The organism is Meridianimaribacter sp. CL38 (assembly GCF_004328055.1).
Classification (GTDB): domain Bacteria; phylum Bacteroidota; class Bacteroidia; order Flavobacteriales; family Flavobacteriaceae; genus Gaetbulibacter_B; species Gaetbulibacter_B jejuensis.
In genome coordinates this window covers 230,686-288,356 of record NZ_QKWS01000004.1, presented here as the reverse complement: position 1 = coordinate 288,356, position 57,671 = coordinate 230,686, and the positions used below count along the sequence as shown (strand labels likewise).

The window sequence follows — 57,671 nt, the reverse complement described above, 5'->3', positions numbered from 1 at the left end:
AAAGACTCCAATAAAGGAGTCTTTTTTTTGTGATTTTTAATTTCTTGGTGGCCTAATACGATTATTCTCTTCCCTTGGAGGAGGCGGAATTCTATTAGCACCTCTATCGTTTCGTCTTAAAGCATCCATAATTATCATTTTAAATTTTTCTTTCTGCTTATCGTTGGATAATTCTTGAATCATTTTAAAATGACGAAAAACCTCTTGTTCCTTAGATTTTTCTTTTTCACCTATCAATGAAGTAATAGAGTCAATAACACCATCATTAACTATATCGTCAGATAATTTACCAAACAATTCATCCTTAAGGATTTTTATTTCATCATTTAGACGTCTCATAGCTTCGTGATGACTGATACTTTTTTTTCTAAATTCGGCTTTTTGTTCTTCGCTAAACCCTAGCTCACTAACTATAAAATCTTTATTATTCTGCTGACGTCGCTCATTTATATTAGTAGGTTTAAACATATAATTATACAAGAAAAACATGTTCATGATTACTAAAAAAATAAGTAACGAATATATAATTGTGTTTTTTTTCATGCTTAATTTAATATTGAAGATTCATTATTTTCTAACAAACCATATGATTCTGCAAAGCTATTTACATTTTCATTGTAAGTAATCTCTTTAAGTTTAGTATATGCTACAATATTCAAAACAATAACACAAGTCAAGGTTACTAGTTGCAATTTAGGCGTAAACCAAGACCACAACACCAATTCTTTTTCATTTGATACATTGTGAATTTGACGCATAACACCTTCTTTAAAAAAAGGAGATGCTTTTACGCTTCCAATTGATTCAGCTGAATCTAATACCTCTTGCACTTTTTTATTCATATTAATATTTTTAGTCTCTTTATATTTAGATGCAAATACTCAAAAAAACTTGTACTAGTATTCATTCTTATAGTAATTTTCTAGTATACTCTTTAAATTCTTCTTCGCTCTAAACATTGTTGATTCAACTGAAGATAAACTCTTATTAGTTATTTCAGCTATTTCATCATAACTCTTTCCGTCAATTTTGTGTAATGTAAACACAACACTTTGACTTTCCGGAAGTGAATTTATAGCTTTAAACAAAGTTTCATTTAATTCTTTATTTTCTAGTTGTATTCCTGGATGGTTTATTTCAGTAAAATAAGTTGTTTTGTCCAGAGGTAAAACATTTCCAGTTATTGACTGCAAAAAAGCAAATCGTTTTTTAGTATTTCTTTTTCTAATAAATTCTAAACATTTATTAGTGGTTATTCTATAAATCCATGTAGTAAGTTTTGATTTACCTTTAAACTTATCTATTGAATTGAACACCTCTAAAAACACCTCTTGAGCAATATCTTCAGCATCTTCTTTATTTGGCACAAATGACATACAGGTCCCAAAAACCTTGTCTTGAAAATCATCAATTAACTTACTATAAGCTAAAGAATCTCTACTCTTTAATGCTTGTATAAACTCCTTTTCTTCCAAATATTATATTTTCGGTAGTAAATTAAGGAAAAATCTTAGGAATTAACCGTAAATTTGCATGCTGAATTTTTTACAATGCGATTACATAGAAATTTATGTTTTGCCGTTATTGACGGCTTACACAAGATATTTAACGAAGGAGAATATGCCGACAAGGTAATTCAATCTCTTTTAAAGCGTGATAAACGTTGGGGAAGCAGAGACAGATCGTTTGTTGCCGAAACCACTTACGATATTGTACGTTGGAAACGTTTATATGCTGAAATAGCTGAAGTTAAAGCGCCTTACGACAGAGACAACCTTTGGAGAATGTTTGCTGTTTGGGCAACTTTAAAAGGTATTCGTCTACCTGATTGGAAGTATTTTGTAAATACGCCAACACGTAAAATTAAAGGTCGTTTTGATGAATTATCAAAAATTAGAAAATTCCGCGAATCTATTCCTGATTGGATAGATGAAGTTGGAATTGCAGAATTAGGTGAAGATACATGGACTAAAGAAATTGCTATGCAAAATGAGCAAGCCGAAGTTATCTTACGTGTAAACACTTTAAAAACCAACAAAAAAGACTTACAATTAAAACTTCAGTCTGAAAATATTGAAACCGAGTTTTTAAACAACTATCCTTACGCTCTAAAATTAAAAGAACGTGCTAATGTATTTAAAACCGAAGCTTTTAAAGATGGTTGGTTCGAAGTACAAGACGCATCGTCTCAATTAGTAGCCGACTTTTTAGATGTGCAACCAGGAATGAAAGTTGTAGACACTTGTGCTGGAGCTGGTGGTAAAACATTACACATCGCTGCTTTGATGCAAAACAAAGGTCAGGTGATTGCAATGGATATTTATGAAAGTAAGTTAAAAAAGCTGAAAACCAGAGCCAAGCGTAATGGTGTTCATAATTTTGACATGCGTGTTATTGACTCTACAAAACCTATCAAAAAACTTTATGACAAAGCCGATAGAGTTTTAATTGACGCTCCTTGTTCTGGATTAGGTGTTTTACGTAGAAATCCTGATGCAAAATGGAAATTAGAACCTGAATTTCTAGACAGCATAAGAGTAACACAACAAGAGGTATTACAACAATACTCTAAAATGGTAAAACCTGGTGGTAAACTAGTGTATGCTACATGTTCGGTTTTACCTTCTGAAAACCAAAAACAAGTTGACAAATTTTTAACATCGGAATCTGGAAAAGACTTTACCTTTGTAAAAGATAAAAAGATTTTAGCCCATAAATCAGGTTTTGATGGGTTTTACATGGCATTACTTGAAAAGAAAAAATAAACCTAAATAGATGAAACAATTCTACACATTAATAGCTACTTTAATTTTTTCAACTGCAGCTTTTGCACAAATACCTGCAGGTTATTATGATAGCGCAACAGGAACTGGCTACACTCTAAAAACACAACTACACAACATTATAGACAACCATAACGATCAAGGTTATGATGCTATGGATGGTTTTATTGCTTCTTATGATTTAGACAACTACTATGAAACAGGAAGTAATACGATTTTAGACCCTTATTCAGAAAATCCATCAGGATCAGACCCTTACACATTCTCTCCGGTTAGTGACGAATGCGGAAATTACAGTGTAGAAGGCGATTGCTATAACAAAGAGCATGTCATTCCACAATCTGTTTTCAGCCAAAATACTCCAATGAGAAGTGACGCTCATCACCTCTTACCTACTGATGGTCGTGTTAATGGTTTTAGAAGTAGTTACCCTTTCGGAGTTGTTGATAACAGTCAATTAGTTAGTCAAAGTAATATTTCTAATCCAACTCAAAATGGCTCTAAACTTGGAGGCAACCTCAATAGTGGCTATTCTGCTGGTTATACCAATACAGTTTTTGAACCTATTGATGAATTTAAAGGCGACATTGCTCGTATCTACTTTTATTTTGCAACGCGATACGAAGATCAAATTAGTAGTTGGGGAAGCTATGCTATGTTTGACGGAAGTTCAGACAAAGTATTAGACGATCCTTTTTTAAGCATACTTCTAACATGGCACCAAATGGACCCTGTTTCTCAAAAAGAAATAGATCGAAATAACAATATCTATTATAACCATCAGAGTAACAGAAACCCTTTTGTTGACCATCCTGAGTACGTTGAAATGATTTGGAACGTAACTCCTGACACCGAAGCTCCTTCTACTCCAACCAATCTTATGGTTACTAACGAAGGTTCAACTACAATTTCTTTAGATTGGACTGCATCAACTGACAATATAGGTGTTACTGCTTATGATGTTTATGTAGATGGTGTATATAATATGACGGTTACTACAAATTCAGCAACTGTAGTTAATTTAACTCCAGAAACTACATATTCGTTTTATGTAATTGCAAAAGATGCTGCAGGAAACGAATCTTCTCAAAGTAACTCAGTAAATGGCACCACAACTGAAGCTGGAGCTAATGGTGATGAGTGTGCCTCAGAAGATTTTGAAGACATGCCAGCAAACAGTTCGCAATATACTGATAGAACCTGGACAGGAGATAGTGGTACTTGGAACGCTACCGAAGCTAGAACAGACCAAACCATAGAAGGCAGTAGAGCTATATTAATCGATTATAGAGGCACTACTGATGGCGCATCTTTAACCTCACCTACTCTTGGTGGTGGTATTGGAAGTTTTACGATTACTACTCAACGTATCTTTTCTGGTTCAGATGGAACCTTAAATGTAATGGTAAATGGAAATCTTGTAGGCACAATCCCTTATAGCGACACTGTACAAACTACAACTATTACTGATATTAATGTTGATGGAAATGTAACTGTGGTAATTGAGGATAATAACTCAGGAGATGCCAGAGTAGGAATGGATAATTTATCTTGGACATGCTATTCAAGTTTAAGTTTACCTGAAAATAGTATAGAAGCTATTTCAATTTATCCAAACCCAGTAAAAAATAGCTTAAACATTAAACTTAACAGTCAAACCGAAACTCAAATTGACATATTTAATGTTTTAGGTAAGCATGTTTTATCAAAAGTAATTACCAGTTCTAGTACAATAAACACAGAACAACTTTCAACAGGAGTTTATATTTTAAGAATTAAACAAGGTAATTCTACCTTAAGCAAAAAGCTCATAAAAAACTAAACTTAAAAAAGCGACTCTTACAAGTCGCTTTTTTTTGTTCAAAACCCATTTTTAAATGTAACTGATTTAATTGACATCAAAATATTATTTTAAAAGAGTAAATTTGTTACATAGAACACTAAGAACTATGAAAAAAGAATTAAATGATTTGATTGAGAGTATTGATAACCTTAAAAACTCTAATGATGAGTTTATTAACTTAACAAATTCACTTTTAAGTTCTGATTTTCATATTGAACACAAACTTGTTTCTATAACTTCAGTTTTAAACTCTATAATAAAAAACCAATCTTTTATTTTGGAACTACTTAAAATGAATATTGAAAAATCATCTGAAAATAGATTGGCAATCCTAAACATCATTGAAAAAATCGAGAAGAACAATTAAATAATCTAAATTGATTATCTTTAAAAATTAGGTTATTTAATAACGGAAAAGTGTATTTTTGCACTTTCAAAACACAACTATAACATACGCATAATGATTCATTTCTTCGGAAACCAAAACAGCAAAGTATTTGCTGTTCAAGCCACAAAAGAATTATCAACAGAAACCATATCTAAATTAGTATGGTTATTTGGCGACCAGCCAAAAATAGAACAAGCATCTCTCGATGCTTTTTTTGTTGGTCCAAGAGCCGCAATGATTACTCCTTGGAGTACAAATGCTGTAGAAATTACTCAAAACATGGGAATTTCTGACATCATTAGAATTGAAGAATTCATTTCTACAACTGAAGATTTTAAAGGTTACGACCCAATGATTTCTGAAAAGTTTTCAAGCTTAGATCAAGATATCTTCACCATAAACATTCAACCTGAAGCGATTCAGAATATTGAAGATATTTCCGCTTATAACCAACAGGAAGGTTTAGCGCTTAGCGACGAAGAAATTGAGTATCTTGAAGGTGTTTCAAAAAAGATTGGTCGTCCATTAACAGACTCTGAAGTATTCGGGTTCTCACAAGTGAACTCAGAACACTGTCGTCATAAAATTTTCAATGGGACTTTTGTTATCGATGGTGAAGAAAAGCCAACTTCTTTATTCAAATTGATTAAAGAAACATCAAAACAAAATCCAAATGATATTGTTTCTGCATACAAAGATAACGTAGCGTTTATAAAAGGACCTGTTGTAGAACAGTTTGCTCCAAAACGTGCAGATGTTCCAGAATATTACCAAACTAAAGATTTTGAATCTGTAATTTCATTAAAAGCAGAAACACACAATTTCCCAACAACTGTAGAGCCTTTTAATGGTGCTGCAACAGGTTCTGGTGGAGAGATTAGAGATAGACTTGCTGGTGGTAAAGGTTCTATTCCGTTAGCCGGAACAGCTGTTTACATGACATCGTATTCGCGTTTAGAAGAAGAGCGTCCTTGGGAAAAGGCGTTTCCTGAGCGCAAATGGTTGTACCAAACTCCAATGGACATTCTAATTAAAGCGTCTAACGGAGCTTCTGATTTTGGAAATAAATTTGGGCAACCTCTTATTTGTGGTTCTATTTTAACTTTTGAGCACCAAGAAGGCACTGATAAAATTGGTTACGACAAAGTGATTATGCAAGCTGGTGGTATTGGTTACGGAAAAGCAGATCAAGCCATAAAAGACACACCAAAAGAAGGTGACAAAATCGTAATTTTAGGTGGTGATAATTACCGAATTGGTATGGGAGGTGCTGCTGTATCGTCTGCTGACACAGGTGAATTCGACAGTGGTATTGAGCTAAATGCCGTACAACGTTCTAACCCAGAAATGCAAAAACGTGCTGCCAATGCGGTTCGTGGTATGGTAGAAAGTGATGAAAATTCAATTGTTTCTATTCACGATCATGGTGCTGGTGGACATCTTAACTGTTTATCAGAATTGGTTGAAGACACAGGTGGACACATTGATTTAGATAAATTACCAGTGGGTGATCCTACCCTTTCTGCCAAAGAAATTATTGGTAACGAGTCTCAAGAGCGTATGGGCTTAGTCATTTCAGAAAAGCACTTAGACACATTACATAAAATTGCAGACAGAGAACGTTCACCTATCTACAATGTTGGTGAGGTTACTGGCAAGCATCGTTTTACTTTTGAGTCTAAAACCAATGGTGACAAACCAATGGATTTGGCTTTAGAAGACATGTTTGGTAGCTCTCCAAAAACTATAATGACAGATCATACGGTTGACAAAAACTACAGTGACCTATCCTATAATTCAGATAACTTTTACGATTACTTAGACCAACTATTACAACTCGAAGCTGTAGCTTGTAAGGATTGGTTAACTAACAAAGTAGACCGTTGTGTTGGTGGTAAAGTGGCCAAACAACAGTGTGCTGGTCCATTACAACTTCCATTAAATAATGTAGGTGTAATGGCTTTAGATTATAAAGGAAAAGAAGGTATTGCCACAAGTATTGGCCACTCACCTATTTCAGGATTAATAAATCCTGTGGCTGGTAGTCGCAATTCTATTACCGAAGCCTTAACAAATATTATTTGGGCACCATTAAAAGATGGTTTGCAAAGTGTTTCGCTTTCTGCCAACTGGATGTGGCCTTGTAAAAATGAAGGTGAAGATGCACGACTATATGAAGCTGTAAAAGCTGTTTCTGAATTTGCAATAGATTTAGGTATCAATGTTCCAACAGGAAAGGATTCGCTTTCTATGAAACAAAAATATCCTGATGGTGACGTTATTTCTCCTGGTACAGTTATCATTTCTGCTGCAGCAAATTGTAACGATATTTCTAAGGTTGTAGAACCTGTTTTCAAAAAGGGTAAAGGGGATATTTATTATATCAATATATCGCAAGATGATTTTAAACTTGGTGGTAGCTCGTTTGCACAAATCAATAATAAAGTAGGAAACAGCACATCAAATGTAAAAAGTGCAGCTTATACTAAAACTGTGTTTAACACGATTCAGCAATTAATAAAAGATAATAAAATTGTTGCTGGTCATGATGTGGCTTCTGGTGGATTGATTACAACTTTACTTGAATTGTGTTTTGCAGATAACAATCTTGGTGCAGAATTAGATATTACTGAATTGGCTGAAAAAGATTCATTCAAAGTTTTATTTGCTGAAAACGCTGGTATCGTTATTCAATCAGCAGATAACAGTATAGAAAACACTTTGTCTGATGCTGGAATTACCTTCCATAATATTGGAAAAGTAACTGATGCTGATGTATTAAGCATCATCAACGGAAGCGACGTATTTACCATGACGGTTTCGAGATTACGAGATATGTGGTACAAAACCTCTTTCCTACTCGACCAGAAACAAACCGCAAATGGTTTAGCTGAAGCACGTTACAACAACTACAAACAACAACCACTTCAATATACATTCCCAAGTCATTTTACAGGTAAACTGCCTAGTATTGACAGTAGCAAACCGAGACCGAAAGCTGCTATCTTACGTGAAAAAGGAAGTAACTCTGAACGCGAAATGGCAAATGCTATGTACTTAGCTGGTTTTGATGTTAAAGATGTACATATGACCGATTTAATTTCTGGTCGTGAGACTTTAGAAGACATTCAGTTCCTTGGTGCTGTTGGTGGTTTCTCAAACTCTGATGTTTTAGGCTCTGCTAAAGGTTGGGCTGGTGCTATTAAATACAATGACAAAGCTAACGAAGTCATTAAAAATTTCTTTGAAAGAGAAGACACACTTTCTGTTGGTATATGTAACGGTTGCCAATTAATGATGGAACTAGATCTTATTAACCCAGAGCATGAGCAGCATGGTAAAATGGTGCATAATGATTCTCATAAACACGAGAGCTCATTTACGTCTGTAAAAATTCAAGAGAACAACTCTATTATGCTTTCAACGTTAGCAGGTAGCACACTAGGTGTTTGGATTTCTCATGGTGAAGGAAAATTCAACCTTCCTTATGCTGAAGATCAATATAATATTGTAGCAAAATATGGTTATGCAGAATACCCTCATAACCCAAATGGTTCAGATTTTAATACAGCTATGATGACTGACAAAACAGGAAGGCATTTGGTGACTATGCCACACATTGAGCGTTCTACATTTCAATGGAACTGGGCAAATTATCCTAACGGACGACAAGATGAAGTGTCGCCTTGGTTAGAAGCTTTTGTAAATGCTAGAAAGTGGATTGAAAACAAGTAATCATTTTTTTTAATTAATTTAGTAGAGAAATTACCCCAAATGAAACAACTTTCACTCGTATTTTCTCTACTATTTTTTTTATCTGTAAATGCTCAAGATTCAGATTTAAAACCACTCGTAGATCAACTAAAAACTGAAATACAATCTGAAAAGGACGATGCCAAAAAGTTATTTCTTTTAGATAGCCTAACATCGGTTGTTAGGGATAAATCTAGTTTTCCATACGACTCTATTGCACGTACTACTATAGATCTCGCTATAAAGCTAGACTCTTTTAATATTGCGGCTTACAACACTACAAACCTTATTAATTATCACAATAATTTTTTAGGAAAACCTAAAACAGGTATTGCTATTTTCAATACTTATTTTAAAGCCTTAAAAAATAATATTAGTGCTAGAAATTTAGCAGGTTTATATATAGACTCTGGCGATAGTTATTACTTTACCAAGCAAGTAGACTCTGCAATGTCTCACTACGACAAGGCTATTACTTATGCCGAAAAAGCTAATGATAATCGGGTTAAAGGATTTGCTATTCTGTATAAAGGTTATGCCTATTCTGATGAAGGAAAATTTGCATTGGCTTCGCAAACTCTAAAACAAGCTTCAGAAATTTTTATTCAAGAAAAAGACACTTTCAATATTATAGCTGCTAAAAACTCCTTAGCCATATTGTATAGTGCTAATGGTTTTATAGAAGAAGCTCAAAAAGAACGCAAAGAAACTATAAAATTAGCCACCGAAACTAAAAGTTACGGACAGCTTATTTCACTGTATGTTAACGAAGCAAGCGATTTAAAAAAGCTAGGTTTAGAAACCCAACGCATTGAGAATCTTCACAAAGCTATGGTGGTTTGTAAAAAATCAAATCATTTCAATTACTTCAACCCTATTTTATTGAATGCGTTCACTATTGCTTATGCCGAAAATGATAGTTTAGAAAAGGCAAAATTCTATTTAAAAGAAGTTGAAAAAGACCAACAAAACACAGAAGGCATCCATAAAGCCAGATATTATAAAGCCATAAAAAAGCTAGCTTTTGCTGAAAAAGACTACGAAAAGGCAAAGACACTTGGTATAGAGCACTTAAACATTGTATCTACAAGTAACGACATTAAAGGCAAGAGAAAGGCTCAGAAATTCTTATCTGAAGTCTACGAAAAATTAAACAGACCTGATGAAGCACTTTCGTTTTATAAAGCTTCAAAAAAAATTGAAGACTCGATACAGTCAGTACAAAAAACCAAAGCACTAGCCTATTACCAAACGCTTTATGAAACTGCAAAGCGAGACAAAAAAATAGAAGAACAAAATAGTGAAATTGCACTTCTAGATGAACAAAACAAACGCAAAAAACAAACCTTATGGTTTAGCATTTTAGCATTAATAGCGCTGTTTAGTATAATCGTTTTATGGCGTTCTCGAAGATTTTCACAAAAAAAAGCACAACTACAAAAAACCTTTGCACAAGATTTAATTAGAAATGTAGAAACCGAACGCAAACGCATTTCTAGCGAACTTCACGATAGTGTGGGCCAAAGTCTGTTGCTTATAAAAAATAAAGTTTTGCTCAACGATACGCAAAACCAAGACACCAAAATTATAGACGACACTATTGATGAAGTGAGACATATATCTCAAAGTCTTCATCCTTTTCAGTTTGAAAAATTAGGTTTATTAGCTTCAATTAAAAATACGGTTGAGAATTTTCAGAAAAACTCTGACATCTTCTATTCTGAAGTTATTGAAATCGAAAAGTTAGAAATTTCTAAAGACAAAGAAATTTTTGTTTTTAGAATGCTGCAAGAATGCTTAAACAATGTTGAAAAACACTCTAAAGCAAAAGCTTGTAACATCATGGTTGAAAACCTCAATGATTCTGTATTATTTCAAATAAAAGATAATGGTATTGGGTTTGATGTGTCTGAAAACAGTCAAATTATTGATAGCCTTGGGTTAAAAACTCTAAAAGAGCGTGCCCAAATAATCGGTGCTCAGTTAAGTATTGATTCTGTTAAAGGAAAAGGCACAACGATACAAATAAAAGTTCCTAAACATTAAACAATGCCAACAACTATCATTCTTGCAGATGACCACCCATTACTACTTAATGGAACAAAGGAATTTTTAGAAAAAAAATGGTTTAAAGTTATTGATACTGCAACCGACGGTAATACTGCGTACAACAAAATTTCAAAACAAGTTCCTGATATTGCTATACTGGATTTTGACATGCCTAAACTAAATGGGCTCGAAGTCGCACAAGAAATACAACGCAATCAGATAAATACTAAAGTTATTATTTTAACACTTCATAAGCAAGAATCGTTACTAAACGAAGTGGGAAAAACTATACATGGATACATTACAAAAGATAGTGCTTTAGAAGAGTTAGAGCTATGCTTAGATAGTATTAATAATAACAACACGTACATAGGAAAGAAACTAAAAAGCACAGTTCATTTTGATAGCAGTACTAATACATCTATTGAAACTTTAACTGCTACCGAATTAAAAATATTAAAATACTTAGAAAAAAACCTCAACAGTACACAGATTGCCGAAGAGCTATTTATCTCTAAACGTACTGTTGAAAAACACCGAAGTAACATTATAAAAAAGCTAGAGATAGATACCACCAACCAAAATGCACTTTTTGTCTGGTTAAAACAAAACCCAGACCTTTTTAATACGTAAGCCTACGTATTTTACTACCAAACAACATGTTATAATTTTGAAACTTATAAAATTGTAACATCCTATTATCACTAAGCACAAATACCATTTACCTATTAATTATTGGGTTGTAGATATCTTTTATGTAAGCATAAGCAATAAAGACTATCATCTATTACAACCCGATGGATATAGTTATATTTTATATTCTGAAGAAAACAACACAACCTATCACAAGCCACATGCAACCCCTTTACAATTAAAACATTCTCAATTTGTAGTTAAATGCAGGCCAACATATGTAGATCATCTTACCCAGAATAATATAACTATAGAGGCTACCAATTCTGATGAATTTTTAGCACAACTAAATACACCTAAACTTAAAGATCTTACACCTTCAATATTAGACAGTATTATTTTTCACCTACACTTTTTAAACGAAAACACATCACTAAAACAACTTTCTAAACGCTATCAATGCGATACCAAAAACATTGAAAACCTATTTAAACGTAGCGTTGGACTTTCTTTTATTCAGTATCAAAATATCCTAATTACACTACGTAGACCTACGTATTGAATAGAGCTCTACACTCGTATAATTTAGCATATAGAATCAATAACCTATATAGTTATGAAAAAACTTATTTTAATAGTTATAGTCTTGCTTTTTAATACAAAAATAGTTGCACAGACTGCTACAGTAAGCAGTGGCAACACTGCAAATAGCTCTCAAGGTAGCGTAAGTTATACTATAGGACAGATTGCCTATACCAGTAGCACGTCTTCAAGTGGAAGTATTGAGCAAGGTGTACAACAGTCGTATTCAATTTCAGAAACATTAGGAACACAAGAAAGTGCTATATCATTAAAAATAGTTGCTTTTCCAAATCCTACAACCAATACATTACAACTTAAGTTAGAAAACGATAATCCTGATTTATCTTATAGACTTGTCAACCTCTTAGGTGAAACAATAAGCATAGAGAAAATAGTCTCTAATAGCACAATTATTAATATGAAACAGAAACCTTCGGCCACCTACTTTTTAAACATATATCATCAATCTAATCTTATAAAAACATTCAAAATCATTAAAAACTAATATTATGAGAAAACTATACCTTATCGCATGTGTGTTTTGCTATTTTTTGTCACATGCGCAAAGCCCTGAAAAAATGAGCTATCAAGCAGTTATAAGAAATGCATCTAATGAACTTGTTAGCAATGCTAGCGTTGGTATGCAAATAAGCATTTTGCAAGGAAACTCTACAGGTACAGCGGTTTATACAGAAACACATGCACCAGTAACAAACCAAAACGGATTGATAAGCATAGAAATAGGTAGTGGATCAGTAATATCTGGAGACTTAAGTACTATTGATTGGTCATCTGACACTTATTTTATCAAAACCGAAACAGATCCCGATGGAGGCACAAACTATACTATTATTGCTACAAGTCAGTTATTAAGTGTTCCATATGCGCTACATGCTAAGACAGCATCTACAGTAACCAATCCTGTCCTAATGGAACCTTATATTTTAGGTAGAAGCTACCCATCTGATGACGGAAAGTTTAGTTATAATGGTAAAACTGGTTGGCAAGCAGCAAATGAAATGTGCAAGGATAGCTATCCTGAAGAACCGTATGCAAGAGCATTTACTGCCGAACAAATAACACAAGCTATTGTTATTGGTAATTATTCATCTAATTCAAATTATGACAACGTCCCTTTTTGGGTTATCACCTCTTCTGTTACTAAAGGAGATTCTTTTAATGATTCTGGTTTTAATAATTCACAAAACTTTTCAGAAAACGCAGGAGATGTCTCTAGAGGAGTTAGAGGTACCATTACTTTTAACTACACAAGTATAGGAAACGGTGGAGGTTTAACAATACCTCGATTCTTTAATGTAGAACAAGAAGTTATAAATGGGCTAAACTACCCTTGCCTTTGTGGTACTTATAAGCCTGCAGAACAAAATTAAACGAAGCTATTAATCAATCCTTTGAGAGGTCAAAATTCAAAACGTTTGGCCTCTTTCTTTTTAATTCAAATTACACTACGTAGACCTACGTATTGAATAGAGTTCTACACTCGTATAATTTAGCATATCGAATCAACAACCTATATAGTTATGAAAAAACTACTACAATTACTATTTCTATTCTTTTCATTAACACCTATAGCTCAAAACACTATTTATGTTAATGTTAATGTTTCGGGCGGAAATAATGACGGCACATCTTGGACTAATGCGTATGAGCACTTAACAGACGCTTTAAATGCAGCCAGTAGTTATGATGAAATACATGTTGCTCAAGGAAATTATTATCCAGATTTAGGAGCTACCCAAACCGACAACGATCGTTCTAGTTATTTTTTGTTAAACAAAAACTACATTACTCTTTTAGGTGGTTATAACGCAAGTAATAACTCTAGAAACCCAGAACTCTACCCAACAATTCTAAATGGTGATATACAACAAAACAATAACGACCAAAACTTTGTCTATACCATTTTTAGAACATCTGGCGACTACAATGTTATAGACGGTTTTACAATTACAAATAGCAACGCTGATAATTCAGGTGGTTATGGAAGTAATGAGGGCGGAGGCATGTTTGCACGAGGTGCAAACGCTACCGTTATTTCAAATTGCAAGTTCATAAATAATAAAGCAATAAACACTACTTCTTACAACGCCAAAGGTGGCGCTATATATATTGTAGAAATTGAACCAGGAAGCTTAATAATAAGAGACTGTACTTTTGAAACAAACATGGCAAACGAAGGTGGTGCTATTTATAACAACACCTTAAACTGGGACTATGGAGGCCCTATTATTGATAATTGTACGTTTTTATCAAATACAGCAAGTAGAGGAGGCGCTTTTTATATGGGGACAACAGAAGGCACAGTTATTAAAAATTCAATTTTTGATGGTAACTCTTCAGGCTCAGGTGGTGGAGCTATTTATACTAGTGGAAGCAGTAGTTTACCACCTGTTATAGAAAATTGCTCTTTTACTAACAATTCACATACAGCAAATAATGGTATAAGTGGTTCTGCTATTTATTTCAATGGTACAGACGCAACAATATCAAAAAGTACTTTTTCTGGTAATTCATCTGTACATAGTTTAGGTTCTGTAATTAATCCATATGGTAACATCCTTATTGACAAGTGTCAATTCTCTAACAATAGCATACCTTATATTATAAATTTAAACGATAATAAAACACTAACAATAACAAACACGCTTTTTAACGACAATGCTTCTATTGCTTTAAGTAATGGAAATGGAATAATTAATATTTCCAATTCTTCATTTTCAAACAATAACACTGCCTTACGCTTAAATGCTACCAATGGAAATACTTTATACAATTCTATTATTTGGAATAACACAACCAATATTCAAAGCTTTAATGGTATTGCAGACACAAATATTATACAAGGTGGTTATAGTAACGGAACAAATATTTTAGATTCTAATCCGCTTTTTGTGGATGTTCCTAATCAAGATTACAGATTACAAAATACATCTCCCGCAATTGGAGCAGGAAATAACTCTTACAATAACAGTTTAAGGGATTTAGACAATAATTTAAGATTAAATGGTAGTAACATAGATTTAGGACCATATGAAAATGGCTCGTCTGAATGTCCAACATTCAACAATAATGTAATATATGTCAACGCAAACAATACAAGCACTTATCAAGATGGCAGCTCTTGGGCTTATGCATTTTCGTCATTACAAAACGCTTTGGATATGTACAACTCAAGTTGTGGAATTACATTACAAGAAGTTTGGGTAGCTCAAGGAACCTATTATCCAGATGATGGTAACAACCAAATAGCAGGTAATCGTGATGAATCATTTCATCTTCCTGAAGACATAATAATACTTGGCGGCTTTAGCGGTACTGAAACCAACTCTAATCAAAGAGATTGGGAAAATAATATAACTGTTTTAAGTGGAGACATTAACGCTCCAAATCAAATTAATGACAACAGTTATAATATCATTAAAACAACAAACGTAGGCAACAATATGCTATTAGATGGGTTTACCATTGAAAAAGGAAATGCTGTAAAAATAGAAACATATGGCCAAAGAGGTGGTGCTTGGTTAAACAGAACCACATCAGGTAGTGATACCTCTACTCCAACTGTAAAAAACTGTATATTTAAAAACAACCAATCTTTAACCTCTGCTGGAGCATTGTTTTTAGATGGTGTTACAGGAAGCACTGTAGGTATAAACCTTGAATACTGCACATTTAAAGACAACATCTCAACAGGCACTTCTAGTGGCAATAATGGTAGTGGCGGAGCGATAACTATAAATACATTCTCTGGTGAAGCCACTTTAAATGTAAATATTGAAAACTGCATCTTTAATGACAACTCAGCAAATCTAAATGGAGGAGCTATTTGGTCAAGACAAAACGCTAATGATGATGGTGTTGTAAACATCACAAATAGTTTATTTTATGGTAATGTAGGAACAGGTGGCGGAATAAGCATATTAGATAATGGCGTAACAACCTATAATATTGTTAACTGCACATTAACAGAAAATGATGGCGATTCTGAAGCTGGAGCTGGCATTAGAGTTTGGAACGGAACTACAGCAACTGTAAACATTCACAATTCAATTCTTTGGGACAACACAAGGTCTAATGACCCAGACAATACGCAATTAAACACGCAAATTTACGCATCCAACTCAAACACAACACATTGCATTATAAAAAACATTTACAGCAACACAAACTCAAATTCATCTAACGACCCTTTGTTTGTTGATGCTTTAAATAAAAACTTTAGAGTTTCGGAAACCTCAAGTGCAATAGATTCCGGCCTTTCAACACATAACAATTCAACATTTGATTTAGATGGTAATGAGCGTATCATTGGCTCTAATATTGACAGAGGTGCTTATGAGTTTGATTCTTGTATTGGTTCACCTAGTGTTCTTTATGTAAATGCTAGTGCAACTGGCGCAAATGATGGAAGCAATTGGAGCAACGCATTCACGAGCCTACAAGATGCTATCAACAATGCTTTATGCGCTAATGAAATATGGGTAGCATCTGGCACATACAAACCAGGTTTACTTGAAACCGACAGTTTTATCATTCCTAATAATATAACCGTTCTTGGAGGCTTTTATGGCTCCGAAACTACAGCAAGTGAACGTAACTGGTCAGAAAATCTAACTATTCTTTCAGGAGATTTAAACAATGACAACACGTCAAATTCTGGAGATTCACATACTATTATAACCTTAAACGAAAACAATGTTACATTAGATGGATTTATTATTGAAAATGGTTATGCCGATGATGATTCTGATAACTCGCAAGTAGCCATTGGTCGTGCTGGAGCTGGTATTTATATTAGAAATGCTGAAAACATAAACATAAACAACTGCATCTTTAAAAACAATACCGCCTACGGAAACGGAATTAATAATGGTGTTGGTGGTGCTATAATAAACTTTGGTAACAGTTCAACTACAACTACTATTTCCAATAGCTTGTTCTTTGACAACATTGCAACTGCTGGTGGTGGCGCAATTTCAGCCGAAAGTGGAAGTCTTGTAACAATAAATTGTACTATAGCAAACAATATTGCCTCTCACGGTGGAGGTATTCATATATTTGCTGGTAACGTTACAGCTACAAATAGTATATTCACTAATAACAGTGGTAGCAACGGAAATATAAATAATGGAGGAGCGAACTCACCTATTGTATCACATTGTTTATTCTTTAATATTACTTCTGGAAACAATGGTAGCATTCCTCCAAATGTAAATGATGGTGGAAATAACATTGAAAACACAGACCCTATATATGTTGATGGTTACAAATTAACCGATAGCTCTCCTGCCATAGATGCTGGCGACAACAATTTTATAGACTTAACTGAAGATTTAGATGGAAACCCAAGAATATACAATTCAACTGTAGATTTAGGAGCTTATGAATTTTTCATAGCTTGCGAAAATTCTGTTATGGTTACATCTACGGCAGATAGTGGTCCAGGGTCTTTGCGTCATGTTATTGAAAATGCTTGCGATGGCACAACAATCTCTTTTGATCCAGCACTTAATGGAAGTAGCATTATTTTAACTTCAGGTGAAATATTTATAGACAAACCACTTACATTCTTTGGAAACGGTATAGAAAACACAATAATTAGTAGCAATAATAATTCTAGAATCTTCAATATTCAAAGTTTTGGTACTATTATAGAGGGCATTCATTTTCAAAACGGAAATGTTCCAACAACTGGTGGTCTTGAACAAACATCTGGTGGTGCTATATATGCTTCTGAAGCAAACATGATTATTTCTAATTGTAAGTTTACTAGTAACACAGCTAGTATTGGAGGAGCTATTGCATTTCACGGAGTACAACCTCAATCAGGCGAAGTACTAGCAGATATCACAATGAGTGAATTAGTAATTTTTAACACAACGTTTCAAAACAATTCTGCTGCAACAGGTGGCGCTATTGAAACTCGCTATGCAAACACAACCATAGAAAACGCTCTATTCTCTGGTAACAAAGCAATAAGTCAAGGTGGTGGCATGTATTTATTTACATCAACTACTACTGTTACAAACATTACTGTTTCAGGAAATTATGCAGACAATTACAATGGTGGAATATTTGCTTACGTGCCTACTAGTGGAAATATAGGAGAATCCTTTACTATGACAAATTCAGTAGTAAGTGGAAATGATGCTGGGTTTGCTTTTCCTAATATGGGACAATGTACAAGCTGCGATATAAGTTACTCATTAAACGGAGACTTTAACAATACTGGAGTTGGAAACTTGATGATGACTACAAATCCAGCATTTGTTAATCCTATACTAGCCAACACAGCTCCTAATTTAAACGGTGATTACGCATTAACAACATCTTCTCCTCTAGTCAACGCAGGAACAAATGCCACTATACCAGATATTAATCTAGATTTAGCAGGTAATCCAAGACTATTTGACGGCACTATAGATATTGGCGCTTATGAACTTCAATCGACTTTAACTATTAGTGATGTTTCAACTATAGATTTTAAAATCTACCCTAACCCTGTAAGTAATATACTAAACATAAAAACAGAGAATCAGCAGTTTGACTACAGCATATACAATGTACAAGGACAAGAAGTTCTAAAATCAAATAGCGTTAAAACATCAATTATAGATATAACATCATTACCAACAGGAATATATATACTAAAGCTAGCAAGCAATAATAAAACTGAAAGCTTTAAAATTATTAAGCAGTAAAAATTAAACGATGCTATTAATCAACTTAAAAAAGGTCAAGACTATAAATTGTTTTGGCCTTTTTTAAATCTTTTAATTTTAATACATTTACTATATCATCAAGCACCAGTGTATTAATTACATACATTAAAAACTGCATCAACTTTGCCTAAATTATCTCTATCCAAAGAAATTAAAAACCATCCTTTGTTTTCAAATATGGTTAAACTTGAATACGAGCAAGACTTTGAAACCATTATTACCTCAACAGGCTATAGTTATTTAGTATTGGTTTATGGTGATATTTCAATTAACAACAAAAAAGAAAACTATACTCTTCCTAAGGTTTTTATAAATTCAATAATGCCTAATTTCAATATTGTTGCGAAAAAAAACAGCTGGTTTGTTGTTATTAGGATGAATACTGATCGATTCTATCAAATCTCTAAAACCAACGTAAATACTCAAGGCGCTATTTCTAAAATAAGTCATATCGTTTCTCAAAAAGTAGTTGATGACTTACATCGTGAAATTGAAACAGCAGCGCACAACGATTACATTTTAATAATTGACAAGCATTTAAAACCTTTTTATGCTGAGTGGGTTAAAAAAAGTAAAATTTCTGATATTATCGACTACATCTTCATCAATAATGGTTTGCTTAATGTAACTAATATAATTGACGAATTTCATATTTCACACTCATCGTTAAATCGTTATTTTAAAACCGCAACAGGTGTGACTGCCAATAAATTTTTAAGACTAATTAGGTTCAATTACATTGTTAGACATTTAGAAGCAAATAATATAGATATGCTTAGCGCTATTGAAGAATTTAAATATTATGATTACTCCCATTTCTCAAGAGATGTAAAGCAGTTTAGCGGCAAAACACCCAAACAACTTTTTGGTACTAAACACCCAATACTCAGGGACATGCTCTACAAGAAGATAAGATATTAAACTTTCATTTTGACGATTTTTTACATAAAACCTTAGCTCTAAACAAGTAATTTTGAAGTTTAAAGTTAATTATTTAGGGAATAATATAGCTATTAATCATGCATTAGGTCAAGTTTTTAAACTTGGCCTTTTTTCTTTTTCTAAACTAGCACTCTTAATACATCCTTAATTTATAAGACTATAAAACATCAAAATCTTAAAATAACACCCTTTTTTTTAACAACATATTTGAAAATCATTTGTAATTTCATAATTTGCGAGTCTTCAATAGTACTGAAACCCAATGACAGAAATTACTAGACTCTTCGACTTTCCATACTATCAATTGGAAAACAATAGCCTTGAAAAAGCTTTGGTGACAAAATATGATGGTGAATGGATTGCAACATCTACTCAAGAATATATTGACAAAGCCAATGCACTAAGTAGAGCACTTTTAAAACTTGGTATACAAAAAAACGATAAAATAGCTGTAATATCTTCAACCAACCGAACGGAATGGAACATTGTTGATATTGGAGTGCTACAATTAGGTGCGCAAAATATTCCTATTTACCCTACAATTTCTGCTGAGGATTATGAATATGTATTAAACCATAGCGAATCAATTTATTGTTTTGTATCAGACGAAGAAGTTCTAGAAAAAGTAAATAAAGTAATAGGAAACACTAAGCTAAAAGACGTATATTCTTTTAATCACATTAAAGGCTGCAAGCATTATTCTGAATTATTAGAGCTAGGTAAAGACACAAGTAATCAAGAAGAAGTTGAAGCCAGAAAAAACTCAGTAAAACCTGAAGACTTAGCAACTATTATATACACCTCTGGTACTACAGGAAGACCTAAAGGAGTTATGCTGTCTCATTGGAATATTACTAGTAATGCATTAGACTCCTCTAAAAGATTACCCATCATAAAAGGAGAAACTAGAATTTTAAGTTTCCTACCTATTTGCCATATTTTTGAGCGCGTACTCATATACATTTATCAATATGCTGGAACCTCCATTTACTTTGCCGAAGGTTTAGATAAAATTGGTGATAATGCTAAAGAAATAAAACCTCACCTTATGAGTGTTGTTCCGCGTTTACTTGAAAAAGTATACGATAAAATTATGGCTAAAGCCGAAGATCTTTCAGGCATCAAGCAAAAACTATTTTATTGGGCTGTTGAACTTGGCGAGCAATGGAAACCATATAAACAAAATGGCTTTTGGTATGAATTCAAATTAAGTATTGCTCGTAAATTAATTTTCATCAAATGGCAAGAAGCTCTTGGCGGAACTCTAAGCACAATGGTGTCTGGTAGTGCTCCACTTCAACCTAGGTTAACAAGAATTTTTTGTGCCGCAGGAATGCAAGTCATGGAAGGTTACGGACTTACTGAAACTTCACCAGTTGTGTCGGTTGGTAAATACGCAGACAACATGTTTAAAGTTGGTAGCGTAGGTATACCAATAGACAACGTTGAAGTTAAAATTGCTGATGATGGAGAAGTTTTAATAAAAGGACCCAACGTTATGATGGGTTACTATAAAGACCCAGAAAAAACAGCTAGTGTAATGACTGACGACTATTTTCATACTGGAGACAAAGGTGAAATAGACCCTGAAGGTTTCCTTAAAATTACTGGTCGCAAAAAAGAAATGTTTAAAACCTCAGGTGGTAAATATATTATTCCACCACTTTTAGAAGGATACTTAAAACAATCCCGTTTTATTGAACAAGCAATGGTTATAGGTGAAGGCGAAAAAATGCCAGCTGCATTCATTCAACCTAACTTTGAGTTTGTTTCTGAATGGATAGAACGTAAAAAGAAAAACATTGAAAATTCTCCCGAAGCTATTTGTGCTTCAGAAGAAGTTATAAATAGAATTCAAAAAGAAGTTGACAATTGCAACAAGCATTTTGGTAAATGGGAACAGATAAAACGTTTTGAATTAACACCAGTTATTTGGTCAATTGATAGTGGTCATCTCACTCCTACTATGAAAATGAAACGAGATGTCATCAAAAACATTCATAAGGATCTTTACGATAAAATCTACAATTAATAAGCCTTAAAATTACAAACACCTTAATACAAGGTGTTTTTTTATGTTAAATTATCATTATTTATTATGCATGCATAATAAATTTTATTATATTTGAAAAGTTTAAAATTTTTGAATGAAAGACAAAACCATCGATTACGTATTGCGAACCACATGGTTAGCAGTAAACAAAATGTATAACGAAGAAGCCTCTAAGTTTGAAAGCACAATGGCTACAGGTTTTACCCTATTAAGCATTGACCCTGAAAAAGGAACACCTTCAACCTCATTAGGTCCAAAAATGGGAATGGAAGCTACTTCATTATCCAGAATATTAAAAACTATGGAAACTCGTGGTTTAATTGAGCGTAAACCAAACCCAGAAGATGGTCGTGGTGTATTAATTCACCTCACAGAGTTTGGTAGAGAAAAAAGAGCCTACTCTCGCGAAAAGGTACTAACCTTTAACGAAGCTATTAGAGAAAATATCACACAAGAAAAAATCAATCACTTTTATGAAGTTGCTGAATTGATTAACGATATGATTTCAAACAAAAAAATATACAAACAAGACAAATAACAATATATAATAATGAGTAAACGAATTATTAATAAAGTAGCAGTTATCGGATCCGGAATAATGGGTAGTGGTATTGCTTGCCACTTTGCCAATATTGGCGTGGAAGTACTACTGTTAGACATCGTTCCTAGAGAACTTACCGATGCCGAAAAAGCTAAAGGTTTAACACTAGAAGACAAAGTGGTTAGAAACCGTTTGGTAAACACCTCGTTACAAACCGCTTTAAAATCAAAACCCTCTCCTATTTATCATCAAAATTTTGCAGGCAGAATTACTACTGGTAATTTAGAAGATGACATTGCAAAAGTTGCTGATGTAGATTGGATTATTGAGGTGGTTGTAGAGCGCTTAGATATTAAAAAGAAAGTGTTTGAAACGCTTGACAAACATCGTAAACCAGGAACTTTGATTACTTCCAACACGTCTGGTATTCCTATTAAGTTTATGAGTGAAGGTAGAAGCGATGATTTTCAAGCACATTTCTGCGGAACGCACTTTTTTAATCCAGCACGTTACTTAAAATTATTCGAAATTATTCCAGGACCAAAAACATCGCAAGATGTTCTTGATTTCTTAAATGGTTATGGCGAACAATACTTAGGAAAAACTTCAGTAATAGCTAAAGATACTCCTGCTTTTATTGGAAACCGTATTGGAATTTTTGGCATTCAATCGTTATTTCATCAAGTGAAAGATTTAGGTTTAACTATTGAAGAAGTTGATAAACTAACAGGTCCTGTTATTGGCAGGCCAAAATCGGCAACCTTCAGAACTGTTGATGTGGTTGGATTAGATACCTTGGTACATGTTGCCAACGGTATTTACGATAATTGTCCTGATGATGAAGCTCACGACTTGTTCAAATTACCAGATTTCATCAATACCATGATGGAAAACAAATGGTTAGGAAGCAAAACAGGTCAAGGATTTTATAAAAAAGTAAAAGACGATAATGGTAAAAGCGAAATTTTATCATTAGATCTTGATACACTTGAATACAGATCGAAAAAATCGGCAAAATTTGCCACTTTAGAACTTACCAAAACAGTAGATAAAGTTATAGACCGCTTTCCAATTCTAGTTGACGGAAAAGATAAAGCAGGTGATTTTTATCGTAAAAATTTCGCTGCTATGTTTGCCTACGTTTCTAATAGAATTCCAGAAATTACCGATGAACTATACAAGATTGATGATGCTATGAAAGCTGGTTTTGGTTGGGAACATGGTCCATTTCAAATTTGGGATGCTATTGGTGTAGAAAAAGGTTTGGAAATTATGAAAGCTGAAGGAAAAGAACCAGCTTCATGGGTAAACGAGATGTTAGCTTCTGGCAGCAAATCGTTCTACACAGTAGAAGATGGTGCTTCGTATTTCTATGATATTCCATCAAAATCACAAACCAAAATACCTGGTCAAGATGCATTTATCATTTTAGATAATATCAGAAAATCCAAAGAAGTATTCAAAAACACAGGTGTTGTTATTGAAGATTTAGGAGATGGCATATTAAACTGCGAATTCCAAAGTAAGATGAACACCATTGGTGGTGACGTACTTGCAGGATTGAACAAAGCAGTTGATTTAGCTGAAAAAGATTTTCAAGGATTAGTTATTGGTAATCAAGCTGCAAATTTCTCGGTTGGTGCCAATATTGGTATGATTTTTATGATGGCTGTAGAACAAGAATATGACGAGTTGAACATGGCTATTAAATACTTCCAAGATACGATGATGCGCATGCGTTACTCGGCTATTCCGACTGTAGCCGCACCTCATGGTATGACACTTGGTGGTGGTTGCGAATTATCGCTTCACGCTGATAAAGTTGTGGCTGCAGCTGAAACTTACATTGGACTTGTAGAGTTTGGTGTTGGTGTAATTCCAGGTGGTGGAGGCTCTAAAGAAATGGCTTTAAGAGCATCTGATTTATTCCACAAAGGCGATGTAAAACTTAACGTACTTCAAGAATATTTCTTAACCATTGGTATGGCTAAAGTATCAACTTCTGCTTACGAAGCTTTTGATTTAGGCATACTTCAAAAAGGAAAAGATGTTGTTGTAGTGAATAAAGATCGACAAATAGCAACTGCAAAAGCCTATGCTAAATTAATAGCAGAACAAGGTTACACGCAACCAATAAAACGTAAAGACGTTAAGGTGTTAGGTAAACAAGCGCTAGGTATGTTCTTAGTAGGTACTGACTCTATGGAGGCAAGTAACTACATAAGTGAACACGACCAAAAAATCGCTAATAAGTTAGCTTACGTAATGGCTGGTGGTGATTTAAGTGAGCCTACAGCTGTTAGCGAGCAATATTTATTAGACTTAGAACGTGAAGCATTTTTAAGTCTTTGTACCGAACGTAAAACACTTGAGCGTATTCAGCACATGCTAAAAACAGGGAAACCTTTAAGAAACTAAGAAAACATGAAAACAGCATATATAGTAAAAGCATATAGAACAGCAGTTGGCAAGGCACCAAAAGGACTGTTCCGCTTTAAAAGAACCGATGAACTGGCAGCAGAAACCATCAAACACATGATGAAAGAACTGCCTAACCTTGACCCAAAACGTATTGACGATGTTATCGTTGGTAACGCTATGCCTGAAGGTGCACAAGGACTAAACATGGCACGTTTAATTTCATTAATGGGATTAGATATTGTAGATGTTCCTGGTGTTACCGTAAACCGTTTTTGTTCTTCAGGAATAGAAACCATTGGTATGGCTACTGCCAAAATACAAGCAGGAATGGCCGATTGTATTATTGCAGGTGGAGCTGAAAGTATGAGTGCAGTACCTATGACAGGTTTCAAACCAGAATTAAATTACGACACCGTAAAAGCTGGTCATGAAGATTATTATTGGGGAATGGGAAATACGGCAGAGGCTGTTGCAAACCAGTTTAAAGTCTCTCGTGAAGATCAAGATGAGTTTGCTTATAATTCTCACATGAAAGCCTTAAAAGCGCAAGCCGAAGACCGTTTTCAAGATCAAATAGTTCCAATTAATGTAGAGCAAACTTACATTGACGAAAACGGTAAAAAAGCAACCAAAACCTATACAGTAAATAAAGATGAAGGTCCTAGAAAAGGTACAAACCTAGAGGCTTTGGCTAAACTTCGTCCTGTTTTCGCTCAAGGCGGAAGCGTAACCGCAGGAAACTCATCGCAAATGAGTGATGGTGCTGCTTTTGTAATGGTAATGAGCGAAGACATGGTTAACGAATTAGGTTTAAAGCCTATTGCACGATTAGTAAGTTATGCTGCTGCTGGTGTTGAACCTCGTATTATGGGAATTGGTCCAGTAAAAGCTATTCCAAAGGCATTAGCTCAAGCCAATTTGAAACAAAACGATTTAGAACTTATTGAGCTTAACGAAGCTTTCGCATCGCAATCTATTGCTGTTATTCGTGAACTTGGGTTAAACCCAGACCTTGTTAATGTTAATGGTGGTGCTATTGCACTCGGTCATCCATTAGGTTGTACTGGAACTAAACTTTCAGTTCAACTGTTTGATGAAATGCGCAAACGCAATATGGCAGGTAAATATGGAGCTGTAACCATGTGTGTTGGTACAGGACAAGGTGCTTGCGGAATTTTTGAATTTTTAAACTAAACTTATTTAACAATATACTGCAATGGAAGCAACAGAAAAAGATATTTTACGAGGTGGTCAATTCTTAGTTAAAGAAACTAGCTGCGAAGACATTTTTACTCCTGAAGATTTTTCAGAAGAACAACAAATGATGAAGGAATCGGTAATTGAATTTAACGACCGAGAAATTATCCCTAACAAAGCTCGATTTGAAGCAAAAGACTATGCTTTAACTGAAGAATGTATGAGAAAAGCTGGTGAAATGGGATTTTTAAGCGTTGCTGTTCCTGAAGAATATGGCGGAATGGGAATGGGATTTGTTTCTACTATGCTAGTATGCGATTACATTTCTAGTGGTACAGGATCTTTTAGTACTGCTTTTGGTGCGCATACTGGAATTGGAACCATGCCTATTACACTTTATGGAACTGAAGAACAAAAACAAAAATATGTGCCAAAGTTGGCTTCTGGTGAATGGTTCGGAGCATACTGCTTAACCGAACCAGGTGCCGGAAGTGATGCTAACTCTGGTAAAACTACCGCTAAATTGTCCGATGATGGTAAACATTATATCATCAATGGTCAAAAAATGTGGATTTCAAATGCTGGATTCTGTAACCTTTTCATTGTGTTTGCTCGTATTGAAGACGATAAATACATTACAGGATTTATTGTTGAAAACAATCCTGAAAATGGTATCACTCTAGGTGAAGAAGAACACAAGCTTGGTATTCGCGCAAGTTCTACACGTCAAGTATTTTTTAACGACACAAAAGTACCAGTAGAAAACATGTTGTCAGAGCGTGGTAACGGTTTTAAAATTGCTATGAATGCCTTAAACGTAGGTCGTATTAAATTAGCTGCTGCTTGTTTAGATTCACAACGACGTATTACTACAACTGGTGTACAATATGCAACTGAACGTAAGCAATTTAAAACACCTATTGCTGAATTTGGAGCCATAAAATCTAAATTAGCTGAAATGGCTACTAATGCCTATGCTGGTGAATCTGCGTGTTACAGAGCTGCAAAAAATATTGAAGACCGTATAGCTATAAGAATGGCTCAAGGCAATAGTCATCAAGAAGCAGAACTTAAAGGTGTTGAGGAATATGCTATTGAGTGTTCTATCTTAAAAGTTGCTGTTTCTGAAGACGTACAAAGTTGTGCCGATGAAGGTATCCAAATTTTTGGTGGTATGGGATTCTCTGAAGAAACGCCTATGGAAGCTGCTTGGAGAGATGCTCGTATTGCTCGTATTTACGAAGGTACAAACGAAATTAACCGTATGCTTTCAGTAGGAATGTTAGTTAAAAAAGCTATGAAAGGTCATGTCGACTTATTAGGTCCTGCAATGGCTGTAAAAGATGAATTAATGGGTATTCCTTCTTTTGATATGCCAGATTATTCTGTGTTATTTTCAGAAGAAAAAGAAATGATTGCTAAACTTAAAAAAGTATTCTTAATGGTTGCTGGTGCTGCAGTTCAAAAATATGGACCAGACTTAGAAAAGCATCAACAATTAATGATGGCTGCTTCTAATATTTTAATTGAAATATATATGGCAGAGTCAACAATTTTAAGAACTGAGAAAAACGTTAAACGTTTTGGTGAAGACAAGCAAAAAGAACAAATAGCAATGGCTAAATTGTATCTATTCAATGCTGTTGAACTTGTTAAGAAAAATGGTTTAGAAGGCATTGTATCCTTTGCTGACGGTGACGAGCAAAAAGCAATGCTTATGGGCTTAAAACGTTTTACAAAATACGCAAACTACCCTAATGTAGTTGAGCTAAGAAATACAATTGCTGAAAAAGTAAAAGCTGAAAATAAATATTGTTTTTAAAACAATAGGCTAGTTCAAATGTTGAAAAGTCGGCTAATTATAGCCGACTTTTTTATTACCTTTAAAAATCAATTACTGAATCCATGAAAAAAACCGTCTTATTAAGTGTTACTTTTTTGCTATCTGCTTTTGCTTTTTCTCAACAAGACACCGAAATATTTTTATTCAACATTGAATCTCCAAGTTCTAATATTAGTGTAACATCAGGAAAAAACATTTCTAATAATGAAGGTTATGACAATCAACCTTCTTTTATGAACAAAGACTATATTTTATTTTCTTCAAACAGAAATGGTCAAACAGACATTATAAAATATCATACAAACTATGGTTCAAAAACGTGGTTAAACTTTACAGAAGGTGGAGAATACACACCTTTAAAAATTCCGAATAAAGATGCAGTTTCGGCAGTAAGATTAGATCCTGATGGCAAACAGCGTTTATATGCGTACAGCTTAAAAACTTCAGAATCTACTGAAATAATCAAAGACCTTGTAGTTGCTTACTACACTTGGTACGATGAAAACACAATTGTATCAGCTGTTATTGAAGACACCGAATTAAACCTTTATATCACTGACGTTAATAAAGGTATTTCAAAAAAATACGCAACAAATGTTGGTCGTTCGTTTCATAAAATTCCCAATTCAAACTTAGTAAGCTTTATTTCAAAAGAGGATGAAACCCAATGGAAAATTAAGTCTTTAAACCCAAAAACAGGAGCTATAAAAACCATTGCAAACACCATTGAAGGTGTTGAGGACATTTGTTGGCTTAATCATATAACTATTCTTTCTGGTAAAGGAAGTAGTTTACAAAAATTCACATTAAACAAAGACAACAATTGGAAGACCGTAACTGATTTATCTTCCTACGGAATTACAACTATTACAAGATTAACAACCAATCCTGAAGCTACCAAATTATTAATTGCTGCTGAAACTACTCAAACAGAAATTCCTGTAAACACTGAAACAAAGCTCGAACCAAAATTAGAAAATTGTGCTTGGATAGCTGGCAATTGGAAAGGAGAAGCGTTTGGTGGAATTACAGAAGAAAACTGGAGCAAACCATCAGGTGGCTCAATGATGGCGACGTTTAAATTAATTAACGACAACAAAGTTTCGTTTTACGAAATTGAAATTATTAGAGAGATTGAAAACAGTTTAATTCTTCAGCTTAAACATTTTGATAGCCAATTACGAGGTTGGGAAACCAAAGATGAAACTGTAGATTTCCCTCTAAAAGAGATCACACCTAACAAAGTGATTTTTGAAGGTATGACCTTTGAAAAAATTTCTGACAATGAAATGAATGTTTATGTTGACATCCACCAAAAAGATGGTTCTATAGAAGTCGTAAAATTCAACTATAAAAAGTAATTTTATTTAAGTATTGTATCCATAACACGTTCCTGCTCTGTGATGTTAGATAGGTTAATTGCTGTTTCAATTAACGCTAAATGCGAATATGCTTGTGGAAAATTACCTAAAAGTCGTTTGGTTTTAAAGTCTATATCTTCGCTAAACAACCCTAGATGATTACTATAAGACAATAGTTTATCAAATAGTTTTTTGGCTTTTTGCACCTCTCCTATTTTGTATAAACTATTTATAAACCAAAACGTACATATTGTAAATGACGACGATGGTAACCCAAAATCGTCTTTGTTTTTATAACGATACAATAAACCATCATTACTCAACTCTCTTTCAATAGCATTTACTGTACTTACATATTTAGGATCTCTAGCATCAATAAATCCATAAGGTTCCATTAGCAATACAGATGCATCCAAATCTGACGAACCATAAGATTGCGTAAAGGCTTTTACATCGTTATTCCAAGCGTTTTGCATTATATCTTCTCGTATTTCAGACTCTATAAGCTTCCACTTCATAATTTTATTAGTCTTGTTAAGTAACTCAGCAACTTTAATTGCTTTATCAACTGCTACCCAACACAGTACTTTTGAAAATGTGAAATGTCTATCTTCTGCTCTAAATTCCCAAATACCTTTATCAGCTTCTCGCCAGTGTTTGTTAACAACCCAAACAATACCTTTAGTAATTGTCCACAACTCTTCGGTATTTTCAATATCCATTGAAAAGTTTACAAACTGTTGGTGAATTACGTCCATCAAAATACCATAAATGTCATTCTGCTTTTGTTTGTAAGCTGCATTACCTACCCTTACAGGACTTGAGTTTTTATAACCGCTTAAATGGTCTAATGAAAATTCGGTAAGTTTTTTCTCTTTATTAATACCATACATAATCTGAAGTTTTTCATCTTTATCAGGTATTAAATCGATAATGAATTTTAAGTAACGTTTAGCTATATTTTTATGTCCTAATTTTGAAACCACTTTAATTACCATTGATGCATCTCGAATCCAGCAAAAACGGTAATCCCAATTTCTAACTTCTCCAATAGTTTCAGGCAATGAGGTTGTAGCTGCAGCTAAAACTGCTCCAGTTTTATCATATGTAAGCAACTTTAAAGTCATAGCGCTTCTAGCTATTTGCTTTTGGTATAGCTTGTAGGTTGGTGTTCTATCCATCCAGTTTAACCAATACACCTTAGTACGTTGGTGCTCCAAAAAGATACTATCCACAGTAGTCTCAAACACTTTTTCGTTATAACCTAAGAGAAAATATCCATCAGCAGTTAATTCAATTTCACCACCATTAACCACTTTTTGTTTATCAAAATTGGTATATAAAAATAAAGTATCAAACTTTTCACCATAGGTTAGGCTTACTATAAAATGGTCTTTCACATACATTTCAGTCTTTCCTTTAGCATACTCTAGTTTAGGGTTGTAATTAACCTTAAATGTTGGTTTCCCTGAAATATGCTTAAAATACCTGATAATTTCTGGTGGAGATTGGTAATCACCATTAGGCTTGTAGTATCGAGGCATAAAATCGTGCACCTCAAAAGTGTCAATTCCGTTACTGAATTTAGTAACTAAAATAGTAGTGTTTTCAATATAATCCTGAGTTATAGAGAAACTCTCATCTACTAAAATATCAAAGCTTCCTCCTATTTTTTCATCCAGAATTTTTGCAAAAACCGAAGACGAATCAAACTCTGGCAAACAACACCATTCTATAGCTCCTGTTTTTGAAATTAATGCTGCACTTCTACAATTTCCAATAATACCGTAATCTAAATTATCCATTAAATACTGCTTTAGGTATGGTTAACACTTAATTTTTCATTAAATTAACAAAATACACTTTAAAACCTATTATCTTAACCATAATTATGAGTAAAACAATAATTGTTTCCAATAGATTACCACTTCAAATTAAACTTGAAAACGACAATTCTTTAAAAATCACACCTAGTGTTGGCGGATTAGCCACAGGAATGAAATCGGTACATGCTGAAGGCAATGGAATTTGGGTTGGCTGGTCCGGACTCACTGAAGAAGAGATAGATAGCTCCACTAAAAAAAAGGTTGACGAAGCTGTAAAAAAAGAAAAATGCGTCGCTGTTTCATTAAACGAACAAGATGTAGAAAACTTCTATTTTGGGTTTAGTAACAAAACACTTTGGCCTTTGTTTCATTATTTTATGGAATACACCGAATTTGAAAAAGACCAATGGGAATCTTACCAAGAAGTGAATCAAAAATTTGCTGACGTAGTTTTAGAGCATATTGAAGATGGTGACAATGTTTGGGTGCATGATTATCAGCTTTTACTATTACCAAAACTTATTAAAGACAAAAAACCCAATACTACTATAGGTTTCTTTTTACACATACCTTACCCATCGTATGAAATTTTTAGAACTTTCCCATGGAGAGAACAATTGCTTGAAGGTATGTTAGGTGCGGATTTGCTTGGATTCCACACGTATGACTATGAACGTCATTTTTTAAGTTCGGTAAAACGAATATTAAGGCTAGATGTAAAGTTCAATAAAATAAATTATCATGACAGAGTTGTAACAGTAGATTCGTTTCCTATGGGAATTGATTACAACAAATTTCATGATGCTGCATTAACGCATACCAATCAAAATCCTAAAGAAAAATCAGAATTACAACGAAGACTAGACAACCACATTCAGTCTACTTCTAATGCTAAAATGGTACTCTCAATTGATAGGTTGGATTACACCAAAGGCATCCCTAACAGGCTAAGAGCTTTTGAGTACTTTTTAAACAAATACCCTCAATTTAAAGAAAAAGTACGCCTTATAATGCTTGCAGTTCCTTCGCGTTCCAACGTTCCTCAATATCAAAAACTAAAACGCGATACTGATGAACTTGTTGGTAGAATTAATGGTGAGTTTGCCACAGTAAGCTGGACTCCTATTTGGTATTTTTACCGCTCAATGCCTTTTGAAAACCTTATAGATCTATACACCTCTTCAGATATTGCATTAATTACACCTGTAAGAGATGGGATGAATTTAGTAGCAAAAGAGTATGTTGCAACAAGAACAAATGAAGACGGTGTGCTAATTTTAAGTGAAATGGCTGGAGCTTCAAAAGAAATGAATGAGGCTTTACTTATCAATCCTAATAATTTTGAAGAAATAGCCGACACTTTAAAGCAAGCTATTGAAATGCCTACCGAAGAACAAAGTAAGCGTATGAAAATTCTACAAAAGCGTTTAAAACGTTATACAGTTGAAAAATGGGCAGATGAGTTTATGAAATCATTAAACGCTACAAAAATTAAAGATACAGTAATGGTTTCTACACGACTGGACGATACACTTCAAAAGAAAATGCTATCTGATTACAGTTCGGCTTCTAGCAAACTACTACTCTTAGATTACGATGGCACATTAGCTGGTTTTAAAAACGATCCAAAAGATGCTAAACCTGATGCTGAGCTTTTTGAACTCTTAGATACCATCAATCAACAAGAAAACACTGATGTAGTAATTATTAGTGGTAGAGACCAAGATACATTTAACGAATGGTTCAGTAAAAAAAGTTACACATTAATTACCGACCATGGTGTTTGGCTAAAAAAACAACATACCAATTGGGAAGCGCTCGAGCATTTAAAGAATGATTGGATGGCAAATATTCAACCTATTTTAGAAACTTTTGTCGATAGAACTCCAGGTACATTTATTGAAAAGAAAAAATATTCTCTTGCATGGCATTATCGTAAAGCAGATCCTGAATTAGCTCAAATAAGAACTATAGAACTAAATACTGTGTTAACCAGTTTAATTTCCAACGATAATTTAACAGTTCTCAAAGGCAACAAGGTTATTGAAATAAAAAGCAGTAACGTTAACAAAGGTAGAGCAGCACTAAGATTGCTTAACGAGAAGTCTTATGATTTTATATTTTCAATAGGTGATGACTGGACAGACGAATACATGTTTGAAGAACTTCCAGAATCAGCATATACTGTAAAAGTAGGTTTCAAAAAAACCAAAGCCAGATATTATGTTAAAGATACTGATGAAGTAAGAACTTTGTTGCGTAAATTCGCAAAATAATAACAACACTTAAATTTAAAAAACAATTAAAGAAATAGAAGAACATTATTTCAAAACCGACAAAGAATGGAGAACATGGCTTCATAAAAACCATTCACTATCCAAAGGTATTTATCTTATTTTCTATAAAGTAGAACACGAAAATGAAAGTATGCGATGGGAAGAAGCTGTAAAAGTAGCCCTTTGTTATGGCTGGATAGATTCTACAGTTAAAAGTCTCGGTAACGGAAAACGCAGACAATATTTTTCACCTCGTAACCCTAAAAGTGTTTGGAGCGCTTTAAACAAGCGTTATATAGTTGATCTAATTACTATAAATTTAATGCATGATGCAGGTCTTAAAACTATTGAAATAGCAAAAGAAAACGGAAGTTGGTCTGTACTCGATGATGTTGAAAATGGTATTATCCCTGAGGATTTACAAATTGCTTTCAATGCAAACAAAACAGCATTTACCAACTATCAAAACTTTGCTCCATCATACAAAAAAGGATATTTGTATTGGCTCAATCAAGCTAAACGAGAAGCTACAAGAATAAAACGAATCTCTGAAATTATTGAATTGTGTAATAAAAACATAAAATCAAGAAGTAGTAGATAACCAAAAACCCACCTTGCTCTATTCATTTTTTACTTGCTCGCATTAACAAGAGTTTAAGATATTTTTAAGGAATATTATATATTTTTAGTGTTTCTTAACTTTTTTGTAAATCTTAAGCTTGAAACAAAAACGAAAACAACTCGCTAAAACCTCTAGAACATACAGAAAACTTCATCGTTATGTTGCAATTCCCTTAGTGTTTTTTATGTTTCTTTTAGGAGCTACAGGCTTACTTCTAACTTGGAAAGAACAATTTCAATTTAAACCCAAAACACACGCTTCATCCTCAAACACATTATCTCTAATATCATTAGATATAATTAGAGACAATGCTATAAAACATATAGAATCTTTAAGCCTTTCACCTGAAATCAACCGAATAGATTACAGACCAAATAAAGGTGTTGCTAAAGTGAGGTTTGAAAACCACTTTACCGAAATTCAAATAGACTGTTATACAGGTGAAGTCCTATCAGTAAAACAAAGAACTGCTGATATTATTGAAATGATTCATGATGGCTCAATAATGGACTTTCTATTTAAAAATCAATCCACACCATTTAAGCTTTTCTATTCAACTATCACATCCTTAGGATTGATGTTGTTATCGTTTAGCGGATTTTGGTTATGGCTTAAACCCAAACAAATCAAACGTTTAAAAGACTAGAATATAAACGCTTGATTGTTTTTTTACGTAAATTTAAAACTCAATAATAATAAACACATGAAAAACGTCTTCTCAATCATTCTCTTCTTAAGTGCCTCATTACTTTTTGCCCAAGAGTTTTCAATGGATTTAGTAAAAAATATGAAACCACGAAATATAGGTCCTGGTGGAATGTCTGGTCGTGTTACAGCCATTGATGTAGTTACAAACAATCCTGATATTATGTACGTTGGTACAGCATCTGGTGGTTTATGGAAGTCAACCTCTGGAGGTATAAAATGGGAACCTATTTTTGACAACGAAGCTACTGCTTCAATAGGAGCTGTTGCTATACAACAATCAAACCCAAGTGTAATATGGGTTGGTACAGGAGAAGGAAACCCGAGAAATAGTCTTAATGGTGGTTATGGCATATACAAATCGCTTGATGGAGGTAAATCTTGGATGCTCATGGGACTTGAAAACACAAGACACATTCATAGAGTAATTATTGACCCAACAAATCCTAACGTAGTTTATGTTGCAGCTATTGGATCTCCTTGGGGAGAACATCCTGAAAGAGGTATTTATAAAACTACAAACGGAGGAGAAACATGGGAAAAAATCTTGTTTGCGAATAATAAAACTGGTGCTGCAGAATTAATCATGGATCCAACAAATCCTAACAAATTAATTGCTGCTCTATGGGAACACAAACGCGACCCTTGGTTTTTCAAATCTGGTGGTGAAGGTTCTGGTTTACACATTACACATGATGGCGGAAAAACATGGAAAAAAATAACTGATGAAGACGGATTGCCAAAAGGAGAATTAGGAAGAATTGGTCTTGCAATAGCACCAAACAAACCTAATATTGTATATGCATTAATTGAAGCCAAGAAAAATGGGTTTTACAAAAGTGAAGATGGTGGTTTTACTTGGAAAAAAGTAAATGACAACTTAAATGAGATAGGAAACAGACCCTTTTACTATGCCGAAATATACGTAGCTCCTGATAATGAAAATCGTGTGTATACCATTTTCACCTACGTAAATGTATCTGAAGATGGCGGAAAAAGCTTTGACCAACTTATGCCTGCTTATGGTGTAGATAATGGTGTGCATCCAGACCATCACGCATGGTGGATTCATCCTAACAATGGTAATTTTATGATAGATGGTAACGATGGTGGATTAAATATCACTAAAGATGGTGGAAAAACATGGCGATTTATTGGCAATATACCTGTAGCTCAATTTTATCACATCAATGTCGATAACGACTACCCTTACAATGTATATGGAGGCATGCAAGACAATGGTTCTTGGAGAGGTCCTGCTTACGTTTGGAAAACACAAGGTATTCGTAATAGCTACTGGCAAGAAATAAGTTTTGGTGATGGGTTTGATGTCGTTCCTGATAAAGACGACTCTCGTTTTGGCTGGTCAATGAGTCAACAAGGTTACGTAAGCAGATACGATTGGGAAACTGGTAATAACCTTTTAGTAAGACCAACACATCCTGACCCAAATGTAGAGTTACGTTTTAACTGGAATTCTGCAATTAATATTGATCCTTTTAATAATAGTACACTGTATTTTGGAAGTCAGTTTGTTCATAAATCAACTGATAAAGGTGAAACTTGGACAGTCATTTCAGAGGATTTAACCACTAACGACCCAGAAAAACTAAAACAATCAGAAAGTGGCGGATTAACAATGGATGCTACAGGAGCAGAAAACCACTGTACCATTTTGGTCATTGAACCTTCTCCTGTTGAAAAAAATATGTTGTGGATAGGAACTGATGATGGTCGTGTTCACGTTACTCAAAATGGTGGACAAACCTATACTGATGTGACCAAAAACATAAAAGGATTACCTAAAGGCAGTTGGATTCCTCAAATAAAAGCATCAAACAAAAACAAAGGAGAAGCATTACTAATAGCTAATGATTACAGACGTTTTAATTACACACCTTATGCTTACAGAACCAAAGACTATGGTAAAACATGGACACGTATTGTAGATGAAAATGATGTAAAAAGCTATACACTCTCAATTGTTGAAGATATTGAAGAACCAAACCTGTTATTTTTAGGAACTGACGACGGTTTATACATTTCCTTAAACGCAGGAGAAAGCTGGACTAAATGGACAGAAGGCTTCCCAACTACATCTGTAAAAGATTTAGTAATTCACCCAAGAGAGCACGATTTAGTAATAGGTACTTTTGGTAGAGCTGCTTGGGTTTTAGATGACATAAGACCTTTACGCGCTCTGGCTAAAAACAAACAAGTGTTGCAACAAAAAGTAGAGTTATTTCAACCTCCTACAGCTATTCAAGCTGCATACCAACAACCAACAGGAAGTCGCTTTGGAGCTGATGCTTTATACAATGGAGAAAACAGAAGCTATGGTGCTCAATTGTCATATTATGTAAATATCGATACTCAAAAAGAAGATGTAAAAGAGGAAGCTTCAAATGAAGACGAAGAAACTTCTGCTGAAAAAACCAATGAAGTAAAATGGGACTCTTTAACATTAAAGATATATGATGGAGAGCGTTTAATAAGAACATTAAAGCAAAAAGCGCCTAAAGAAACAGGTATTCACAAATGGACATGGTATATGGATGAAGCTGGTGTTGAAAGAGCTTCTAGACGAAATAGAACCAGAAACAGTGAACCAGGAGGTATTACTGTTAAACCAGGCACTTACAAAGCTGTTTTAAGTTTTGGAGACCAATCTTCAGAAAAACAAATTACAGTAATGTATGATCCAAGATTAAATATTTCTACAGCAAACATCAATGAAGTTTACAACACTTTAAAAGATTTAGAAAGCACTCAAGAAACTATGGCTAATGCTGTAAAACAACTTGTTGAAAGCAAAGAAATAGCTGAGAAATTTCAGTCTGAACTTAAAAAACTAGATAAAGAAAAATATAAAGACGATATAAAATCATCTAAAGACATCGTCAAAAAAATAGATGAAATTATTGATATTTATTTAGGAAAAGTTGATGAAAGGCAAGGTATTACCAGAAACCCAGAAGTTACTATCAACACAAGACTTAGTCTTGCAAGAGGCTATGTTCAAGATAGTCAAAACGGTATCACAACTACCGAAACTACATTAATTAAAAACTTTAAAGACGCTTTAAATAGTGCGCTTGAAAAAACCAACACCTTCTTTAATGAAGACTGGAAATCGTATCAAACAAAAATGGAACAGTTACAAACTAATCCGTTTAAAGACATATCAACCTTTAAACTCAATTAATTATGAAAAACATTTTAATATTAGTGTTTTTTGCTACTATGCTGTCTTGTAAAAAAGACACTGAGAGCAAGAATGAAGCCCAAGCTAAAAGTATTGAACAGTACAGCATTGAACAGTTCATGAACAACGAAGCTGTAAGTGGAGGAAGTTTTTCTCCTGACAACTCCAAGCTTTTAATCTCAAGTAATCGCTCTGGTATTTTCAATGCGTACACAGTGCCTACAACAGGTGGTGAATACACACAAATTACAGCATCAGATAGCATTTCATACTTTGCTGTTTCTTACTTTCCTAATGATGAGCGTATGCTTCTTTCTGCCGATGGAAATGGTGACGAAATAGACCATATTTATATGAGAGACACAAATGGTGAGATTAAAGATTTAACCCCTGAACAAGGAGCAAAATCTTCATTTTACGGTTGGTCTGCTGATAAAAACAGTTTTTATTTTGGGTCAAACAAAAGAGACGCTCGCTATTTTGATGTGTACAAAATGAGTATCGCTGATTTTTCTTCTGAATTAATTTACCAAAATAATGATGGTTTAAATTTCAGTGGAATTTCTAATGACGAAAATTATATTGCTTTAGTTGAATCTGTCAACACTAACGATAGCAACTTGTATTTATTCGACAGAAGTTCTAACGAAAAAACAAAAATCAATGACAACCTAAGTGCAAATGCATCTGAAGATTTTGCAGTTGATAGTAGTGCATTTTATTACACTACTGATGATGGCGAAGAGTTTTCATACTTAATGAAATATGATTTAGCGTCTAAAACTAAAACTAAAATTGTACAAAAATCTTGGGATGTTAGTGGAGCTGGTTTTACTGATAAAGGGACTTACTTAGTAGTTTATGTAAACGAAGATGGTAAAAATGCTATTGAAGTTTTAGATAGCAACACATTACAACCAATAACACTACCTAATTTTGATAATAAAAGTATTACCAGTGTAAGTTTTTCAAAGGATGAAACATGGATGCGCCTGTATGTTGGTGGTTCCAATTCGCCTTCTGATTTATACACATACAACTTGGAAACCAAAGAACAGCACAAACTCACCAATGTTTTAAACAAAGAGATTAATCCTGACGATTTAGTTACTGCTAAAGTTGTTCGTTTTAAGTCTTTTGATGGTACAACAATTCCTGCCATATATTATTTACCACATCAAGCATCTGCAGATAATAAAGTGCCTGCAATGGTTTGGGTTCATGGTGGTCCTGGAGGTCAAACACGTCAAAATTTCAGCTCTTTAATTCAGTATATGGTTAATCATGGATATGCTGTTTTAGCTGTTAATAATCGTGGAAGCAGTGGTTATGGTAAAACGTTTTTTAAAATGGATGATAAAAACCATGGCGAAAAAGATTTACAAGACTGTGTTGAAGGAAAAAATTGGTTAGCTGAGCAAGCTGAAATTAATTCTGAAAAAATAGGAATCATTGGTGGCTCTTATGGTGGATATATGACTATGGCAGCATTAACTTACACTCCAGAAGAGTTTGATGTTGGTGTTAATATATATGGTGTTACCAACTGGATGCGTACATTAAAAAGCATTCCGCCTTATTGGGAATCGTTTAGAGAATCATTATACTTAGAGTTAGGCGATCCTTATTCTGCTGATTCAACACGTTTAAAACGAATTTCCCCACTATTCCATACTGATAAGGTTACCAAACCTTTAATTGTTTTACAAGGAGCTAAAGACCCTAGAGTATTACAGGTTGAATCTGATGAAATTGTTGCTGGAGTAAGAAAAAATGGCGTTCCTGTTGAATATGTTTTATTTGAGGACGAAGGTCATGGATTTATAAAAAAGGAAAACCAAATTGAAGCTTACAGTAGAATTTTAAAATTCTTAGACGAGCATCTTAAAAAAGAAAATGCACCATTAGATGGTGAAACTCCCAAAACGGAAATAGATCCAAAAACGGAATAAACAAAACAAAAACGGCTAAACTAAGTTTAGCCGTTTTTTTATTCAATAAGCTTTAATGCTTTACTATCTTCTATTTTAATTTGTTTGCCTTCTGTAGAAATTAACCCTTCTTTTTTAAATTGAGACAATATTCGTATTGCAGATTCTGTAGCAGTACCAACAATATTAGCATAGTCATCTCTAGTAAGTACTATATTTAAAAATCCATTATCATCTTCTCCAAAATTGGTTTGCAAATACAAAAGCGTTTCAGCCAAACGTTGCTTCACCGATTTTTGGGCCATATCAACAATAACGTTATCAGCAAGTTTTAGTTCCTCAGCCATATCCTTTAGCATATCCACCGAAAAATTGATGTTATGTGTTAAGTCGTGTATTATTTCGTGCTTTGGAATAAAACACACTTGCATATCATTTACAGCTACAGCACTTAGGTTAGCAGCCTCATCAGAAATTAAAGAACGTTGCCCTAACAAATCTCCTCTAACAACTAATTTTACAATTTGGTCTTTTCCGTTTGCGCTTAACTTAGATAGTTTACAAACACCATCCTTTATACAGTAAACACCATTAACATTATCACCTTCTTCAAAAATAATCTCTCCCTTTTTGATAGTGTGTGTTGTTTTACATCCAGAAAGCCGTATAAGGTCGTCCTTTTGTAACGCTCTTAAAGCATTAAACTGCCTGATAATACATTGTTCGCACTTGCTCATACCTTATTTTGAAGTGTTCTGTAAAAATAACTAAAACCTGATAAATATCATATTTTTTTTAGCCTTTGCTTTCAACCTTTGCACTAGGTATAAATGAGCAAATATTATGAAACAAGCTACATGTTTTCATTGTGGTGATAATTGTACAGTTGAACATATTGTTTACAACGAAAAAGACTTTTGTTGTAATGGTTGTAAAACCGTTTACGAGATTTTTTCTGAAAACGATTTAACTTGCTATTACGATTTACAACAAGCTCCTGGAGCTACACCAAAAGAAATTCAAGGTAAATATGATTTCCTGTCGGATGACGCTATAATTGAAAAGCTCACCGAATTTAATGATGATAAACACCAAATTGCAACTTTAACCATTCCGCATATTCATTGTAGTTCTTGCATCTGGATTTTAGAAAACCTCAACAAACTCAATGCAAATATTACTGCTTCTCAAGTAAATTTTGGAAAAAAGACCGTAAGAATAACTTATAAAACCGAAGCCTTTTCATTAAAAGAAACGGTACTTCTATTAAGTAAAATTGGTTACGAACCTTACATTTCTCTTGAAGATTTCAATACAGGAAAAAACAAAGTAAACCGTAGTTTAATTTACAAACTTGGTGTTGCTGGTTTTGCTTTTGGTAATGTGATGTTTTTATCGTTTCCAGAGTATTTTGAGGTTAACGAGTTCTGGCTAGAGCAGTACAAACCTGTGTTTCGTTGGCTCATGTTTACATTTTCGCTGCCAGTAGTTTTTTATGCGGCTCAAGATTATTTTGTTTCGGCTTACAAAGGTTTAAAATCAAAACTTTTAAATATCGACATTCCTATTGCGCTTGGTATTTTAGTGTTGTTTATACGAAGTACAGCTGAAATTATTCTAGACCTAGGCACAGGTTTTTTCGATAGCTTAACAGGTTTGGTGTTCTTCTTATTACTTGGGAAATATTTTCAGCAACGCACCTACAATTTCCTATCGTTTGAGCGCGACTACAAATCGTACTTCCCTATTGCTGTGACTAAAATTTTAAACGGAATTGAAACACCAATTCAGGTTTATGACATTAAAAAAGGCGACCGATTATTAATTAGAAACGAAGAATTAATTCCTGTTGATGGCATCTTAATTAACGGAAACGCTAATATAGATTACAGTTTTGTTACGGGAGAATCTGAAGCCGTAAAAAAATCTTCTGGTGATAAACTTTTTGCAGGTGGCAAACAAACCTCTGGCAGTATTGAAATGGAAGCTTTAAATGCAGTTGAACAAAGTTACCTTACGCAACTTTGGAGCAACGATGTGTTTAATAAAAACAAAGAAGATAGCTTTACAACACTAACCAATACTATAAGCAAACGCTTTACTATTGCTGTGTTGAGCATTGCTTTTTTAGCTACAACATACTGGCTGTTTGCCGACTCAAGTAAAGCACTTAACGTATTTACTGCTGTGTTAATTATTGCTTGCCCTTGTGCTATTGCACTATCTGCTCCATTCACTTTAGGGAATTTGTTACGCATTTTTGGAAAGTTGAAATTCTATTTAAAAAATGCTTCGGTAATTGAGCAGTTGGCAAAAATAGACACCATTATTTTTGACAAAACAGGTACCATTACTTCTAACAAAAAAAGTAAAACAGCCTATAAAGGTGAAACGCTTACGGAAGAGGAAACAGTTATTTTAAGTAGTACACTTAGACATTCTAACCATCCATTGAGTCGATCGTTATACAACTTGCTTAAGCAAAACAACATTATAACCTTAAGCCATTTTGAAGAACATTTAGGTGAAGGCATTTATGGCGAAATCAATAATCAATCGGTTAAAATAGGTTCTGCAAAATACGTTGGACAACTTCAACTAGAAACCGAATTAAGTACAGCAGTTCATATTAGTACCAATAACACATACAAAGGAAAGTTTACCTTTTACAATGCATACCGAAAAGGCATTTCAAAACTGTTTAACAAACTAAAAAAAGACTACGATTTAGCGATACTTTCGGGTGACAATGCAAGTGAATTAAATAACCTAAAAAAATTACTCCCAAGCAAAACCAAACTTATTTTCAATCAAAAACCAAACGATAAGCTAGAATACATTAAGCATCATCAAAACAATGGCGCTCAAGTACTCATGGTTGGTGATGGTTTAAACGATGCAGGTGCTTTAGCACAGAGTAATGTTGGTATTGCTATTTCAGAAAATATTAATGTGTTCTCGCCTGCTTGCGATGCCATTTTAGATGCTTCAAAATTCAATCAATTATACAACTATATAAAAGCTTCAAAAGCAGCTATTAAAATCATAAAATGGAGTTTTGTGTTCTCCTTTTTCTACAATGCTATTGGTTTATACTTTGCCATTACTAGTCAGCTTATGCCTGTGATTGCAGCTATTTTAATGCCTTTAAGCTCCATAAGTATTGTTGTATTTACCACAATTGCAACAAACCTTTTAGGTCGAAAATTAAAATGAAAAAATTAATGAAACATGACAAATATCATCTTTTAAAAAGAGATGCCAACGTAATTTTGAACTATAACTTCAAGTAGGTATGAGTGTTATTTATGTATTACTAGCTATCAGCATTATCATTGCTATTGTCTTTTTTATAGGATTTATAAAAGCCGTAAAATCAGGACAGTACGATGATGACTATACACCATCTGTACGCATGCTGTTTGAAGACGAACTGGTTAAAAACAAAACCAATAAATCCATTAAAAATCAAAAGTCTAACTAATTATTATGGAAGTACAACAATTTTATTACGACAACAAGATTGTTAAAAAATTCTTACTCGCTACCATGCTTTGGGGTGTTGTGGGTATGCTTGTAGGTTTACTACTAGCCTTTATGTTCTTGTTCCCTAACCTAACCGACGGTATTTCGTGGTTAAGCTTTGGTCGATTGAGACCTTTACACACAAATGCTGTTATTTTTGCCTTTGTAGGTAACGCCATTTTTGCAGGTGTGTATTACTCTTCTCAACGTTTACTAAAAGCAAGAATGTTTAGTGACGCTTTGAGTAATATCAACTTTTGGGGTTGGCAACTTATAATTGTTGGAGCAGCAATTACACTTCCCTTAGGTTATACAACTAGTAAAGAATATGCCGAATTAGAATGGCCTTTTGATATAGCTATTGCTATTGTATGGGTTGTATTTGGTTGGAACTTAATAGGAACTATTTTAAAACGTCGTCAACGTCACATGTATGTTGCCATTTGGTTTTATTTAGGCACATTTGTTACTGTTGCTGTTCTTCATATTTTTAACAGTTTAGAATTACCAATCAGCGGATTAAAAAGTTATTCAGTTTATGCAGGTGTTCAAGATGCCTTAGTACAATGGTGGTATGGACACAATGCAGTAGCATTCTTCTTAACAACTCCATTCTTAGGGTTAATGTACTATTTTGTTCCAAAAGCAGCAGATAGACCTATTTACTCATATAGATTATCTATAGTACACTTTTGGTCATTAATATTTATTTATATCTGGGCAGGACCACATCACTTATTATATACTGCTTTACCAGAGTGGGCTCAAAATTTAGGTGTAGCATTTTCGGTAATGTTATTAATGCCTTCTTGGGGAGGAATGATAAATGGTCTATTAACATTAAGAGGCGCTTGGGATAAAGTACGTGTTGACCCTGTGTTAAAGTTTATGGTTGTTGCAATTACTGGTTATGGTATGGCAACCTTTGAAGGCCCAATGCTTTCACTTAAAAACGTAAATGCTATTGCCCACTTTACCGATTGGGTTATTGCTCACGTACATGTTGGTGCTTTAGCTTGGAATGGCTTCTTAGCTTTTGGTATGATTTATTGGTTGATTCCAAGATTATTCAACACCAAGCTACACTCAACAAAATTGGCAAACTTCCACTTTTGGATTGGAACTTTAGGAATTATTATATATGCATTACCTATGTATGTTGCTGGATTTACTCAAGCAAGTATGTGGAAACAATTCAATCCTGACGGAACTTTAGTCTACGGTAACTTTTTAGAAACTGTTTCTGAAATCATCCCAATGTACTGGATGCGTGCTATTGGAGGATCGTTATACATTATTGGAATGTTTGTCTTAGCTTACAACATAATTGTTACTATTAAAAAAGGCAGCAAGGTAAGCGATGAACTTGCTGAGGCTCCTGCTCTACAACGTGTTTCAAAAAGACGAATTGCTGGAGAAACCTTCCATACTTGGTTAGAGCGTAAACCAGTACAACTAACTATACTAGCTACTATTACTATTTTAATTGGTGGTATTATTCAAATTATACCAACAATAATGGTAGAGTCTAATATCCCAACTATTTCAAGTGTTAAACCATACACACCTTTAGAACTTGAAGGTAGAGACATTTATATACGTGAAGGTTGTGTAAGCTGTCACTCACAAATGGTACGTCCTTTTAGAAGTGAAGTAGAACGCTATGGAGAATACAGTAAAGCTGGAGAATTTGTATACGACCATCCATTCCTTTGGGGAAGTAAACGTACAGGACCAGATTTGCATCGTGTAGGCGGAAAATATTCTGACAACTGGCACCTTAACCATATGTATGATCCACAAAGTACCTCATCAGGTTCTATTATGCCTGCTTATCAATGGTTGATTCGTGATGAACTTGATAAATCTATGACTGAAGCTAAAATGAAAGCTATGGTAAAATTAGGAGTTCCTTATACCGAAGAGGATATTGCCAATGCACAACAAAGCATGACAGAACAAGGTACTCAAATTGAGAAAAACCTTTATACAGATCCTGATTTTGCTGAAAGCTACGAAGCTGATAAAAAAGCAGCTGGAAGCGAATTCATTGAAATGAGAAATAGAGAAATTACAGCTTTAATCGCTTATTTACAACGTCTTGGAACTGACATAAAAGTTCAAGAACTAGAAGCACAATTAACAACACAAAACCAATAAGTCATGTTGAAATTTGTAAAAAACCACATGGAAAGTATTACTGGTATAGAGATATATCCTTTAATATCCTTAATGATATTCTTCCTCTTTTTTGTTGCACTATTTTGGTGGGTTATAACAGCTAAAAAAGAGTACATAACTACTGTGAGCAATTTGCCATTAGACAAAAAAAACAATTAAAATTATGAGACAATTTATTCCATCATGGCTTAGAGTTCCAATCGTATTTTTCGCTATTGCTTTTTTTGCTGAATATATGATTGACTCAGGTGATAAACCAGCATTTATTGAGTATCCATTGCTATCACTGTTTTTGGTATTAGTACTACTTATTCTTATTGCTACTGAAGGTATAGTAAGTTCTATGGATAACGTACTTTATCAAAGTTTAGATGAAGAAGCAAAAGCGAGATACGACGCACAACGTACAAGAACACCAAAATTCATTAAGTGGATTCAAAACACTTATAAAAAACTATTAGGCGCAAAACCTATCGAAGAAGAACACGAAATTATTTTAGACCATAATTATGATGGTATTAAAGAGTTAGACAACTCTCTTCCGCCTTGGTGGATTTATAGTTTTTACATCTCAATTGCTTTTGCTGCTGTGTACTTATTAAAATACCATGTATTTAATGGTGACAGTCAATATGATGAATTAGCACAAGAATATGCCGAAGCAAAAATAGCTATCGAAGAATACAAAAAAACGGCTAAAGACTTGGTTGATTTTAATACTGTTGAATTACTTACTGAAGCTTCAGACTTAAGCAACGGAAAGAAAATTTTTGACACCAACTGCGTTGCATGCCACAAAATTGATGGTGGTGGTGGTATTGGTCCTAACCTAACCGATGAATATTGGGTTTTAGGTGGAGGAATTAAAAATGTATTTAAAACAGTATCAGAAGGAGGTCGTGATGGTAAAGGTATGATTGCTTGGAAACAAAACTTAAAACCTTCTGAAATTGCACAAGTAGCAAGTTATGTACTCACATTTCAAGGTACAACACCTGCTGAACCAAAAGACCCTGAAGGCGAACTTTGGATACCTGAAGGTTCTATAACTGAAAATGTAGAAACCAACTTAACAGAAGAAATTTCTACTGAAACTGATTCTACAACTGTGAATTAAACGTTGCTTAATGAGCCAACAAACACAAAATAACGAAAACTTTAGAGACTCTATTGGTACTATTACCGATGAAGGCAAGCGCGCTTGGATTTATCCAAAAAAACCTAGCGGTAAATTTTATGAAAGACGTAAAATAGTTAGCTACTTTTTGCTTGCCTTTTTGTTCTCTGCTCCATTTATTAAAGTAAATGGCAATCAGTTTTTAATGTTTAATGTGTTAGAAAGACGCTTTAACATTTTTGGGTTTCCGTTTTGGCCTCAAGACTTTCACCTGTTTGTTATTTCAATGATTATTGGTGTCGTTTTCGTTACACTTTTTACGGTTGGTTTTGGGCGTATATTTTGTGGATGGATTTGCCCTCAAACCATTTTTATGGAAATGGTTTTTAGACGTATTGAGTATTGGATTGATGGCGACAGAAACAAACAACGTAAACTAGACAAACAAAAGTGGGATGCCGAAAAAATAAGAAAACGTCTTTTAAAGTGGTTTGTCTTTTTGATCATCTCGTTTTTAATAGCTAATATCTTTCTTGCGTACCTTATTGGTAGCGATAAACTTTTAAGATACATTATCGATGGTCCTCAAGAGCATTTAGGGACATTATTTCCATTACTCATTTTTACAGCTGTATTCTACTTTGTTTTTGCATGGTTTAGAGAACAAGTGTGTATTATTGCTTGCCCTTACGGAAGACTACAAGGTGTATTATTAGACAACAAATCGGTAGTTGTTGCTTACGACCATAAGCGAGGTGAAGGTGAAAATGGTCGTAAAAAATTCAGAAAAAATGAAGATAGGACTGCTTTAGGACATGGAGATTGTATTGATTGCCTACAATGTGTACATGTTTGTCCTACAGGAATTGATATTAGAAATGGCACACAACTAGAATGTGTAAACTGTACTGCTTGTATTGACGAATGCGACCATATCATGGAAAGCATTAATTTACCAAAAGGCTTAATTCGTTATGCTAGTGAAGATGAAATTGAGAAAAAAGAAACCTTTAAGCTTACTAGCCGAATGAAAGGCTATATAGCTGTCCTAACTATTTTAACAGGAGTTTTAATAGGTATGCTCTTATTAAGAAATGATGTTGAAGCTAGAATTCTTAGACTACCAGGACAACTTTACGAGAAAAAAGACAACAACATTATAAGCAATGTGTTTACTTATAAAATTATAAACAAAACCACTCAAGAAATTGATAATGTAAGTTTTAAACTTAGAAATTTTGAGGGCGAGATAAAGCTTGTTTCAACAACTAAAGATTTTATGGTTCCTGAACAAGGTTTAGCAGAAGGCACATTATTTATTGAAATAAATAAAAGCCATTTAAAAGGTGATAAAAACAAGCTTATAATAGATGTGTATAGTCACGACAAATTTATAGAAACCACAACAGTTAACTTTTTGGGACCAAGAAGTTATCATTAAAAAATATTGTTATGAAATTTAATTGGGGAACTGGAATTGTACTTGCATTTATTGGCTTCATTGGTTTTATCATGTACTTTGTTGTTACCATGAGTACAAATGATAAGTACGATCATGATTTAGTTACTGAAGATTATTATAAACAAGAATTAGAACTTCAGAAAAATATAAACAAAGAAAAAAATGCAGCTCAGCTAAAACATAATATTACCTGCAAAAAAACTGATACAGGTTTATTAATAAGCTTTCCGGAAGATCTTGATGCATCAAAAATAACCGGAAAAGTGTTCCTATATAGACCATCTAACAAGCAATTTGATTTTGAAACACCAATTTCTTTATCAAACCACAATTTGCTCGTACCTGACAACCGTTTGTTAGGTGGTCGTTGGAACATTACTATTGATTGGGAATATAACGAAATTCCTTATCGTTTTAAAAAAGAAATTGTTTACTAAATGCTTTGGTCTGCATTCATATTAGGTCTATTAGGTAGCTTTCACTGTGTTGGTATGTGTGGTCCTATTGCCTTTATGTTACCTGTTGACAGAAGTAATTCCGTAAAAAAAATAAGCCAAATTACAACCTACCACATTGGAAGACTGTTAGCATACAGTACAATAGGGCTAATTTTTGGGCTTATTGGTAAAAACCTTTACATCTTTGGTTTACAGCAACAACTTTCAATATGCATTGGTGTATTAATGATTGTTATGGTTTTATTACCCTACAAAACGTTTAGCAAATACAACTTATCAAAACCGTTACACAAAATAATTTCAAAAGTAAAAAGTGAACTAGGTAGTGCCTTAAAAAAGAAAACTGCAGACACTTTTTTAACTATTGGGTTTTTAAATGGGTTTTTACCTTGCGGATTAGTTTATATGGCTGTTTTTGGGAGTTTAGTAAGCAGTACCATTACACAAGGTACTATGTATATGGCTCTTTTTGGTTTAGGGACTGTTCCTTTAATGACAAGTGCTATTTATTTAGGAAAATTTTTAAACACAACTATTAAACAACGAATACAAAAAGCGATTCCTGTTTTTGTAGTTATTATTGGTGTGCTATTTATTTTAAGAGGTTTAGGATTAGGGATTCCTTACATATCTCCTACTCCTGTTGTGGAAATGGTTTCAGGGAACATCAACTGCCACTAAAACAATTAAAACCCTCATAACAAACACATTGAACTATAAAACTGTATCTTTGTTAAACGAGGTAGTAAACTATGAAAAACATTCTTCTTCTTACTGATTTTTCTAAAAGTGCCAATAATGCTATTAGCTATGCGTTGTCTCACTTTAACTCCAGTCCTTGTCACTTTTTCTTAATGTATGTGTATAAGTCTGGAAACTTTATAATGGACGATTTAATGACTAGCAGTAGCGATACTGTTTTTGATGCTATTATAAAAGACGAAAAACAAGAGTTAGAACATTATAAATCTAAACTTACAGATAAATACAAGCAGCATCAATTTTCAACCATTATAGATTATGACGATTTATTGAGTGCCATATCTCAATCTATCGAATTAAATACTATTGATTTAATAGTTGCTGGTTATGATGGAGCTACAAGCTTAATGGAAACTGTTTTTGGTTCTAATACGCTTAAAATTATCAGAAATATTGAACACCCTACTTTAATTGTTCCTGAGGAGTTTCACTATCAAAATATTAAAAATGTTTTAATTCCATTAGATGAGTCTGATAAGTTAAATACTAGTGAGTTTGACAGATTACTAAAGTTTATAGATTTAAAACACACAAATATTCATGTGCTAAGAATTGACAATGATGATACTTTAGCCGAAAGTGATAAACTTCATCTTGAAGAAAAAGTAGTAAACTACACTTATAACATTATTAAAAATGTTGCTCTACCTGATGCTGTAATGACATACCAGCAGTTAAATGAAATTAATTTAGTTGGACTAATAATTGAAAAAGAAAGCTTCTTAAAGCGTTTAATTTCTGAGTCTTCAACAACAAAAATCAGTAAGAGCTTAAACTTGCCCTTACTGATTGTTCATAATTAATACCAAAGTAATATATAAGTATATTATATTTTAAATGTCATTACTGGCAGTATTGCGTGGTTTGCAATATCTTCAGAAATACTGCCTTCAAAGAAATGTGTAATCCCTTTTCTACCATGTGTTGCTACAGCAATTAAATCGGCATTAATAGCATTAGCATGATTTAAAATACCAGATTCAACTGTATAATCTGATACAAAAGTTGTTTGCGACATTGCATCTGTATTGCCTGCTGCAGCTGTTAAAAACCCTGATACTTTTTGCCTCATTTCGGTAGAATTCAAAAACTTACCAGGAGTATTTACATAAACCAAATGCACTTTTGCTCCCATACCTTCAAATTTATTAATTGCTGTTTTGTAAACATCTATAGATTCTTTAGAGAAATCTGTTGCAAACAATACATTTTTAAAAGCAGTAGACTCTAACTTGTTTTTTAAAACCAAAACAGGAATTTCAGAATGTCTTACCACCTTCTCAGTATTTGAACCTACAAATATTTCGGATAAGCCACTAGTACCATGCGATCCCATTACTATTAAATCTGCACTATGGTCTTGTGCTACTTGACTCACTTCACTAAACACCTTAAAGTGTTTAACAATTGGAGTTACAGTTACACCTTTTAGATAGTCTTTATCTAAAAATTCTTCAAATCGTTTTTCAGCTAGTTTTAAATAAAAAATAGCTTCTTCTCCTTGTTCTAGACTTCCTTTGGTTAAAACTGCATCAGAAAGCTCCAACATGTGTAACGCCAAAACCTCTCCATGATTTTGTTTTGCCATTACAGCAGCAGCTTCTAAAGCATATTCAGAGTGTTCAGAAAAGTCTATTGGAACTATTATTTTTTTCATTTTTAGGGTGTTTTTAAAGGTTAAATTTTGTGTTTTTTGTAAGTATTAATTTACAACTTTTTTATGTGTTTCACAAGTTTTTAAGGTTATTAAATTGTCATAGAAAACAATTGTTTTTCAGGTTGTTTTCTTTGTAATAATACATCAAATGCCATACAGATATTGCGAACAAAAGGCTTTCCCTTTTTAGTAACCTTTAAACCTTCATTTTCTAGTATTAGTAACTCATCTTTTATCATTTCTGATAATTTAGCTTTAATTGATTCTAAATCATTAAGCTTTAACGACTCACATTTCCATGAGGTTTTATAGTGACACATTAAATTAAGAATATGTTGTCTAATAACTAAATCTTCTTCATTTAATATATGTCCTTTAAATACAGGAATAATTCCTTCTTCAATTAAATGATAATATTCTTCAATACCTTTTACATTTTGAGCAAAGCCATACCAACTGTCACTAATTGACGACACACCTAGTCCTATCATCATTTGAGTTTTTGAAGCTGTATAACCCATAAAATTTCTATGTAGTTTTTGTGTTGTCATAGCTTCATATAAGGTGTCTGTTGGTAATGCAAAGTGATCCATTCCTATTTCAGAATATCCTGCTACATTAAGCATATCTTTACCTATTTCATATTGCAATCGCTTGTCTTCGGCTTTTGGCAAATCGGCATCATTAAAACCTCTTTGACCATTACCTTTTATCCATGGCGTATGCGCATAGCTGTAAAAAGCTATTCGATCTGGCATTAACTGTTTTGTTTTTTCAATGGTTTCTTTTATATGCTCAACTGTTTGAAACGGAAGCCCAAAAATAATATCGTGTCCTACGCTTGTATATCCTATTTCTCTTGCGGTTTCAGTCACATATTTTACATTTTCAAATGGCTGAATTCTATGTATTGCTTTTTGAACTGTTTCATTATAATCCTGAACTCCAAAACTCACTCGTTTAAATCCTAGGTTAAAAAGTGTTTGTAAATGCTCTCTTGTAGTATTGTTTGGATGTCCTTCAAAACTAAACTCATAATGGTCTGCTAAAACTGCTTTTCGGGTAATTCCTTCAATTAAACGCTTTAAGTTTTGAGACGAAAAAAAAGTTGGTGTGCCTCCACCTAAATGCAATTCTTTAATTACAGGTTTACTCTCAAACAAATTACAGTACAATTGCCATTCTTTTAAAAGTGCAGTTATATAAGGAGATTCTACTTCATGACGCTTGGTGATTCGTTTATTGCAACCACAAAATGTGCATAAACTTTCACAAAAAGGCAAATGAATATAAAGACTAATCCCTTCGTTGTTATTACTCTCAACAAACGATTGCTGTGTTGAGGCTTTCCATTGCTTAAGAGAAAATGTATCCATATCCCAAAATGGTACAGTTGGATAGCTTGTATATCTTGGTCCTGGTATGTTGTACTTGAGTATTAATTCGTTATGATTCATTTGTGTAATTTTATACTTCAAAGGTAGATGCACAACAACAGTTATACTATGACATTTATCATATAAAAGTTAGCTATTGTTTTAATTTATTTGAAATAATGTTTACCTTCACTATTCATTTAAAAACCTAAATACAAAATGAAAAAAACACTTCTTATTATAGTTGCATTAGTATTAAGTTTCAATATTTCTTGTAAAAGCGATAAAAAAGAAACTGAAACAGCAACAGACAATGTTGAAACCGAAACTCCTACAGCTACCGAAACAAAAAAAACAACCTCAGAGCCTTACGTTCCAACTGATGTAGTAAAAAAAGTAACTGTAAAACTTGAAGCTAAAAGCGAAAGTAATGTTACTGGTAATGCTCTTTTTAAAGAAGAAAAAGGTGTTGTTACTATGATTGCTGTTTTTGATGGTTTAACTGAAGGTTCTCACGCTATTCACCTTCATGAAAAAGCCGATTGTTCATCAGCAGATGGAACCTCAACAGGTGGTCACTGGAACCCAACTGCTCAACCTCATGGAAAATGGGGAGACGACAAAGGATACCACAAAGGAGACATTGGAAACTTTAGTGCTAACGCAAACGGAAAAGGAACCGTTACTTTTAGTACTGACCAATGGTGTATTGGCTGTGGCGATGACACTAAAGACATTTTAGGAAAAGCTGTTATTGTTCACCAAGGGACAGACGACTTTACCTCTCAACCATCTGGAGCTGCAGGCAGTAGAGTAAGCTGTGGAGGAATTATTGAATAACAAAATTAAATACTCAATAAAGATTTAAAGCTACCTCGTGTAGCTTTTTTCTTTGGTTTAAATTCACTATTTTCGGTATTCTTAAAACCAAACAATGCAACTAGAAACTCTTATATCTCAGTTTCAACAAAAAGACGAAAAAGCATTTGAATCGTTATACAATATGTATAGCGAAAGCATGCATGGAGTTATCTACAACATTGTTAGAGACAACGATATAGCTGAAGAAATTATGCAAGATGTTTTTATAAAAGTATGGCATAATTCTAGCAGCTACTCACCTGAAAAAGGTCGCTTTTTTACTTGGATTTTAAACATTGCAAGAAACGCAGCCATAGATAAAACAAGGTCAAAAGCATTTAAGAACTCAAAGAAAAACCTTGATGCGGAATTTTTCGTAGATATCTTGGAAAACAATGAAAACCTTAATGACAAAACTGATGCCATTGGTATTTCAAAATATGTAAAGAAACTTGCCAAAAAGTGTATTAAAGTTATTGAGCTACTTTATTTTAAAGGTTACACTCAAAAAGAAGCTTCTGAAACACTTGAAATGCCTATAGGTACCATAAAAACAAGAAACAGAAATTGCATTAAGGAATTAAGAGAAATGTTAATAAAGTAAATGGATATTAAAGCATACATAGAATCTGGAATTTTGGAACTTTACGTTGCAGGATCACTTTCTGAAAACGAAAGTAAAGAAGTGTATGAACTTATGCTAAAGCATCCTGAAATTTTACAGGAAGTATTAGAAATTGAAGCTTCAGTTATAAAGCTTACAAGTGCTGTATCGCCAAAACCTAGCTCTCATATTTTCAATATTATTAAAGAAAAACTAAAACTTGGTGATAACGAGGTTAAGGTTGTTTCAATAACTAAACCTAAGTATAATTGGTTTACTTATACTGGTTGGGCAGCTGCTCTTATTGTAGGAGCTGGTTTACTGTGGACACTAAACCAAAACAAGCAATTAGAAGCTGATATTACTACAGCTGATATTGAAAATGCCTATTTAGAAGAGCAAATTGAAGCTGCTAAAAATAATCTTGCAGCAACAAAAAACCTTTTAAACGTATTACGTGATAAAGATATCATTGCTGTACCACTTGGTGGGCAAGGTGAGTTTGAAAATGCTTATGCCAAAGTATACTGGAATAAAGCAGACAACAGCATTTACTTAGATGCTCAAGGATTACCTAATGCACCTGAAGGCAAAGTTTGGCAAGTATGGTCGTTAACCTTAAACCCATTAACACCAACAAGTTTAGGTACTATTGATGATTTTAATACTGATGACAACAAGATATTTGCTATAGCCAACACTTATGAAAGTCAAGCGTTTGGTATCACATTAGAACCTGAAGGTGGAAGCGAATCACCAACAATGGAGCAACTTTATACACTTGGTGTTGTTACGCCATCTACCCCTTAAAAAATCTCTTTTAGAAAATAGCAAAAAGCATTAAACAATAGTTTAATGCTTTTTTAATTTAAAAAAAGAAAATGCCTGCTTACACAAGATAAACAGACACTTTCCACTAACAAAAAAACTCTAAAAACAACCATAACTAGTATGGTTTACCACTAATTCAACCTATATCAATTTATTTTTGCTAGTTGTTGTCAACCATTATTTCCCTCAAATTAATAGTCAAATTACATCTTCTATTTAAAACCTATATGCAATAGTTCCTTTAATAAAAAAAGGTGTTCCAGGTGTAAAATGTATTTCTTCAACAGACTGTGCTTCGTTTTGCAAACGAGACTCTGTAGCAAACTGTGTTTCATTCCATTCGGTATCAAAAAGGTTTTCTATTACAAACCCTAAAGTGATATTATCAAAACTATAGTTAGCATTAAAATCGGTTACAAAATAGCCTTCTGCTACAATACTATTGTCTTCATTTGCTGGTCTATCATCAATATATCTATACCTAATTCCTCCTGAAAACCCATTCAAATCATTAATCGATAATCCTCCAGCCAATGTAAAATCAGGAGCTAACGGAATATAGTTTTGTCCATCAGGATCTTCTGTACTTCTAGCATGAGTAATTGTTGCATCAGTATCAAAAAACAACCAATCATTAAATTGATACCTTAAGCCTAAATCAAGACCATAACGTTCAGTTTTTCCGCTAGGCTCTATAACTCCAGCATCTCCTACATACACAAACTCTTGTTCTAAAAACAAATACCACAATGCCGAATTAAGCACTAGTTTTGGAAATGGCTTCCATACTTTACCAAAATCCAATCCATAAGCTCTTGGTAAAACATCTTCTCCTTGATTACTTACAACAACTCTTGTATCATTAGAGTGAAAACCAATTCCTGATTTTAAAAACAGTTGAAGGTTACTAGCTGCATCGTAATAAAAATTAAGTTTCGGACTTAAAATTGTTTTAGTTTCAGACTGCGTAGTGTAATTAGCTTGTAACTTATCGTTGTATAAAAACTTAAAATAGTCTAAGCGCAATGCAGGAGCTACTTTAAGCTTTCCAAACTCAAATTCTGCATTTACAAAAGCATCTACATTTGTTTGATTTAAATCACCCAATTGTATTTGCTCTAAAGTGGTTTTTCTGTTAAGTGTATGCGACAGTTCAATATCATTTACAATATCATGTCTAAGACCTAAACCAGAACTAATAGTTACAGGAGTTGACCCTAAACTAGTTTCTTTAACAACACTTGCATTAGCACCAAAAATATGTCTATCCTCTTGCTGTTTAATTTGATCTCCATTAACTGGATCTTCTAAGAAAAATGTGAAGTTAGAATACAATTCAAAAGCATAATGCGAATAAAACGCATTAGTTTTTAAGCGTGTGTTATCTGTGATATACTTATTGAATTCAACGTTAAAATTTGTGCGTTGGGTTTCTCCTCCTTCAGTGTCATCAATAGCTCCAAAACGTGTAATATTTCCATTATCAACTTCACGTTGCGGAATTTGACCAGAAGCATCCCATCTGCTTGTAAAGTGAGAAGCAGTTAATGACAATTTTGAATTATCTGATGAAAAAGTAACATACTTTCCAAATACATTAATTCGATTAAAATTTTGAGGCGATTCAAAAGGTCCATCGGTTGCTAAATATTCAGTAGCTATATATGCATTTTGATGTTTTGACTTTTCTAGAAGATTAAACATCCCAAGAGTTCTTAAGGTATTAAAATCTCCCATTGAAAATGTTATCGCACTTTCTTTTAGATAATCTTTTGTAGAAAAATCTACAAAACCTGCTGTAGTAAAATCACCTTTATCTCCATAATAAGGACCTTTACCAAAATCTATTTTATTAACCGTTTCTGGTATTAAAAAATGTAAGTCACTATAACCTTGTCCATGCGCATGAGACACCATGTTTACTGGAATACCATCTACATTTATTGATACATCAGTACCATGATCTATATCAAAACCTCTAAGAAAAATTTGTTCTGCTTTTCCTCCTCCAGCATGCTGTCCAATAATTAATCCAGGTACTTTACGCAGTGCTTCTTGCGATGAATTCAACGGATTGGTATTCATATCCAACCTAGTTATAGTACTTGCTGTATTTAATTCTTCAGTAATTATCATTTCATCTAATTGAAACGCCTTTTCCTGAAGCGTAATAAGTAATGTTGCTTCAAAACTTGAAGAGCTTACAACAACAAACTTTGTTTCATAACCTAACAATCCTATTTTTAGACTGTCTCCTACACTTGTATTATCAATAGTAAATAGACCATTTTCAGATGAATGTGCATGACTTTTTGTAGTAACGTTAAATACATAAGCAGATTCCAAAGGTTGACTAAAAGTATTTAAAACCTTACCTTTTAAATGCTGTGAAAAAGCAATAGAACTCACCATTAACATTAGTAATACCAATATTGTATGTTTTGTTTTCATAATGTTGAGTGATTAAAGTTGCTCTATCTTTTCTTTCATGGTTGGTCCCAGTTCATACAGACTCCCTAAGAGTTCTTCTTTTAAAGGCTTCACTTTTTCATACTTACCAAAAGCCTTGTAAATTTCAGCTATATGGTATAGTGTTTCAGGTTCAAAAGTTTTATCAGCTATATGGTTTTCAACAATATTTAAGGCTCCATTTAGATTTCCGTTTTTAAATTCAGCCCAAGCCAACAAATCATAAGATTGTGGTGTTGGTCTGTTATCTACTTCAGTTTTAGCAATCATTATAGCTTCATCCCTATTTTCTTTTTCACAAGCATACAACAACACATTGAATTTGTTATACATATCACCATACGAAGTATCTTTTACAGCTTCTTTATACAGTTTTAGCTGCTCGTTTTTTAAAGCTATGTCTTGTTTATATTCGGCAATTTCAGCTTTAAGTAGGTAATAATCTGGAGCAAAAAAAGTGGTAGTAACAGTGTTTAAAATTCGTAAAGCTTCATCAGGATTATTCTCATGAGAATAAACAATCCAAGCAATTCCTTTTTTAGCATAAGCGTCATTTGGATTTAATTCTAATGCTTTTAAATAATGAGTATACGAAGCTTCGATTTTTCCTGCATGACCATAAAAATCGGCAAGATTGGTGTAAGACCATTGTTTAATTCCGTTAAGACTAG

The 57,671-nt window shown here is 33.6% G+C and carries 42 protein-coding genes (1 of these 42 running past the window's edge); 33 read left to right on the top strand and 9 right to left on the bottom strand.

All coding sequences use genetic code 11. The annotated features are described in order from the left end of the window. Positions 1-36: 36 nt before the first annotated feature. Genes DMZ43_RS11550 through DMZ43_RS11540 form a run of 3 tightly spaced genes read right to left on the bottom strand, consistent with a single transcriptional unit; the run spans position 37 to position 1,475 of the window. Positions 37-543, bottom strand: a complete 507-nt coding sequence (locus tag DMZ43_RS11550) for a hypothetical protein (RefSeq protein WP_131508402.1) — start codon at positions 541-543, stop codon at positions 37-39. 2 nt (positions 544-545) lie between these two features. Beyond that, positions 546-842: a hypothetical protein gene (locus tag DMZ43_RS11545; RefSeq protein WP_131508400.1), complete on the bottom strand. Its 297-nt coding sequence runs from the start codon at positions 840-842 to the stop codon at positions 546-548. A gap of 54 nt (positions 843-896) precedes the next feature. Beyond that, the gene (locus tag DMZ43_RS11540) at positions 897-1,475 is read right to left on the bottom strand and encodes an RNA polymerase sigma factor (RefSeq protein ID WP_131508398.1); all 579 of its coding nucleotides are present in this window, start codon (positions 1,473-1,475) and stop codon (positions 897-899) included. Between the two features lie 75 nt (positions 1,476-1,550). On the opposite strand from DMZ43_RS11540, the gene DMZ43_RS11535 reads away from it, so the two are divergent. The 16 genes from DMZ43_RS11535 to DMZ43_RS11460 all read left to right on the top strand — a co-directional run bounded on the left by DMZ43_RS11535 (position 1,551) and on the right by DMZ43_RS11460 (position 29,132). Continuing rightward, positions 1,551-2,765: an RsmB/NOP family class I SAM-dependent RNA methyltransferase gene (locus DMZ43_RS11535; RefSeq protein ID WP_131508396.1), complete on the top strand. Its 1,215-nt coding sequence runs from the start codon at positions 1,551-1,553 to the stop codon at positions 2,763-2,765. A 10-nt stretch (positions 2,766-2,775) separates the two neighbouring features. Further along, a complete protein-coding gene (locus DMZ43_RS11530) occupies positions 2,776-4,605 on the top strand; it encodes an endonuclease (RefSeq protein WP_131508394.1) in 1,830 nt (609 codons plus the stop codon). Positions 4,606-4,732: 127 nt separating this feature from the next. Further along, positions 4,733-4,993: a hypothetical protein gene (locus DMZ43_RS11525; RefSeq protein ID WP_131508392.1), complete on the top strand. Its 261-nt coding sequence runs from the start codon at positions 4,733-4,735 to the stop codon at positions 4,991-4,993. Between the two features lie 93 nt (positions 4,994-5,086). Beyond that, on the top strand, positions 5,087-8,749 hold the full coding sequence (purL, locus tag DMZ43_RS11520) for a phosphoribosylformylglycinamidine synthase (RefSeq protein WP_131508390.1): 3,663 nt from the start codon (positions 5,087-5,089) through the stop codon (positions 8,747-8,749). A gap of 39 nt (positions 8,750-8,788) precedes the next feature. Then, entirely contained in the window at positions 8,789-10,813 is a 2,025-nt protein-coding gene (locus DMZ43_RS11515; protein ID WP_131508388.1) for a sensor histidine kinase, read from the top strand. A 3-nt stretch (positions 10,814-10,816) separates the two neighbouring features. Beyond that, positions 10,817-11,449: a response regulator transcription factor gene (locus DMZ43_RS11510; protein WP_131508386.1), complete on the top strand. Its 633-nt coding sequence runs from the start codon at positions 10,817-10,819 to the stop codon at positions 11,447-11,449. Positions 11,450-12,065: 616 nt separating this feature from the next. Further along, on the top strand, positions 12,066-12,536 hold the full coding sequence (locus DMZ43_RS11505; RefSeq protein ID WP_131508384.1) for a T9SS type A sorting domain-containing protein: 471 nt from the start codon (positions 12,066-12,068) through the stop codon (positions 12,534-12,536). Positions 12,537-12,540: 4 nt separating this feature from the next. Further along, entirely contained in the window at positions 12,541-13,422 is an 882-nt protein-coding gene (locus DMZ43_RS11500) for a hypothetical protein (RefSeq protein WP_131508382.1), read from the top strand. Between the two features lie 150 nt (positions 13,423-13,572). After that, positions 13,573-18,753 (top strand): T9SS type A sorting domain-containing protein, encoded by a 5,181-nt coding sequence (locus DMZ43_RS11495; RefSeq protein ID WP_131508380.1) that lies wholly within the window; start codon positions 13,573-13,575, stop codon positions 18,751-18,753. 144 nt (positions 18,754-18,897) lie between these two features. Then, positions 18,898-19,695 (top strand): AraC family transcriptional regulator, encoded by a 798-nt coding sequence (locus DMZ43_RS11490; protein WP_131508378.1) that lies wholly within the window; start codon positions 18,898-18,900, stop codon positions 19,693-19,695. Positions 19,696-19,978: 283 nt separating this feature from the next. Further along, on the top strand, positions 19,979-21,748 hold the full coding sequence (locus DMZ43_RS11485; RefSeq protein WP_131508376.1) for a long-chain fatty acid--CoA ligase: 1,770 nt from the start codon (positions 19,979-19,981) through the stop codon (positions 21,746-21,748). 115 nt (positions 21,749-21,863) lie between these two features. Continuing rightward, positions 21,864-22,307 carry a MarR family winged helix-turn-helix transcriptional regulator gene (locus DMZ43_RS11480; RefSeq protein WP_129761284.1) on the top strand — a complete coding sequence of 148 codons (444 nt, stop codon included), beginning with the start codon at positions 21,864-21,866 and terminating at the stop codon, positions 22,305-22,307. Between the two features lie 12 nt (positions 22,308-22,319). Then, the gene (locus DMZ43_RS11475; RefSeq protein WP_131508374.1) at positions 22,320-24,728 is read left to right on the top strand and encodes a 3-hydroxyacyl-CoA dehydrogenase/enoyl-CoA hydratase family protein; all 2,409 of its coding nucleotides are present in this window, start codon (positions 22,320-22,322) and stop codon (positions 24,726-24,728) included. Between the two features lie 6 nt (positions 24,729-24,734). Continuing rightward, positions 24,735-25,925 (top strand): acetyl-CoA C-acyltransferase, encoded by a 1,191-nt coding sequence (locus DMZ43_RS11470; protein ID WP_131508372.1) that lies wholly within the window; start codon positions 24,735-24,737, stop codon positions 25,923-25,925. 22 nt (positions 25,926-25,947) lie between these two features. Next, positions 25,948-27,750 (top strand): acyl-CoA dehydrogenase family protein, encoded by a 1,803-nt coding sequence (locus DMZ43_RS11465; protein ID WP_131508370.1) that lies wholly within the window; start codon positions 25,948-25,950, stop codon positions 27,748-27,750. Positions 27,751-27,833: 83 nt separating this feature from the next. Further along, a complete protein-coding gene (locus DMZ43_RS11460) occupies positions 27,834-29,132 on the top strand; it encodes a DUF6265 family protein (RefSeq protein WP_131508368.1) in 1,299 nt (432 codons plus the stop codon). Between the two features lie 2 nt (positions 29,133-29,134). Here DMZ43_RS11460 and DMZ43_RS11455 read toward each other — a convergent pair whose 3' ends face one another. After that, the gene (locus tag DMZ43_RS11455; RefSeq protein ID WP_131508366.1) at positions 29,135-30,937 is read right to left on the bottom strand and encodes a glycoside hydrolase family 15 protein; all 1,803 of its coding nucleotides are present in this window, start codon (positions 30,935-30,937) and stop codon (positions 29,135-29,137) included. An 86-nt stretch (positions 30,938-31,023) separates the two neighbouring features. Between DMZ43_RS11455 and DMZ43_RS11450 the strand changes: the two genes are divergently transcribed. The 5 genes from DMZ43_RS11450 (at position 31,024) to DMZ43_RS11430 (ending at position 39,718) form a co-directional block, all read left to right on the top strand. Continuing rightward, positions 31,024-33,234 (top strand): bifunctional alpha,alpha-trehalose-phosphate synthase (UDP-forming)/trehalose-phosphatase, encoded by a 2,211-nt coding sequence (locus tag DMZ43_RS11450; RefSeq protein WP_131508364.1) that lies wholly within the window; start codon positions 31,024-31,026, stop codon positions 33,232-33,234. A 25-nt stretch (positions 33,235-33,259) separates the two neighbouring features. Further along, positions 33,260-33,835 carry a YdeI family protein gene (locus tag DMZ43_RS11445; RefSeq protein WP_131508363.1) on the top strand — a complete coding sequence of 192 codons (576 nt, stop codon included), beginning with the start codon at positions 33,260-33,262 and terminating at the stop codon, positions 33,833-33,835. 118 nt (positions 33,836-33,953) lie between these two features. Further along, positions 33,954-34,502 carry a PepSY domain-containing protein gene (locus DMZ43_RS11440; RefSeq protein WP_131508361.1) on the top strand — a complete coding sequence of 183 codons (549 nt, stop codon included), beginning with the start codon at positions 33,954-33,956 and terminating at the stop codon, positions 34,500-34,502. 57 nt (positions 34,503-34,559) lie between these two features. Beyond that, positions 34,560-37,766, top strand: coding sequence for a hypothetical protein (locus DMZ43_RS11435; protein WP_131508359.1), 3,207 nt, complete (start codon positions 34,560-34,562; stop codon positions 37,764-37,766). A gap of 2 nt (positions 37,767-37,768) precedes the next feature. After that, positions 37,769-39,718, top strand: a complete 1,950-nt coding sequence (locus DMZ43_RS11430) for an alpha/beta fold hydrolase (RefSeq protein ID WP_131508357.1) — start codon at positions 37,769-37,771, stop codon at positions 39,716-39,718. Between the two features lie 38 nt (positions 39,719-39,756). On the opposite strand, the gene DMZ43_RS11425 is transcribed toward DMZ43_RS11430, so the two are convergent. Continuing rightward, the gene (locus DMZ43_RS11425) at positions 39,757-40,434 is read right to left on the bottom strand and encodes a Crp/Fnr family transcriptional regulator (protein WP_131508356.1); all 678 of its coding nucleotides are present in this window, start codon (positions 40,432-40,434) and stop codon (positions 39,757-39,759) included. A 106-nt stretch (positions 40,435-40,540) separates the two neighbouring features. Between DMZ43_RS11425 and DMZ43_RS11420 the strand changes: the two genes are divergently transcribed. The 9 genes from DMZ43_RS11420 to DMZ43_RS11380 all read left to right on the top strand — a co-directional run bounded on the left by DMZ43_RS11420 (position 40,541) and on the right by DMZ43_RS11380 (position 50,005). Continuing rightward, the gene (locus DMZ43_RS11420; RefSeq protein ID WP_131508354.1) at positions 40,541-42,913 is read left to right on the top strand and encodes a heavy metal translocating P-type ATPase metal-binding domain-containing protein; all 2,373 of its coding nucleotides are present in this window, start codon (positions 40,541-40,543) and stop codon (positions 42,911-42,913) included. Positions 42,914-42,992: 79 nt separating this feature from the next. Continuing rightward, positions 42,993-43,181, top strand: coding sequence for a cbb3-type cytochrome oxidase assembly protein CcoS (gene ccoS, locus DMZ43_RS11415; protein WP_129761269.1), 189 nt, complete (start codon positions 42,993-42,995; stop codon positions 43,179-43,181). A gap of 5 nt (positions 43,182-43,186) precedes the next feature. Further along, positions 43,187-45,382 carry a cytochrome-c oxidase, cbb3-type subunit I gene (ccoN, locus tag DMZ43_RS11410; protein WP_131508352.1) on the top strand — a complete coding sequence of 732 codons (2,196 nt, stop codon included), beginning with the start codon at positions 43,187-43,189 and terminating at the stop codon, positions 45,380-45,382. Between the two features lie 3 nt (positions 45,383-45,385). Continuing rightward, positions 45,386-45,562, top strand: a complete 177-nt coding sequence (locus tag DMZ43_RS15045) for a CcoQ/FixQ family Cbb3-type cytochrome c oxidase assembly chaperone (RefSeq protein WP_129761267.1) — start codon at positions 45,386-45,388, stop codon at positions 45,560-45,562. 4 nt (positions 45,563-45,566) lie between these two features. Continuing rightward, positions 45,567-46,520: a cbb3-type cytochrome c oxidase N-terminal domain-containing protein gene (locus DMZ43_RS11400; protein WP_131508350.1), complete on the top strand. Its 954-nt coding sequence runs from the start codon at positions 45,567-45,569 to the stop codon at positions 46,518-46,520. Between the two features lie 10 nt (positions 46,521-46,530). Continuing rightward, positions 46,531-47,961 (top strand): cytochrome c oxidase accessory protein CcoG, encoded by a 1,431-nt coding sequence (ccoG, locus tag DMZ43_RS11395; protein ID WP_129761265.1) that lies wholly within the window; start codon positions 46,531-46,533, stop codon positions 47,959-47,961. 11 nt (positions 47,962-47,972) lie between these two features. Further along, on the top strand, positions 47,973-48,419 hold the full coding sequence (locus tag DMZ43_RS11390; protein ID WP_129761264.1) for a FixH family protein: 447 nt from the start codon (positions 47,973-47,975) through the stop codon (positions 48,417-48,419). Next, positions 48,420-49,121, top strand: a complete 702-nt coding sequence (locus DMZ43_RS11385; RefSeq protein ID WP_131508348.1) for a sulfite exporter TauE/SafE family protein — start codon at positions 48,420-48,422, stop codon at positions 49,119-49,121. A gap of 71 nt (positions 49,122-49,192) precedes the next feature. After that, entirely contained in the window at positions 49,193-50,005 is an 813-nt protein-coding gene (locus DMZ43_RS11380) for a universal stress protein (RefSeq protein ID WP_131508346.1), read from the top strand. 23 nt (positions 50,006-50,028) lie between these two features. Here the strand turns inward: DMZ43_RS11380 and DMZ43_RS11375 are convergent, their stop codons facing one another. Both DMZ43_RS11375 and hemN read right to left on the bottom strand, forming a co-directional pair. After that, positions 50,029-50,859 carry a universal stress protein gene (locus tag DMZ43_RS11375; RefSeq protein ID WP_129761261.1) on the bottom strand — a complete coding sequence of 277 codons (831 nt, stop codon included), beginning with the start codon at positions 50,857-50,859 and terminating at the stop codon, positions 50,029-50,031. Positions 50,860-50,948: 89 nt separating this feature from the next. Then, the gene (hemN, locus tag DMZ43_RS11370; RefSeq protein ID WP_131508344.1) at positions 50,949-52,316 is read right to left on the bottom strand and encodes an oxygen-independent coproporphyrinogen III oxidase; all 1,368 of its coding nucleotides are present in this window, start codon (positions 52,314-52,316) and stop codon (positions 50,949-50,951) included. Between the two features lie 138 nt (positions 52,317-52,454). Between hemN and DMZ43_RS11365 the strand changes: the two genes are divergently transcribed. From DMZ43_RS11365 to DMZ43_RS11355, 3 genes are all read left to right on the top strand, one after another. Next, the gene (locus DMZ43_RS11365) at positions 52,455-53,075 is read left to right on the top strand and encodes a superoxide dismutase family protein (RefSeq protein WP_131508342.1); all 621 of its coding nucleotides are present in this window, start codon (positions 52,455-52,457) and stop codon (positions 53,073-53,075) included. Positions 53,076-53,169: 94 nt separating this feature from the next. Continuing rightward, on the top strand, positions 53,170-53,700 hold the full coding sequence (locus DMZ43_RS11360) for an RNA polymerase sigma factor (protein ID WP_129761258.1): 531 nt from the start codon (positions 53,170-53,172) through the stop codon (positions 53,698-53,700). Further along, on the top strand, positions 53,701-54,510 hold the full coding sequence (locus DMZ43_RS11355) for an anti-sigma factor domain-containing protein (protein ID WP_131508340.1): 810 nt from the start codon (positions 53,701-53,703) through the stop codon (positions 54,508-54,510). A 237-nt stretch (positions 54,511-54,747) separates the two neighbouring features. Here DMZ43_RS11355 and DMZ43_RS11350 read toward each other — a convergent pair whose 3' ends face one another. Both DMZ43_RS11350 and DMZ43_RS11345 read right to left on the bottom strand, forming a co-directional pair. After that, complete coding sequence (locus tag DMZ43_RS11350; RefSeq protein ID WP_131508338.1) at positions 54,748-56,982, bottom strand: TonB-dependent receptor domain-containing protein; 2,235 nt, start codon at positions 56,980-56,982, stop codon at positions 54,748-54,750. Between the two features lie 12 nt (positions 56,983-56,994). Further along, positions 56,995-57,671 carry the 3' portion of a cell surface protein gene (locus DMZ43_RS11345; protein WP_131508336.1) on the bottom strand. The gene runs 613 nt beyond the window's last position, so 677 of the gene's 1,290 nt are visible here — the last part of the coding sequence; its start codon lies off the right edge, out of view; it ends in the stop codon at positions 56,995-56,997.

What these genes read in the sequence shown, in the direction of transcription:
- DMZ43_RS11550 (WP_131508402.1), bottom strand. Translation starts at nt 543, where the DNA reads ATGAAAAAAAACACAATTATATATTCGTTACTTATTTTTTTAGTAATC.
- DMZ43_RS11545 (WP_131508400.1), bottom strand. Translation starts at nt 842, where the DNA reads ATGAATAAAAAAGTGCAAGAGGTATTAGATTCAGCTGAATCAATTGGA.
- DMZ43_RS11535 (WP_131508396.1), top strand. Translation starts at nt 1,551, where the DNA reads ATGCGATTACATAGAAATTTATGTTTTGCCGTTATTGACGGCTTACAC.
- DMZ43_RS11530 (WP_131508394.1), top strand. Translation starts at nt 2,776, where the DNA reads ATGAAACAATTCTACACATTAATAGCTACTTTAATTTTTTCAACTGCA.
- DMZ43_RS11525 (WP_131508392.1), top strand. Translation starts at nt 4,733, where the DNA reads ATGAAAAAAGAATTAAATGATTTGATTGAGAGTATTGATAACCTTAAA.
- purL (WP_131508390.1), top strand. Translation starts at nt 5,087, where the DNA reads ATGATTCATTTCTTCGGAAACCAAAACAGCAAAGTATTTGCTGTTCAA.
- DMZ43_RS11515 (WP_131508388.1), top strand. Translation starts at nt 8,789, where the DNA reads ATGAAACAACTTTCACTCGTATTTTCTCTACTATTTTTTTTATCTGTA.
- DMZ43_RS11510 (WP_131508386.1), top strand. Translation starts at nt 10,817, where the DNA reads ATGCCAACAACTATCATTCTTGCAGATGACCACCCATTACTACTTAAT.
- DMZ43_RS11505 (WP_131508384.1), top strand. Translation starts at nt 12,066, where the DNA reads ATGAAAAAACTTATTTTAATAGTTATAGTCTTGCTTTTTAATACAAAA.
- DMZ43_RS11500 (WP_131508382.1), top strand. Translation starts at nt 12,541, where the DNA reads ATGAGAAAACTATACCTTATCGCATGTGTGTTTTGCTATTTTTTGTCA.
- DMZ43_RS11495 (WP_131508380.1), top strand. Translation starts at nt 13,573, where the DNA reads ATGAAAAAACTACTACAATTACTATTTCTATTCTTTTCATTAACACCT.
- DMZ43_RS11485 (WP_131508376.1), top strand. Translation starts at nt 19,979, where the DNA reads ATGACAGAAATTACTAGACTCTTCGACTTTCCATACTATCAATTGGAA.
- DMZ43_RS11480 (WP_129761284.1), top strand. Translation starts at nt 21,864, where the DNA reads ATGAAAGACAAAACCATCGATTACGTATTGCGAACCACATGGTTAGCA.
- DMZ43_RS11475 (WP_131508374.1), top strand. Translation starts at nt 22,320, where the DNA reads ATGAGTAAACGAATTATTAATAAAGTAGCAGTTATCGGATCCGGAATA.
- DMZ43_RS11470 (WP_131508372.1), top strand. Translation starts at nt 24,735, where the DNA reads ATGAAAACAGCATATATAGTAAAAGCATATAGAACAGCAGTTGGCAAG.
- DMZ43_RS11465 (WP_131508370.1), top strand. Translation starts at nt 25,948, where the DNA reads ATGGAAGCAACAGAAAAAGATATTTTACGAGGTGGTCAATTCTTAGTT.
- DMZ43_RS11460 (WP_131508368.1), top strand. Translation starts at nt 27,834, where the DNA reads ATGAAAAAAACCGTCTTATTAAGTGTTACTTTTTTGCTATCTGCTTTT.
- DMZ43_RS11455 (WP_131508366.1), bottom strand. Translation starts at nt 30,937, where the DNA reads ATGGATAATTTAGATTACGGTATTATTGGAAATTGTAGAAGTGCAGCA.
- DMZ43_RS11450 (WP_131508364.1), top strand. Translation starts at nt 31,024, where the DNA reads ATGAGTAAAACAATAATTGTTTCCAATAGATTACCACTTCAAATTAAA.
- DMZ43_RS11435 (WP_131508359.1), top strand. Translation starts at nt 34,560, where the DNA reads ATGAAAAACGTCTTCTCAATCATTCTCTTCTTAAGTGCCTCATTACTT.
- DMZ43_RS11430 (WP_131508357.1), top strand. Translation starts at nt 37,769, where the DNA reads ATGAAAAACATTTTAATATTAGTGTTTTTTGCTACTATGCTGTCTTGT.
- DMZ43_RS11425 (WP_131508356.1), bottom strand. Translation starts at nt 40,434, where the DNA reads ATGAGCAAGTGCGAACAATGTATTATCAGGCAGTTTAATGCTTTAAGA.
- DMZ43_RS11420 (WP_131508354.1), top strand. Translation starts at nt 40,541, where the DNA reads ATGAAACAAGCTACATGTTTTCATTGTGGTGATAATTGTACAGTTGAA.
- ccoS (WP_129761269.1), top strand. Translation starts at nt 42,993, where the DNA reads ATGAGTGTTATTTATGTATTACTAGCTATCAGCATTATCATTGCTATT.
- ccoN (WP_131508352.1), top strand. Translation starts at nt 43,187, where the DNA reads ATGGAAGTACAACAATTTTATTACGACAACAAGATTGTTAAAAAATTC.
- DMZ43_RS15045 (WP_129761267.1), top strand. Translation starts at nt 45,386, where the DNA reads ATGTTGAAATTTGTAAAAAACCACATGGAAAGTATTACTGGTATAGAG.
- DMZ43_RS11400 (WP_131508350.1), top strand. Translation starts at nt 45,567, where the DNA reads ATGAGACAATTTATTCCATCATGGCTTAGAGTTCCAATCGTATTTTTC.
- ccoG (WP_129761265.1), top strand. Translation starts at nt 46,531, where the DNA reads ATGAGCCAACAAACACAAAATAACGAAAACTTTAGAGACTCTATTGGT.
- DMZ43_RS11390 (WP_129761264.1), top strand. Translation starts at nt 47,973, where the DNA reads ATGAAATTTAATTGGGGAACTGGAATTGTACTTGCATTTATTGGCTTC.
- DMZ43_RS11385 (WP_131508348.1), top strand. Translation starts at nt 48,420, where the DNA reads ATGCTTTGGTCTGCATTCATATTAGGTCTATTAGGTAGCTTTCACTGT.
- DMZ43_RS11380 (WP_131508346.1), top strand. Translation starts at nt 49,193, where the DNA reads ATGAAAAACATTCTTCTTCTTACTGATTTTTCTAAAAGTGCCAATAAT.
- DMZ43_RS11375 (WP_129761261.1), bottom strand. Translation starts at nt 50,859, where the DNA reads ATGAAAAAAATAATAGTTCCAATAGACTTTTCTGAACACTCTGAATAT.
- hemN (WP_131508344.1), bottom strand. Translation starts at nt 52,316, where the DNA reads ATGAATCATAACGAATTAATACTCAAGTACAACATACCAGGACCAAGA.
- DMZ43_RS11365 (WP_131508342.1), top strand. Translation starts at nt 52,455, where the DNA reads ATGAAAAAAACACTTCTTATTATAGTTGCATTAGTATTAAGTTTCAAT.
- DMZ43_RS11360 (WP_129761258.1), top strand. Translation starts at nt 53,170, where the DNA reads ATGCAACTAGAAACTCTTATATCTCAGTTTCAACAAAAAGACGAAAAA.
- DMZ43_RS11355 (WP_131508340.1), top strand. Translation starts at nt 53,701, where the DNA reads ATGGATATTAAAGCATACATAGAATCTGGAATTTTGGAACTTTACGTT.
- DMZ43_RS11350 (WP_131508338.1), bottom strand. Translation starts at nt 56,982, where the DNA reads ATGAAAACAAAACATACAATATTGGTATTACTAATGTTAATGGTGAGT.